The organism is Halorientalis sp. LT38 (genome assembly GCF_037031225.1).
Taxonomy (GTDB): domain Archaea; phylum Halobacteriota; class Halobacteria; order Halobacteriales; family Haloarculaceae; genus Halorientalis; species Halorientalis halophila.
This window is the reverse complement of the sequence record NZ_JAYEZN010000001.1, coordinates 932397-987809: the sequence shown is the minus strand read 5'-3', so window position 1 is coordinate 987809 and position 55413 is coordinate 932397. Positions and strand designations below refer to the sequence as shown.

59 protein-coding genes and 1 tRNA gene (2 of these 60 running past the window's edge) are annotated in these 55413 nt (G+C 66.3%); 28 read left to right on the top strand and 32 right to left on the bottom strand.

Going from position 1 to position 55413, the window contains the following annotated elements; genetic code table 11:
* From U5918_RS05260 to U5918_RS05240, 5 genes are all read right to left on the bottom strand, one after another.
* Positions 1–908: the 5' portion of an ATP-binding protein gene (locus U5918_RS05260; protein ID WP_336000010.1), read on the bottom strand. It extends 889 nt beyond the left edge of the window; only the first 908 of its 1797 coding nucleotides appear in the window; it begins with the start codon at positions 906–908; the stop codon falls past the left edge of the window.
* A 143-nt stretch (positions 909–1051) separates the two neighbouring features.
* A complete protein-coding gene (locus tag U5918_RS05255; RefSeq protein WP_336000008.1) occupies positions 1052–1678 on the bottom strand; it encodes a class I SAM-dependent methyltransferase in 627 nt (208 codons plus the stop codon).
* A gap of 66 nt (positions 1679–1744) precedes the next feature.
* On the bottom strand, positions 1745–2029 hold the full coding sequence (locus tag U5918_RS05250; protein WP_336000006.1) for a translation initiation factor eIF-1A: 285 nt from the start codon (positions 2027–2029) through the stop codon (positions 1745–1747).
* An 83-nt stretch (positions 2030–2112) separates the two neighbouring features.
* Complete coding sequence (locus U5918_RS05245; protein WP_336000005.1) at positions 2113–2472, bottom strand: metal-sulfur cluster assembly factor; 360 nt, start codon at positions 2470–2472, stop codon at positions 2113–2115.
* The gene (locus tag U5918_RS05240; RefSeq protein ID WP_336000004.1) at positions 2469–3533 is read right to left on the bottom strand and encodes an amidohydrolase family protein; all 1065 of its coding nucleotides are present in this window, start codon (positions 3531–3533) and stop codon (positions 2469–2471) included. Before U5918_RS05240 ends, U5918_RS05245 begins: the two co-directional genes overlap by 4 nt.
* Before the next feature lie 257 nt (positions 3534–3790).
* Here U5918_RS05240 and U5918_RS05235 point away from each other — a divergent pair, with 257 nt between their 5' ends.
* Positions 3791–3985: a cold-shock protein gene (locus tag U5918_RS05235; protein WP_336000003.1), complete on the top strand. Its 195-nt coding sequence runs from the start codon at positions 3791–3793 to the stop codon at positions 3983–3985.
* An 83-nt stretch (positions 3986–4068) separates the two neighbouring features.
* Here the strand turns inward: U5918_RS05235 and U5918_RS05230 are convergent, their stop codons facing one another.
* The 3 genes from U5918_RS05230 to U5918_RS05220 all read right to left on the bottom strand — a co-directional run bounded on the left by U5918_RS05230 (position 4069) and on the right by U5918_RS05220 (position 6105).
* Positions 4069–5274, bottom strand: coding sequence for a HAMP domain-containing sensor histidine kinase (locus U5918_RS05230; RefSeq protein ID WP_336000002.1), 1206 nt, complete (start codon positions 5272–5274; stop codon positions 4069–4071).
* 65 nt (positions 5275–5339) lie between these two features.
* Entirely contained in the window at positions 5340–5750 is a 411-nt protein-coding gene (gene msrB, locus U5918_RS05225; RefSeq protein WP_336000001.1) for a peptide-methionine (R)-S-oxide reductase MsrB, read from the bottom strand.
* Positions 5751–5853: 103 nt separating this feature from the next.
* A complete protein-coding gene (locus tag U5918_RS05220; RefSeq protein ID WP_335999999.1) occupies positions 5854–6105 on the bottom strand; it encodes an MTH865 family protein in 252 nt (83 codons plus the stop codon).
* A gap of 218 nt (positions 6106–6323) precedes the next feature.
* Here U5918_RS05220 and U5918_RS05215 point away from each other — a divergent pair, with 218 nt between their 5' ends.
* On the top strand, positions 6324–6767 hold the full coding sequence (locus U5918_RS05215; protein WP_335999997.1) for a universal stress protein: 444 nt from the start codon (positions 6324–6326) through the stop codon (positions 6765–6767).
* Between the two features lie 6 nt (positions 6768–6773).
* On the opposite strand, the gene U5918_RS05210 is transcribed toward U5918_RS05215, so the two are convergent.
* The 4 genes from U5918_RS05210 to U5918_RS05195 form a co-directional block, all read right to left on the bottom strand.
* On the bottom strand, positions 6774–8495 hold the full coding sequence (locus U5918_RS05210) for a DUF7289 family protein (RefSeq protein ID WP_335999995.1): 1722 nt from the start codon (positions 8493–8495) through the stop codon (positions 6774–6776).
* Positions 8492–10636 carry a type II secretion system F family protein gene (locus U5918_RS05205; RefSeq protein WP_335999994.1) on the bottom strand — a complete coding sequence of 715 codons (2145 nt, stop codon included), beginning with the start codon at positions 10634–10636 and terminating at the stop codon, positions 8492–8494. Before U5918_RS05205 ends, U5918_RS05210 begins: the two co-directional genes overlap by 4 nt.
* Entirely contained in the window at positions 10633–12561 is a 1929-nt protein-coding gene (locus tag U5918_RS05200; RefSeq protein ID WP_418771151.1) for a type II/IV secretion system ATPase subunit, read from the bottom strand. The genes U5918_RS05205 and U5918_RS05200 overlap by 4 nt, the downstream gene beginning before the upstream one ends.
* Before the next feature lie 88 nt (positions 12562–12649).
* Positions 12650–13360, bottom strand: a complete 711-nt coding sequence (locus tag U5918_RS05195) for a fumarylacetoacetate hydrolase family protein (protein WP_335999992.1) — start codon at positions 13358–13360, stop codon at positions 12650–12652.
* A gap of 100 nt (positions 13361–13460) precedes the next feature.
* On the opposite strand from U5918_RS05195, the gene U5918_RS05190 reads away from it, so the two are divergent.
* The 3 genes from U5918_RS05190 (at position 13461) to U5918_RS05180 (ending at position 16208) form a co-directional block, all read left to right on the top strand.
* Entirely contained in the window at positions 13461–13988 is a 528-nt protein-coding gene (locus U5918_RS05190; protein WP_335999990.1) for a gamma carbonic anhydrase family protein, read from the top strand.
* A 41-nt stretch (positions 13989–14029) separates the two neighbouring features.
* Positions 14030–14491 (top strand): DUF192 domain-containing protein, encoded by a 462-nt coding sequence (locus U5918_RS05185; RefSeq protein ID WP_335999988.1) that lies wholly within the window; start codon positions 14030–14032, stop codon positions 14489–14491.
* Positions 14492–14663: 172 nt separating this feature from the next.
* A complete protein-coding gene (locus tag U5918_RS05180; protein WP_335999987.1) occupies positions 14664–16208 on the top strand; it encodes a (R)-citramalate synthase in 1545 nt (514 codons plus the stop codon).
* A 243-nt stretch (positions 16209–16451) separates the two neighbouring features.
* Here U5918_RS05180 and U5918_RS05175 read toward each other — a convergent pair whose 3' ends face one another.
* From U5918_RS05175 to U5918_RS05165, 3 genes are all read right to left on the bottom strand, one after another.
* Positions 16452–17015, bottom strand: a complete 564-nt coding sequence (locus U5918_RS05175) for a redoxin domain-containing protein (protein ID WP_335999986.1) — start codon at positions 17013–17015, stop codon at positions 16452–16454.
* A 186-nt stretch (positions 17016–17201) separates the two neighbouring features.
* The gene (locus U5918_RS05170) at positions 17202–18683 is read right to left on the bottom strand and encodes an AMP phosphorylase (RefSeq protein ID WP_335999984.1); all 1482 of its coding nucleotides are present in this window, start codon (positions 18681–18683) and stop codon (positions 17202–17204) included.
* A gap of 51 nt (positions 18684–18734) precedes the next feature.
* Positions 18735–19196, bottom strand: coding sequence for a DUF4112 domain-containing protein (locus U5918_RS05165; RefSeq protein ID WP_335999983.1), 462 nt, complete (start codon positions 19194–19196; stop codon positions 18735–18737).
* Positions 19197–19344: 148 nt separating this feature from the next.
* On the opposite strand from U5918_RS05165, the gene U5918_RS05160 reads away from it, so the two are divergent.
* On the top strand, positions 19345–19815 hold the full coding sequence (locus U5918_RS05160) for a phosphopantetheine adenylyltransferase (RefSeq protein ID WP_335999982.1): 471 nt from the start codon (positions 19345–19347) through the stop codon (positions 19813–19815).
* Here the strand turns inward: U5918_RS05160 and U5918_RS05155 are convergent, their stop codons facing one another.
* A complete protein-coding gene (locus U5918_RS05155) occupies positions 19816–20304 on the bottom strand; it encodes a universal stress protein (RefSeq protein ID WP_335999981.1) in 489 nt (162 codons plus the stop codon).
* 82 nt (positions 20305–20386) lie between these two features.
* Positions 20387–20824 (bottom strand): bifunctional nuclease family protein, encoded by a 438-nt coding sequence (locus tag U5918_RS05150; RefSeq protein ID WP_335999979.1) that lies wholly within the window; start codon positions 20822–20824, stop codon positions 20387–20389.
* Between the two features lie 155 nt (positions 20825–20979).
* Here U5918_RS05150 and U5918_RS05145 point away from each other — a divergent pair, with 155 nt between their 5' ends.
* Together U5918_RS05145 and U5918_RS05140 are read left to right on the top strand one after the other, a co-directional pair.
* Entirely contained in the window at positions 20980–21126 is a 147-nt protein-coding gene (locus U5918_RS05145; protein WP_335999977.1) for a rubrerythrin-like domain-containing protein, read from the top strand.
* A gap of 48 nt (positions 21127–21174) precedes the next feature.
* Positions 21175–21963: an enoyl-CoA hydratase/isomerase family protein gene (locus U5918_RS05140; RefSeq protein WP_335999975.1), complete on the top strand. Its 789-nt coding sequence runs from the start codon at positions 21175–21177 to the stop codon at positions 21961–21963.
* A gap of 1 nt (position 21964) precedes the next feature.
* Here the strand turns inward: U5918_RS05140 and U5918_RS05135 are convergent, their stop codons facing one another.
* The 3 genes from U5918_RS05135 to U5918_RS05125 all read right to left on the bottom strand — a co-directional run bounded on the left by U5918_RS05135 (position 21965) and on the right by U5918_RS05125 (position 24976).
* On the bottom strand, positions 21965–22339 hold the full coding sequence (locus U5918_RS05135) for a PIN domain-containing protein (protein WP_335999974.1): 375 nt from the start codon (positions 22337–22339) through the stop codon (positions 21965–21967).
* Complete coding sequence (locus tag U5918_RS05130) at positions 22340–22570, bottom strand: AbrB/MazE/SpoVT family DNA-binding domain-containing protein (RefSeq protein WP_335999972.1); 231 nt, start codon at positions 22568–22570, stop codon at positions 22340–22342.
* Positions 22571–22651: 81 nt separating this feature from the next.
* Complete coding sequence (locus U5918_RS05125) at positions 22652–24976, bottom strand: heavy metal translocating P-type ATPase (RefSeq protein ID WP_335999970.1); 2325 nt, start codon at positions 24974–24976, stop codon at positions 22652–22654.
* A 160-nt stretch (positions 24977–25136) separates the two neighbouring features.
* Here U5918_RS05125 and U5918_RS05120 point away from each other — a divergent pair, with 160 nt between their 5' ends.
* Positions 25137–25388, top strand: a complete 252-nt coding sequence (locus U5918_RS05120; RefSeq protein WP_335999969.1) for a DUF8142 family protein — start codon at positions 25137–25139, stop codon at positions 25386–25388.
* A gap of 193 nt (positions 25389–25581) precedes the next feature.
* Here U5918_RS05120 and U5918_RS05115 read toward each other — a convergent pair whose 3' ends face one another.
* Positions 25582–26910, bottom strand: a complete 1329-nt coding sequence (locus tag U5918_RS05115) for a cytochrome P450 (protein WP_335999968.1) — start codon at positions 26908–26910, stop codon at positions 25582–25584.
* A gap of 121 nt (positions 26911–27031) precedes the next feature.
* Between U5918_RS05115 and U5918_RS05110 the strand changes: the two genes are divergently transcribed.
* Positions 27032–27310 (top strand): hypothetical protein, encoded by a 279-nt coding sequence (locus tag U5918_RS05110; RefSeq protein ID WP_335999966.1) that lies wholly within the window; start codon positions 27032–27034, stop codon positions 27308–27310.
* A gap of 353 nt (positions 27311–27663) precedes the next feature.
* Here the strand turns inward: U5918_RS05110 and U5918_RS05105 are convergent.
* Positions 27664–27748: transfer RNA gene (locus U5918_RS05105), tRNA-Ser, on the bottom strand.
* A gap of 106 nt (positions 27749–27854) precedes the next feature.
* Between U5918_RS05105 and U5918_RS05100 the strand changes: the two genes are divergently transcribed.
* Positions 27855–28802, top strand: coding sequence for an AAA family ATPase (locus U5918_RS05100; RefSeq protein ID WP_335999965.1), 948 nt, complete (start codon positions 27855–27857; stop codon positions 28800–28802).
* Here U5918_RS05100 and U5918_RS05095 read toward each other — a convergent pair.
* Both U5918_RS05095 and U5918_RS05090 read right to left on the bottom strand, forming a co-directional pair.
* Positions 28799–29578 (bottom strand): MBL fold metallo-hydrolase, encoded by a 780-nt coding sequence (locus tag U5918_RS05095; protein WP_335999964.1) that lies wholly within the window; start codon positions 29576–29578, stop codon positions 28799–28801. The two genes, U5918_RS05100 and U5918_RS05095, sit on opposite strands and share 4 nt — an antisense overlap.
* 50 nt (positions 29579–29628) lie before the next feature.
* Positions 29629–29916, bottom strand: coding sequence for a MarR family transcriptional regulator (locus U5918_RS05090; protein ID WP_335999963.1), 288 nt, complete (start codon positions 29914–29916; stop codon positions 29629–29631).
* 458 nt (positions 29917–30374) lie between these two features.
* On the opposite strand from U5918_RS05090, the gene U5918_RS05085 reads away from it, so the two are divergent.
* Both U5918_RS05085 and U5918_RS05080 read left to right on the top strand, forming a co-directional pair.
* Positions 30375–31082 carry a class I SAM-dependent methyltransferase gene (locus U5918_RS05085; protein WP_335999962.1) on the top strand — a complete coding sequence of 236 codons (708 nt, stop codon included), beginning with the start codon at positions 30375–30377 and terminating at the stop codon, positions 31080–31082.
* A gap of 40 nt (positions 31083–31122) precedes the next feature.
* Positions 31123–32025 (top strand): glycosyltransferase family 2 protein, encoded by a 903-nt coding sequence (locus U5918_RS05080; protein ID WP_335999960.1) that lies wholly within the window; start codon positions 31123–31125, stop codon positions 32023–32025.
* Positions 32026–32048: 23 nt separating this feature from the next.
* On the opposite strand, the gene U5918_RS05075 is transcribed toward U5918_RS05080, so the two are convergent.
* On the bottom strand, positions 32049–32870 hold the full coding sequence (locus U5918_RS05075) for an amidohydrolase family protein (RefSeq protein ID WP_335999959.1): 822 nt from the start codon (positions 32868–32870) through the stop codon (positions 32049–32051).
* A 199-nt stretch (positions 32871–33069) separates the two neighbouring features.
* Here U5918_RS05075 and thsA point away from each other — a divergent pair, with 199 nt between their 5' ends.
* The 8 genes from thsA (at position 33070) to U5918_RS05040 (ending at position 40643) form a co-directional block, all read left to right on the top strand.
* Positions 33070–34629: a thermosome subunit alpha gene (gene thsA / locus U5918_RS05070; protein WP_336003294.1), complete on the top strand. Its 1560-nt coding sequence runs from the start codon at positions 33070–33072 to the stop codon at positions 34627–34629.
* Between the two features lie 104 nt (positions 34630–34733).
* Positions 34734–35852, top strand: a complete 1119-nt coding sequence (locus U5918_RS18560) for a tyrosine-type recombinase/integrase (RefSeq protein ID WP_418771150.1) — start codon at positions 34734–34736, stop codon at positions 35850–35852.
* Positions 35853–36022: 170 nt separating this feature from the next.
* Complete coding sequence (locus tag U5918_RS05065) at positions 36023–36280, top strand: hypothetical protein (protein ID WP_335999957.1); 258 nt, start codon at positions 36023–36025, stop codon at positions 36278–36280.
* A gap of 2405 nt (positions 36281–38685) precedes the next feature.
* On the top strand, positions 38686–39045 hold the full coding sequence (locus U5918_RS05060) for a hypothetical protein (RefSeq protein WP_335999956.1): 360 nt from the start codon (positions 38686–38688) through the stop codon (positions 39043–39045).
* A 137-nt stretch (positions 39046–39182) separates the two neighbouring features.
* A complete protein-coding gene (locus tag U5918_RS05055; protein ID WP_335999954.1) occupies positions 39183–39380 on the top strand; it encodes a hypothetical protein in 198 nt (65 codons plus the stop codon).
* A complete protein-coding gene (locus U5918_RS05050) occupies positions 39380–39625 on the top strand; it encodes a hypothetical protein (protein WP_335999952.1) in 246 nt (81 codons plus the stop codon). The genes U5918_RS05055 and U5918_RS05050 overlap by 1 nt, the downstream gene beginning before the upstream one ends.
* 163 nt (positions 39626–39788) lie before the next feature.
* Complete coding sequence (locus U5918_RS05045; protein ID WP_335999951.1) at positions 39789–39947, top strand: TCP-1/cpn60 chaperonin family protein; 159 nt, start codon at positions 39789–39791, stop codon at positions 39945–39947.
* Between the two features lie 177 nt (positions 39948–40124).
* The gene (locus U5918_RS05040) at positions 40125–40643 is read left to right on the top strand and encodes a CinA family protein (RefSeq protein WP_335999950.1); all 519 of its coding nucleotides are present in this window, start codon (positions 40125–40127) and stop codon (positions 40641–40643) included.
* On the opposite strand, the gene U5918_RS05035 is transcribed toward U5918_RS05040, so the two are convergent.
* Positions 40640–41407 carry an SAM hydrolase/SAM-dependent halogenase family protein gene (locus U5918_RS05035; RefSeq protein WP_335999949.1) on the bottom strand — a complete coding sequence of 256 codons (768 nt, stop codon included), beginning with the start codon at positions 41405–41407 and terminating at the stop codon, positions 40640–40642. The genes U5918_RS05040 and U5918_RS05035 overlap by 4 nt on opposite strands.
* 19 nt (positions 41408–41426) lie before the next feature.
* Complete coding sequence (locus U5918_RS05030; RefSeq protein ID WP_335999948.1) at positions 41427–41960, bottom strand: nicotinamide-nucleotide adenylyltransferase; 534 nt, start codon at positions 41958–41960, stop codon at positions 41427–41429.
* 168 nt (positions 41961–42128) lie between these two features.
* Between U5918_RS05030 and lonB the strand changes: the two genes are divergently transcribed.
* The 4 genes from lonB (at position 42129) to U5918_RS05010 (ending at position 48051) form a co-directional block, all read left to right on the top strand.
* Positions 42129–44258 carry an ATP-dependent protease LonB gene (lonB, locus tag U5918_RS05025; protein ID WP_335999947.1) on the top strand — a complete coding sequence of 710 codons (2130 nt, stop codon included), beginning with the start codon at positions 42129–42131 and terminating at the stop codon, positions 44256–44258.
* Between the two features lie 3 nt (positions 44259–44261).
* Positions 44262–45158 carry a CPBP family intramembrane glutamic endopeptidase gene (locus U5918_RS05020; RefSeq protein WP_335999946.1) on the top strand — a complete coding sequence of 299 codons (897 nt, stop codon included), beginning with the start codon at positions 44262–44264 and terminating at the stop codon, positions 45156–45158.
* Between the two features lie 47 nt (positions 45159–45205).
* Entirely contained in the window at positions 45206–45940 is a 735-nt protein-coding gene (locus tag U5918_RS05015) for an SDR family NAD(P)-dependent oxidoreductase (protein ID WP_335999945.1), read from the top strand.
* 122 nt (positions 45941–46062) lie between these two features.
* Complete coding sequence (locus U5918_RS05010) at positions 46063–48051, top strand: SLC13 family permease (protein WP_418771361.1); 1989 nt, start codon at positions 46063–46065, stop codon at positions 48049–48051.
* 35 nt (positions 48052–48086) lie between these two features.
* On the opposite strand, the gene U5918_RS05005 is transcribed toward U5918_RS05010, so the two are convergent.
* The 5 genes from U5918_RS05005 to U5918_RS04985 all read right to left on the bottom strand — a co-directional run bounded on the left by U5918_RS05005 (position 48087) and on the right by U5918_RS04985 (position 53159).
* Complete coding sequence (locus tag U5918_RS05005) at positions 48087–49088, bottom strand: potassium channel family protein (RefSeq protein ID WP_335999943.1); 1002 nt, start codon at positions 49086–49088, stop codon at positions 48087–48089.
* A gap of 196 nt (positions 49089–49284) precedes the next feature.
* Positions 49285–50994, bottom strand: a complete 1710-nt coding sequence (locus U5918_RS05000; protein WP_335999941.1) for a GMC family oxidoreductase — start codon at positions 50992–50994, stop codon at positions 49285–49287.
* Entirely contained in the window at positions 50995–51891 is an 897-nt protein-coding gene (locus U5918_RS04995; protein ID WP_335999939.1) for a hypothetical protein, read from the bottom strand.
* An 83-nt stretch (positions 51892–51974) separates the two neighbouring features.
* Positions 51975–52439, bottom strand: coding sequence for an MGMT family protein (locus U5918_RS04990; protein WP_335999937.1), 465 nt, complete (start codon positions 52437–52439; stop codon positions 51975–51977).
* Positions 52440–52505: 66 nt separating this feature from the next.
* Positions 52506–53159 (bottom strand): hypothetical protein, encoded by a 654-nt coding sequence (locus tag U5918_RS04985; protein ID WP_335999933.1) that lies wholly within the window; start codon positions 53157–53159, stop codon positions 52506–52508.
* Positions 53160–53267: 108 nt separating this feature from the next.
* On the opposite strand from U5918_RS04985, the gene trpC reads away from it, so the two are divergent.
* The 3 genes in view from trpC to trpA are tightly spaced (each overlapping or abutting the next) and all read left to right on the top strand, a layout consistent with a single transcriptional unit that may run on beyond the window.
* Positions 53268–54047 (top strand): indole-3-glycerol phosphate synthase, encoded by a 780-nt coding sequence (trpC, locus tag U5918_RS04980; RefSeq protein WP_335999932.1) that lies wholly within the window; start codon positions 53268–53270, stop codon positions 54045–54047.
* A complete protein-coding gene (gene trpB / locus U5918_RS04975) occupies positions 54044–55294 on the top strand; it encodes a tryptophan synthase subunit beta (RefSeq protein WP_335999931.1) in 1251 nt (416 codons plus the stop codon). The genes trpC and trpB overlap by 4 nt, the downstream gene beginning before the upstream one ends.
* A protein-coding gene (gene trpA / locus U5918_RS04970; protein ID WP_335999929.1) for a tryptophan synthase subunit alpha crosses the window boundary here: on the top strand, positions 55295–55413 show its 5' portion. 727 nt of this gene lie beyond the right edge of the window; the window shows 119 of its 846 coding nt (coding positions 1–119); it begins with the start codon at positions 55295–55297; its stop codon lies off the right edge, out of view.

Below are 55413 nucleotides of genomic sequence, written 5' to 3'. Positions count from 1 at the left end.
TCCCTGTCCGGGTCGCCGGGGTCGACGGCCTCGGCCAGCGCCGGACAGGCGGCCTCGAAGGACTCGCCGACGCGGGATCCGAGGTCGGGCCAGATCGCGGTGCTCGCCGCGTTGTAGTCGACGATCCGACGCTCGTCGTCGAGGACGAGTACCGGATCGCGGAGGTTCTCCACCACGGCGTTGCGCGCGACCGGTTGCACGTTCAGGAAGTCGAAGCGAAACAGCGCGAACGTCGTGAGCAGGATGAAGGGGATCGTCGCGTAGGGGGCGTGATTGAGATCCGTCGCGGGGAACAGGCCGGCCTCGCTCGCGGCCGTGATCAGGACGATCGAGAGCGCCCCGCAGACGAGCAACACGAGCTGCCCGGCCGACCGCGCCGAGGTCGAGAGGAGATAGCGGATCAGTTTGTACGCGTTGTAAAAGCCCAGCAGGTAGTTCAGCAGGTAGATGACGAGGAGTCCGCTCTTGAGGTCGTAGCTGTAGTAGACGACGGGATCGGTGACCAGATGGACGTTCGTGAAGAAGAGGTTGACGTACGGTCTGACGAGCATCATCCCGACGAAGCCGCCGAGGGTAACCACGAACATCGCGCGGACGAGCCAGTGGCGGTGGTAGTCCGTCCCCGTGTACCGGCCCGCGAACACCGCGAACGCGACGTAGGAGGCGAGCGCGCCCAGCGCCGACGGGTAGAACAGGAACAGCTTGAGGGGGCCCGGCGGGGCGAGCATGAAGAGCCAGAACGCGAACGTCCCGACCCCGCCCGTCGCGAGCGCGATCACGAACCACTTCGCGCCCGACCGGTGGCGGTGATGCAGGAGGATCCAGTACGCGAGGACCGCGTGCAGCACGGTGGCGACCGCTGGCAGCACGTAGTAGGCGAGCGCGACCCCCGACGGCGAACCGGCCATACTAGCCCTTCCCACTACCCCGTTTTCACTCGTTCCCTCCAGTTCTCACGCCTTGAAATACCACAAACGTAAAGAAGGGGTTCTCCGGGCAGGGTCGATCGCCGGTCGGGACGAACCGCTGAGAGAACCAGCGCCCCCGTCGCTCAACGATGGTCTTCGTGACGAAACGCCCGCAGCGTGTCCCGGTCACCGGGTTCGACCGCGACCTGGACGAGCCCGCGGTCGGTGAAGACCTGGCCCCAGTCGCGGTAGTACAGCGGGAAGTCGTCGTTGACGTAGTTCACGTCGTCCTCGGGCGATTCGTCGGGGCCCGTCTCGCCCTCGTTCTCCACTGTGACGAGGAGGTCGTCCGTGATCCGGGCCACCTCCCCGAACACCCAGTCGGCGTCGGGATGGACGTGCTGGAGGGTCTCGACGGAGAAGACGGCGTCGAACTGCCCGTCGGCGAACTCGCCGACGACGTCCTCGATGGCGTCGCAGTAGAAGGTCCCCGTCGCGGCCAGATCCGGATACGCCGCTTCCATCGTCTCGAACGCCTCTTCGTTGATGTCGACGCCCGAGAGGTTCTCGAAGCCGTGTTGCCTGCAGTGTTCGAGGTGCCGACCGACGCCACAGCCCAGTTCGAGCACTCGCGCGTCACGGTCGCAGAACTCCTCGAGGACGTCGCGAACGGACTCGCTCCGCCGGTCGGGGCCGTGATGGGCGTAATACTCGGGGGAGTACTCTCCGGACCGGTCGAGCCACTGTCGGCGGACCTCGTTCGAATCCACAGCTACGCTGGTCTGTGGACACGTATAGTCCCGTCGGACGGCGACACCGCGTGCGGGTGTAAAATATCAGTCGATGTGGCCTTCGGCGCGAAGCTGGTCCGCGTCCTGGCCGTCGTAGCGCCACTCGATGTTCGCCTTCTCGTCCTGCCAGTCCCAGGGCTCGACGAGGACGACGTCGCCCTCGCTGATCCAGGTCCGGTACTTCATCCGGCCGGGGATGCGCCCCATCCGGTTCTCGCCGTCCTCGCACTGCACGCGGACGTGGTTCCCACCGTTGTGTTCTGTCACGACCGCAAACAGCTCGTCGTCGTTGGGCATGCGGAGATTCCGACGCCCTGTGTTCTCACTCACAGTTACAATACGAACTGAATCCTTTAAAGTCATCCGGAAGGTTCGATAGCGTGTACCACGACCAGTCGGTTCCGGGGTAGCGGTTAGTCCGTCGCCCGTGCCGCCTCGTACTTCTCGTCGTACCGATCCAGGACGGCGCGGCGCTTCGCCCGGGCCGCGTCGGTCATCATCTCGGGCGTCCAATCCATGCCGGCGTCCGTCTCGACGGTGACCGACTCGACGCCGTCGAGCGGTTCCACGCGGTCCGTAATCTCGGTGATGAAGTAGGGGACCATGTGGCAGGCGGGCGTCGTGAGCCGCAGGTCGACCCGCACGGCGCCGTCCTCGACCGTCAGGTCAGCGATTAGCCCCATCTCCACCACGTCGAGGTCGGAGCCGTTCGCGGCGGTACAGGGGTCCACCACCTCCCGGAGTGCCTCGCGGACGCGGGCTTCGCTCGTCACGCCACCACCTCGAAGGGGGTCTTGGAGTAGGGGGCTTCGAGGTCGCCGCTGTACTCGTCGTCGCCGATGCGCTCCTGGAGTTCGTCCACGTCGAACCCGTGGGCCTCGGCGAGGTTCGCGCCGACCATCTTGCGTTTGTCGTCCTCGGTGATCGTGAACGTGCCGTCCCGGGACTCCATCTCGGGGTAGTCGATGTTCCAGAACGACTCGAGCAGCAGTTGCGGGTGGAACTGCGGGGTGCCACACCCCCAGATGACCCTGTCGAGGGCCTCTTTCCCGCCGGCGTACAGCAGGTTCTCCATCGTCTCGACGAACGCGTCGGGGCGGGTCGCGGCGTCGGCGGCGGTGATCTCGAGGTTGACGTAGACGTTGTCGTGTTCGGCGACGTGATAGCCCGTCTCCTCGGCGAGGATGAACCCGCCGTGGACGATCTCGAAGTTGAGGTCCGGGAAACTCTCGGCGGCCTCGGGCACGTCGTCGACCTCGTAGGAGTCGAGCGGGACGTTCCCGAACGGGACGGCCTTGTGGACCGCGACGACGTCGAGGCCGAGGTCGGCACACTTCTCCCAGAGCGGGAACGCGGACTCGGGGTCGTCCATCTCGAACCCGGTGTGTCCGTCGTCGCTCCAGTAGGACGGATAGACCTTCACGCCGTGACTGCCGAACTCCCGGACCTGGCGTTCGAGTTCCGCTTCGGGGTCGTCCATCCCGATGATGTCGACGCTGGCGAGCGGTTCGGTCCGGTCCGGGTGGGCCTCGACGAACCGCGCGGCCTTCTCCAGCGAGGTGAGGCCGTCCTCGAAGATGGTGATGGACTGGGGGTGAAAGACGGTGAAGTCGACCTGGCTCTCCCGGAAGAGCATGTTCGCGGTCACCTCGGGGTCCCAGTCCGTCAGGAACGACTCCTCGGTCCGCTGGTACCCCTCGGGCATCGCCTTCTCCACGCCGGTCATCAGGTCGACCACCGGCTGGGCGTACCGCTCGATCGCGTAGTTCGACGGATGCAGGTTGTACGCGTGTGAGACCGCGTCGGCGACGAATACGTCGTCCAGAGACGTCATACCTCACGGGACACGTCGATCCAGTTAAGACCTCCCCGCGAGCGGAGAGGCCTACTAAACCGGCCGGCCGAGAACTGTCGATCCCTCGGAGCTTCACGCTCGTTGTGACCGATCGGACGCCGTTCGGCGCGAAACCGACCAAACGGTACACTTGTTCCAGTATAATGGTTTAACCCGAGACATTCGTTCGGAAAATACCCAAACTAGAAAACAGATGCGGAATACTTAACCGTATACTCGGCGTTCGTTCATTCGCAATGGCAAACGGTAAGGTTGATTTCTTCAACGACACTGGCGGTTACGGCTTTATTGACACAGAGGACGCGGACGAGGACGTTTTCTTCCACATGGAGGACGTTGGCGGCGAGGACCTCACCGAGGGGACCGAGATCGATTTCGACATCGAACAGGCCCCCAAGGGCCCGCGCGCGACGAACGTCGTTCGTAACTAACGAGTTTCGTACTGTCGCCTGACGGCGACTGGACGCGACTTCGATTCTTTCGACAGCTACCGACCGAGCGCACAGCCCGTCGCTCACACACCGATGCCGCCGAACGGTGCGGTTTCGCTCCGCTCCGCGCGCGGCAGGGTAACGACGAACGTCGAGCCGCGGGGCTGGTTGTCCTCGACGGTAATCGACCCGCCGTAGTGGTCGAGCATGGTCCGGACGAAAAAGAGGCCGAAACCGCCGCCGCTGGAGCTGTGGCCCTGCTCGAACACGGTCTCTTTCTCCTCGTCGGGGATGCCGGGACCGTTGTCGCGGACGCGGACCTCGACCGAGTCGGCACCGACCATGACCGCGACGTCGATCCGCGGGCCGTCGGCGTCGTTGTGCTGGACGGCGTTGCTCAACAGGTTCCCGAAGACGGCCGGGAGCATGTCGTCGGCCTGCACGAGCACCTCGTCGGGGACGTCCGCGGTCACGTTCAGGTCGTCGTACGTCGAGCGGACGGTCGTCACCTCCTCGCGGAGGACGGCCGACAGGTCGACGGGTTCGGGCGTCACGTCGGCGTCGGCGGCCAGCGCGTCGACCGTCGCCCGCGCGCGCTGGGAGAGATCGATCACGCTCTCGGCCTGGTTGCGGATGGCGTCGATCGACTCGTCGTGCTCCCCGTCGAGGCGCCCGTCGAGGTGTTCGGCGCGGGCTCTGACGACCGTCATGCTGTTGAGCACGTCGTGACGGAGGATGCTGTGCATGAACTCCAGCTGGCGGCCGATCCGCTGGGCGCGCCGGGCGTCCCGCCGGGCCTTGACGTACAGCAGGCCGATCAGGTAGCCGGCGATGGCGCCGGCGTGGGCGCTGGCGAGCAACTGCAGCGTCGGCCCGACGAACCGGAGACCGATCGAGAGCCGCACGAACACGGTGGCGTACATCACGAAGTAGACGAAGACGACGCCGGTGAGCGACGCGGCCGCGACCTGCCAGCGCTGCTCGGGCGTGAAGTCGCTCACGTGGAGGTAGATCGCCGCGTAGACGATGGCGGCCGAGAGCCACGCGCTCAGCGAGACCGCGACGACCTGTGGCCACTCGAAGCCGAACAGGCGCAACTCACGGACGAAGTTCAAAAGCGTGATCAGGAACAGCCCGATTCCGACGGCGCCGACGACCGCCGGTCCGCCTCGCGGCGTCGCCGCCGCGAACCGCACGGCACGCTCGCGAACAGCGCCGGCGCGGCTCCCGCCGTCGGCGTCTGACTCTGACTGCTCCCCGTCGCCCCCAGACCGATCCGCAGCGACCACAGGGCAAGTTCAGTGGATCATCACCTATAAAATATTACACTCGAACAGACGCCGCGAGCGGCCGCTCACTCCTCCTCGGGATCGAACTCGAGGGCGGCCGAGTTGATGCAGAAGCGTTCGCCCGTCGGCTCCGGTCCGTCCTCGAAGACGTGGCCGAGGTGGCCCTCACACGTCGCGCAGACGACCTCCGTCCGCCGCATCCCGTGGCTGGTGTCGAGTCGGGTCTCGACGTTGTCCCGCGCGGCGTCGTAGAAGCTGGGCCACCCCGAGCCCGACTCGAACTTCGTCTCGGAGTCGAACAGTTCCGTCCCACAGCCGGCGCAGACGTAGGTGCCGTCCGCCTTCTGGTCGACGTACTCGCCGCTGAACTTCGGCTCCGTGCCGGCCTCGCGGAGGATCCTGTACGCCTCCTCGTCGAGCACTTCGCGCCACTCCTCGTCGGTCTCTGGCAGGTCTCGCTCGGCGTTCCGTGACATACCCGCCGGTAGGGACCGAACGTTGATACGGGTTGGGGCGGGCGAGACGTACCGGCTGCTATCCGGCTCGTGTCGCGAAAAAATCGGGGTCGGTTTGCGGGCGTTAGATGTAACCTTCGTCCTCGAGGCCTTCGAGGATGTCGTCGACGAGCGACTCCACGTCGTCGTAGGGGAAGTCGCCGCCGCCGCCCTTCTGGTTGAGCTCCATTGCGGTGAAGCTCACGTCACCGGACTCGAACGTGGTGGACGGACCGTTCGGCAGAGCCGGAACGAGGTCCATCGGGCTGTTCACGGGATAGTCTGCGCCTTCGAAGCCGTCGATCAGCTGCTGTCGCAGGTCGTCTTTGTCGACCATATACACACCGTCGGTATCCACCTAACTAAAATTGGTGGTTCTTTCGTGAAGAAATTGCTTCTCATAGCCTAACAGTGTAAACGCGAGGTGTGTTGTGCGAAGTTGTGACACACCGGTTCCCGACCCCGATTCGGGCCGCCCGCCGACGCGACGGTCCGGCGACGACCCGGGAACTCGGGGGTGGTGTTTCAAGTACCAGCCAGGCCAACTCCGCGAGCATGTACGACCGGATACTCGTGCCGACAGACGGGAGCAGCGGGACCGACGAAACTCTCGAGCACGCCTTCCACGTCGCCGCGGACAACGACGCGACGGTTCACGCGCTCTACGTCGTCGACCGCCGCCTGTTCCTGGCCGCCGACGAGGACACCCAGGACGACGTGATCGCGACCCTCGAAGCGGAGGGCGAGGCCGCCCTCGACGCCGTCGAGACCGCGGGCGACGAGGCCGGCGTCGAGGTCGTCCGGGAACGCCGGGAAGGGATCCCCCACACCGAGATCACGGACTACGCGTCGGAGATCGACGCTGACCTGCTCGTGATGGGGACCCACGGGCGGACGGGGCGGGACCGTGTGGCGTCACTCGGCAGTGTGACCGAACGCGTCGTCGAGAACGTCGGCCGCCCGACGCTCGTGGTGGATATCGGCGACGGACAGGCCTAGACCGATCTAGGCCAGCGGAACGAAGTACGTCACGACGGCCGGATTCCCGTCGTCGTCCTCGTAGATGACTTCGAGGACGAAGGTGTCCCCGGTTCGGACCCCGTCCTGTGCGGTCGAGAAGCCGGCGAAGTCGAAGACGTACCTCTGTTCGTCGTCGGCGGCACCCTCGGGACCGAAGTCGTCGAGGCCGACCGACCTGAAGTCGGCGCCGACGCTCAGCGACGTCCCGCTTCCGCCGCGGGTGTCTGAGACGACGTAACTGGTGGGCCCGCTGTCGCCCTGTGCGGCGTAGACGCTGACGCGCATATCCTCGACGGTCCAGCCGGTCTGGCTGTTCCGGTTGGTGATCGTTACCCCCGCGTCACAGCCGTTGCTCCGGGCGTTACATCCGCCGCTCCCGACGGCTTCGGCCCCCGTCAGCTGGAGGTTGATCCCCGGGTTGACCGGGTTGCCGCCCGGAGAGCCGGTCTGGCCGGTCCCGTCAACGTCGAAGACGGTGAGCGAGACCTCGGCGACGCGCTGGGGATCGGTCGGTGGCGTCGACCCGTTCCCGATCCAGACCTCGACTACCACGTCCTCCAGGGGCGTGTTGATGCCACCGGCGGTGTACTCCAGTTCGACCTGTCCCTCGTCGTCGGTCTGGTCGGACCCGACGACCTGCACCGTCCCGCCGCCCTGGACGGCTTCGGCGGCTATCGACTCGTTGCTGACGGGGTTGTTGTAGGCGTCGCGCACCTCCGCGACGATCCGCTGACTGCCGTCCTCTGGCACGGTCGAGCCGTTGCCCGCGACGGTGGTGACGTACTGAGCCTCTGTCGACCGGTCGAAACCGGTTCCGACGCCGACCGCCGCCATCCGCAGGTCGTAGACCACGTCCTCTGCCAGCGTGAACCGGACGCTCGAACTCGAGGCCCGCTCGATGCGCGTGACGTACCCGCCGTTTGCTTCGAGTTCCTCCTCGAGAATCGTCCGCCAGGCGTCCGGCCCGAGTCGGGTCGGCACCGTGACGGTGACCGGCGCCCCGGGAGCCGAGTTCGTGACGCTGACCGTCCGCGTCGGGGCGCTGATCGGCGTGACGCCGACCGAGACCGACTGCGAACTCGACGTGGCGAGCGTGCCCTGCAGCGCCACGAGCGACACGTCGCGACCGCTGACGATGGCTCCTCGTTCCTGAATCACCGAGCGGTTGCCCGTGAAGTTGCTGTAGAGGACGCCGTTCTCGTAGACGGTCGTCGGTGCGCCGCCGTACTCGTTGTAGTTCGGGCGGTAGGCGAGTCCGCCGGACTCGAACGAGATGGGGGTGCCGTCGACGTAGTCACCGACTTCCCCGGCGGCCAGCGCGTTGCGTACTTCGGCGGTCCCGGTCGCGGAGCGTTCGATGGTCCCGGACGCTCGCGGTGGATTGAACAGGAACAGTCGCGCCGGGTACCCGGTCCCGGTCTCGACGCTGACACTGCCCTCGCGGCCGGTCGACGCCGCGAGCAGGATCACGTCCTGCAGTTCCTGGAAGTCGCCCTGGGCGCGCTGGCTGTGCTCGAACTCGACCTGCTGGTTGGCCGCCGGCACCGCGTTCACCTGGATGAGGACCAGCAACAGGATGAGCAGGGCGAACATGAGGAGCGCGCCGATGACTTCCGAGACCCCGCGGTCGTCGGTCCGCAGGCGCCGGCGCCCCGTCGCGCTCGTGGTCGAATGCTGTCGGTCGATCGTGTCTCTTTCGGTGGTCATAGCAGTGCGAAGGTGATGAGGGTGAGTGTGATCAGTGCGATGCCGTACTTGAGACCGCTCAGAACGCTGTCGCGGGAGAGCTTCCCGGCGATCAGGCCGATGCCGACGGCCTGGATGAGCGCCGAGTGGAAGAACAGCGCCCGATAGGCCTCGACGGGCAGGTTCTCCAGGCTCACAGGGGTGCCCGTGACTCCCTCCGGAGCAGGCACCGGTGGTGCGTCGGCGATGGGTCGCAGGTAGCTCGTGTCGAGCAGGACGATCACGAGCATGTACACCAGGAAGCCGATGATGACGACGACCGTGTACGCAGAGAGGTCCTGTCGCCGGCGGCGCTCGATCTTGAACCGGTCGCGCGCGTCGTCGGCGGCGACCGAGAGGACGCGAGCCACGTCGCTGGACGAGCGCGTCCCTTCGGCGACGAGCTTCAGCGTCCGCGAGAGCGATGGGGCGTTGATCCGGTTTGCCAGTCCGAGCAACGCAGACCGGGTGTCGAAGTGCCACCGGATGTCGTTGCGGACCATCCGGAGTTCGGTCGCCAGCGGGCCCCGGGACCACTGCCCGACCATCGCGAGCGCGTCGGTGAACTCGATCCCCATCCGGTTCGCGCTGGAGAGGACGTTCAGCGTGTCCGGAAACCGTCGCGCGAAGTCGGTCTCGCGCTGCGTCTTCAGTTCGTGGAACACCGACAGCGGTATCGCCACGAGCAAGAATGGGACCACGACCACGAGCGTCGTCGCCGTGACCGGTTCGGCGAGGAAGGCGTCCCGGGTCGGTTCGACGAGGCCGGTCGCGAGGAAGCCACCGACGGTCACGAGCGCCAGCGGGAGCGTCACCAGCAGGGACGAAAGCGGGTCCCGCCGGACGGACGCCAGCGGGTCCAGCAGCCGCTTGCGGAACTCCTCTCGCCGCCGCGCCCGCAGGTACCGATCGGTCCGAATCCGATCGCGCTCCGGTGGCGACAGCGCCCCCTCGTCGGGCGCGGACCGACTCACCACGCCGAGCCAGTCGAGCAGGTCCGCGAACGCGTCGCGGACGACCGCCGTCCCGAGCGTCGAGAAGCGGTCGCCGACGATTCCCGCTTCGGCCTCGAATTCGGTGCGGGGAACCCGGTACGGCGTCGAGAGCGTGTCGATCAACACCAGGAACGCGATCATCCCGAGCGGGAGGATGGCGTAGATCAACAGCGTGAGCTGGCCGAGCGTCGCCCCGCCCAGCATGCTAATGACGAGCAGGATGACGACCAGAAACAGCGGCGCGGCGACGAAGCCGACGACGAAGACCTCCGAGAGCAGCTCCAGCGTCGAGACGAACTGGTCCTGCTGTTCGCGCGCGTCCTCGAGGTACGTGTCCGTCTCGTCGCTGAAGAACTCGGTCACGTCACCACCGGCGTCGAGCACCGCCAGCAGGTCGTCGAAGAACCCCTCGAGGTTGTCGCTCGGCGTCAGGTCCCGGGCGTTTCGGATCGCGGTGTAGAGGTCGTTCCCGAACAGATCCACGTCGCGGACGATCATGTCGAACTCGTTTGCCACCTCGCCGTAGCTGTCCTCGGACTCGGCGAGCACGCGCATCGTCTCGAGCAGGCTCATCCCGCCGTGAGAGAGCGCGTAGAGGAACGTGATCGCGTGTGGCAGGGTCACGTCGATGTTCCGTCGCCGATTGTCGGCGAGATACCGCGGATAGGTCGTCCGTGCGTACCAGACCGCGCCACCCGACAGCGCCGCGAGCACGAGCGTCGCGCCGGCCCCGAAGAACATAGAGCGGTTCTGCCCGACGAACCGAGCGACGCCGCCGTCGACGGAGAGCGGGTTCCGGAGTTCGGCGATCACGCCCAGGTTCGAAAGCAGGAGCGTCACGAAGACGCCGACGAGTGCGCCGGCGAAGGCGGTCGCGATCGCGTAGAATGCCGTTCGCTTCAGGTAGACGTCGTAGCCGACGCCCGCCCGGGACTGGTTGAGCGCGCGCTGGAGGTCGCGGTACTGCGCCCCCCGTCGCTTGAAGTAGGCCCGCACCCGGCCGTACTCCTCGCGGATGCGCTCGCTGTCGGACGGGCCACTGCGCTCGACGGGCGGGAACCGGGCGGCGGCGGCCTCGCCCGAGTCGGGCTGTACGGCGGTCGACGGATCGCTCGATCGATCCGTCATGATCCGTTCAGGAACCCGTCACTGGCACCCAGTTCCGTGGGCGAGATCTCGTCGATGTCCGGGCCGGTGTCCAAGAGCGTCTGGCGGTCGAGTTCGGCCGACTCGACCTCCGCGAGGATGCGGTCGGGGTCGCGAGAGTAGAGGTGAATCGCCCGGGCCACTTCGTCGTACCCCGTGATGCCGTGGTCCGAGAGGTACCCGAGCACGGTCTCGCGGTCCTCGAGTTCGCGCTGGAGGCGCTCGGCGGACCAGCCACGGTCCTCGGCGATGTCGGCGAGGACGCGCGACTCGCCGACCCGTTCGTGCGTGTCGCTGGCGGCGTCACGGCTGAAGATCGGTTCGACGTCGATCGTCGAGTCGTCCGCGCCGGGTTCGATCTCGGCGACCGTCCGGTTGCGCCGCACCCGCCGGTCGTCGACGAACGCCTGCGACTGGATCGAGACGATGTCCAGATCCTGTAGCATCTGGACGGGGACGTTCAGCGGCGGATTCCGGAGGCGACTCATCGCCGTCTCGACCGTGTCGGCGTGCAACGTCGTGTACGCCGTGTGCCCGGTGGACATCGCCTGGAAGAATGTTAGCGCCACCCGCTCTTCGGTCCTGATCTCGCCGACCAGCAGATACTCCGGGCGCTGTCGGAGCGCCGCCTGCAGCAACTCGAACATGGAGACGTCGCCCCGTCCGTCGGCCGACGCGCCGCCGCGCGAGACGCTCTGAATCCAGTTCTCGTGCGGAAGGTCGATCTCTCGCGTGTCCTCGATGGAGACGACCTTGCTCCGGGGCGGGATGAAAAACGACACGGCGTTCATGCTCGAGGTCTTCCCCGACCCCGTGCCGCCGGCGAAGATCAGGCTCTTGTTGTTCTCGATGGCGAGCCAGAAGTAGGCCATCTGCTCGACCGAGAAGGTGTTGGAGGTGATGAGATCGACCGGCGTGTAGGGCACGTCGGCGAACTTCCGGATCGTGAAGTTCGACCCGCGCGTGCTCACCTCACCGCCCAGCGTCAACTGGACGCGCGAACCGTTTGGCAGGCTGGCGTCGACCAGCGGGCTGGAGACCGTCATCTGCTTGCCCGAGCGCTGTGCCAGCCGGAACGTGAACGAGTCCAGTCGCTCCCGCGAGAAGCTGACGTTCGTCTTCAGGTCGCGGTAGTCGCGGTGGTAGACGAAGATGGGCACGTCCGTCCCGTCACAGGAAATGTCCTCGATGGCCCCGTCCCGCATCATCGGGTCGATCGGCCCGTAGTGGATGAAGTCCCGCAGGAGGTAGTAGAGGAGTTTGTGGAGCGAGCCGTCGTCGACGGTAGCGGCGTGGTCGAGGATCAGCGTACGCGCCTCCTGCTGGAACAGGGTCTCGCGGTCCTGCTCCCCGTCGAAGTCGCGGTACAGCAGGTTGTCCCTCAGCAGGGCGACCAGGTCCTGCTGGACGAACCGCTCGAACGCGTCGAGCGTGGGTTCGCTGACGTGATAGAGGTGCTCGTTCTCCGTGGGATCGTAGAGGATCGAGGCGTAGGCGAACGGCTTCTGCAACCACGTTCGCTCGACCTCCTCGTAGTGCTCGAGGTACTCGAAGTCGAAAAACTGGTCGGCGACGAACGCCTCGTCCGGCGGATCGGCGAAGTCGGCGTCCAGTTCCGCGGTCCTGAAGTACTCGATTACCTCGGCGACGATCTCGACCACCGTGGTGTCCTCCCAGACGATGACGTCGGACCCGACGTCCTCGGCTGTCAGGGCGACGGCATCGTGGCGGTCGACCGCCTCGGCGAGCGACACGGTCTCCCGGTCGGTGGCCGACCCCGTGCTCGCGTCCGCCCCAGAAACTGTTACGTTTTCGCCATTAACCTGGTCTTCTATCGTGGCCGTGGAATCGGAAGAATCCCGTTTTCGTCCACCACCACCGGTTGTTCTGCTAGAATCTCGATCCATAGAATGTCTACCCACAATAATACGTATGGATACATAACAGTTTTGTATAACTTGCCGGGTGCGTACCCGATCCTCCGTTCGCCGCGGTTCACTCGATCTCGTTTCGAAGCGTGCCGATCCCCTCGTAGCGGATTTCGACTTCGTCGCCCGGCTCCACGAGGCCGGGGTTGGCGGGACTGCCGAAGGAGATCACGTCGCCGGCGCGGAAGGTGTAGCGTTCGCTGAGGAAGGCGATGGTCTCCCGTGGCTTGTTGAACATGTTCTCGGTGTTGTCGTGCTGGCGGCGCTCGCCGTTGATGTGGGTCTCCATCTCCTTCCCGACGGGTTCGTAGTCGGTCTCGATCCAGGGGCCGAGCGGGCCGGAGCCGTCGAAGGCCTTTCTGGCCGTCCGGCGCTCCTGGTCGAGCGCGTCCATGTCGTTTAGGATCGTGTAGCCCCGGACCACGCCGTCGACCTCCTCTTCGGTGATCTCGTGGCAGGGCTCGTCGATCACGGCCGCGAGTTCCCCGGCGTAGGTCAACTCCTCGGTCCAGTTCGGGTACGGGATGGGTTGCTCCGGCGGATGGAGACTGTGCGGCGGTTTGATGAACCAGTCCGGGACGTCGGGGACGTCGTAGTCCATCTGCTCGACCTTCTCGCCGAAGTTGCGGCCGACGCAGAACAGCGCGTCGGGGTCGCAGGGCGCGAGCAGGGTCGCCTCCTCGCCGATCTCGTAGCTGCCGTCGTCGGTCTCGACGACGCCGTCGACGTATTCGCCTTCGACCACGCCGTCGGGCGTGTCAGCGCGTGCGAGTTTCATCGCCCGTGGATTCCGCGGCCGCCCGTTTACCTCTCTCGGTCTCGATCGACCGGCGGGGATCGCCACCAGTGATTTGGTCGATGCTCACGAGTTTCACGGTATGGGTGACAGCCGCCAGTACGCGTTCGAGGGGACGAGCCCAGAGATCGACGAGACGGCACGCGTCAGCCGCGAGGCGACGGTCGTCGGGGACGTGACGGTCGCGGCCGACGCAAGCGTCTGGCCCGGGGTCGTCCTGCGGGGGGACGTGGGACCGGTCCGGGTCGGCACACAGTCACACGTCGGCGACAACGCCGTCCTGCACGCGGCGACGGTGGGCGAGCAGGTCATGGTCGGCCACGGCGCCGTCCTCAACGACTCGGCGGTACGGGACGGCGCCCTCGTCGGGTTCAACTCGACGGTGACCGAATCGATCATCGGCGAGCGGAGCATCGTCGCCTCCGGCACCATCGTCCCGGAGGGGTACGAGGTGCCCGCCAGGTCGTTCGTCCGGGGGATGCCGGCGACGGTGACGCCGCTCTCGGAGACGACTATCGACCCCGAGTCGGTCTTCGAGGCCTATAGCTCGGGGGACTACACGAACCTGGCCCAGCGCCACGACGACCTGTTCGATGGGTCGGACACCTAACTGAACCAAAGGGTTTTGCCGCCACCGTTCGACCGGGGGGTATGCGCCTGGTTCACGTCGCCGACGGGACCGAGCGGACCCTGGCGACGACCGTCGACCTCGCCGACTCCTTCGTCTCCCAGACCGTCGGGCTGATGGGCCAGTCGTCGCTGCCCGACGACTACGCGCTGGTCTTCGAGTTCGGCGACCCCGGCTACCTCTACCGGCTTCGCGACACCGTCCCGCGCCGCGCGATCCACATGCTGTTCGTGCGGACGGGCCTCGACGTCCTCTGGCTCCGCGACGACGAGGTGGTGAAGGTCGCGACGCTCTCGCCGTGGACCGGGTTTGGCGTCGCCAAGGCCGACACCGTCGTCGAACTCCCCGCCGGCAACGCCGAAGGCGTCGCCGTCGGCGACACCGTCCATCTCGAGCGAGAGGACGAGAGCGGGACGGAACCGGTAGACGAGAGCGGGACGGAAGCCGAAGCCGACGAAGCAGTGGACGCCGAAACGAGCGAGTGAGCCGGCCCGGGTGGGGCGGACGGTCGTGCCGTCCGGAATCCAATAGATATATGCGCAGGCGGCGGCCTACTCCCTGATACAATGTCGGACCAGACACCGACGGAGGATAGAGGAAGTCGCCGCAAGGCGGCTGGCCGCGAAATTCTCGGTTCTGCCTGATGGTGGACAAACGGTGACAGACAGTAGCTTCTTCGGGAGCCACCCACAGCTCCGGGACCTGAGTGACGTCGACGACGTACAGTTTCTCGATACGACCCTGCGCGACGGCGAGCAGGCGCCGGGCGTCTCGCTGACGCCCGAGGAGAAAGCGCGCATCGCCCGCGGGCTCGATCGAGCCGAGATCGACTTCATCGAGGCCGGCAGCGCCTGCACCGGCGCGGGCGAGCGCGAGACGATCCGGCGCGTCACGGACCTCGACCTGGACGCGACGATCACGAGTTTCTGTCGCGGGATCAAAAACGACGTCGACCTCGCGCTGGATTGCGACGTCGACGGCGTCACGATCGTCGTCCCCGGCAGCGACAAACACATCGAGAAGAAAGTCGGGACGACGCCCGAGGAGAACGTCCAGAGCACGGAGGAACTGGTCGCCTACGCCAAGGACCACGACCTCTGGGTCGAGGTCATCGCCGAGGACGGCTCCCGGGCGCGAGTGGAGTACCTCGAAGAGCTGATGGGCGCGTCGATGGACGCCGGCGCCGACCGCATCTGCTACGCCGACACGGTCGGACACGCGACGCCCGACGACACGCTCGAACGGATCAAGCCGATGACCGAACTCGGCCCGACGAGCACCCACACCCACGACGACCTGGGGCTGGCGGTCACGAACGCCCTCGTGAGCGTCGCCGCGGGCGCGGACCTCGTCCACGGGACGATCAACGGCATCGGCGAGCGCGCGGGCAACGTCGCGCTCGAAGAGGTCGCCATCGCGCTCGATCACGGCTACGGCGTCGAGCCGATGGACCTCACCGAGGTCTACGACCTCGCCCAGCTCATCGCCCGGACGACGGGCGTGCCGCTGGCCCCGAACAAGGCCGTCATCGGCGAGAACGCTTTCACCCACGAGTCGGGGATCCACACCGACGGCACCCTGAAGGACGACACGATGTACGAGCCGTACCCGCCCGAGAAGGTGGGCCGCGAACGGCGCCTCGTCCTGGGGAAACACGCCGGCCACGCAGGCGTCGCGGCCGCGCTCGAAGAGCACGGCATCGACGCCGACGACGACGAGATCGACCAGGTCGTCCAGCGGGTCAAGGCCATCGGCGACCGCGGCAAGCGCGTCACCGACGCCGACCTCCTGACCATCGCCGAGGAGGTCGTCGGCCAGGACCGCGAGCGCCGCGTGAAACTGCTGGAGATGACCGCCGCGAGCGGGTCTGGCACCCCGACCGCCAGCGTCCGCGTCGAGGTCGACGGCGAGGAACGCGTCGCCTCGGGCCACGGCGACGGCCCCGTCGACGCCGCCGTCTCCGCCGTCCAGGCGGCGCTGGGCCACGCCGCCGACGCGTCGCTCGACTCCTACCACGTCGACGCCATCACCGGCGGCACCGACGCCGTCGTCACCGTCGAGGTGGAGATGTCCCGCGGCGACGACTCGGTCACCGTGGCCGTCTCCGACGCCGACATCACGCGGGCCTCCGTCGAGGCGATGGTCGAGGCCATCGACCGCCTGATCGCCAACGAACCCGATCAGCCGCTCGCGGACGACTAGAACCCACTTTTTACTGCGAGGGGGTGCGCGCGGCGCCCCCTTCTCTGCTCACGGACGCGAAGCGCCTGTTCGCGTGGTATGCGGGACTGCGGTCCCGCCCTGCTCTCGCGGACGCCAGTTTTCGGTGACGCTCTCCTTCGAGATCCGAGACAGTCGATCTGCGTCTGCAGGACGAACCGGAGTGCAGGTGTCGAGGGGAGACGTCGCTCGGGAGAGACCGACAGTTCGGTCGACGGTGCTCCGCTATCGATTCTCTCTGATACTGCTGTCGTATTCCAGCAGCAACTCGGGCTCGCCCGGGGTCATGTCCGCACGAGTGTCGACGATTTCCTTGAGGGCGTTCTCCACGGGCGAAAAGTCGGGCACTTCGAGTGCGTCGTCCGTGTGCCACGCGTATCGAACGACCTGGTCGCTGTCGATGAGAAACACGGCACGCTTTGGGACGTCTGTATGCTCGTCCCACTCGTCATAGCGGACACCGTATCTGTCAGCGACTTCGCCATTGTAATCGCTCAATAACGGAAAGCTCAACCCGTACTCGTCGGCAAAGGCTCGATGAGCGTACACGCTGTCGCCGGAGACTGCCCAGACGTCGAGATCAGGGGTGAACTCGAACCATTCGGCGTCTCGAATCGCACAGAGCTCGGTCGTACAAACCGGGCTGAAATCGAACGGATAGAACAGAAGGAGCACTGCCCGATCCTCGTCGGTGGTTTCGGACAAACTGACCGTTTCGATCGCACCCGTCTCGTCGCCTACCGTTCCCGGAAGCGTGAAAGACGGTGCGCAATCGCCAACAAGAGACATACTACTACAGTATCACGTACGTGACTAATAACGTAAACCTCACTAGTAAGGTGTCGGATCTCCATCGAACTCGGTCTCTCGCCGTCTGGACACGCATAAGTTCTCGGGTGGCGTAACTGGCTGGGTCAGCACCTTCGATGTGGCGTGTGGGAACACCTGCTGAATCCACCCTTTCACTGTCCGCTCTCAGGTGTACCGTTCGACCAGCGCCTCGTCGGGCGCGTTGACCCGGAGCGGGACGTTCTCGCGGGCGAACCGGAGGGCTTCCGCGAGTTTGTCGGCGGTCTGGGCGTAGACGGTGAGCAGCGGGTCCGATTCCGCGACGGCGTCGCCGACCCTGGCGGCCAGTTCGAGGCCGGCGCCCTTGTCCCGCGGCGCGCCGGCGCGGCGCGCGGTCTCGTTCACCAGGCGGTTGTTCGCGTGGCTGACCAGGCCGTCGCGGGGGGCCGCGACCGTGCCCGTGTGGCTCCCGATGGGGAGGTCGGCCGCAGTCACGTCGGGGTCGCCGTTCTGGGCGGCGACGATCTCGCGGAACTTCGCGAGGGCGCGCCCGTCGTCGAGGATCGCCGCGGCCCGGTCATCGCAGTCACAGGCAGCGAGCACCATGTCGGCGATGGTGACGCTCTTGGCGCGGAGGTCGTCGGGGCCCTCGCCCTGCAGGACCGCGAGGACGTCCCGGGCCTCGAGGCCGCAGCCGATGCCGGCCCCGACGGGCTGGTTGCCCCGGGTGATCGCGCAGTCGACGTGCATGTCGAGGGCGTCGCCGACGCGGCCGAAGTCCTCGGCCATCTCCCGGGCGGCGGCGAGGCTGGGGACCTTCGCTCCCTCGCCGTAGGGGATGTCGATGACGACGCGCGTGGAGCCGGCGCTTTTCTTCTTCGAGAGGACCGAGGCGATCATCTGGCCGGGCGGGTCCAGTGAGAGGGGCGTCTCGACGCGGATGATCTTGTCGTCGACCGGCGAGAGGTTGACGCCGCCGCCCCAGACCATACACCCGCCCGTCTCGGCGACGATCGCCCGGATCTCGTCGATGTCGAACTCGACCTCGCAGAACACCTCCATCGTATCGGCGGTGCCGGCGGCTGAGGTGACCGCCCGCGAGGATGTCTTGGGGATGGTCACGCCCGCGGCGGCGACGATGGGGACGACGATCGGCGTCACCCGGTTGCCCGCGACGCCCCCGATCGAGTGTTTGTCCGCGACGGGGGACCTGTCCCAGGACACCTCCTCGCCGGCCGCGACCATGCTCTCGGTGAGGTGGACGATCTCGGCCCGCGAGAGGCCGTTGGTGTAGACGCTGGTGACGAACGCCGACAGCTCCGCGTCGGTGAGCCGGTCGTACTTGATGTCCGTGACGATCGCCTCGATCTCCTCGGCCTCGAGTTCGATGTCGTCGAGCTTCTTGCGGACGAACGAGGCCGACCGCGGGTTCGGGGCGATCGTCACCGAGACCGGCCCCTCGATGTGTCCGAGCGGTCGCGTCACCGCCAGTTCGCCGGGGGCGACGAGTTCGTCGGTGAGTTTCACGACGCCGACGACGGTCCGCCCGTCGTGTTCGATCTCGACCCTGTCGAGCGGGTGGACGCCGAGCTCACTGGCGTCCGTTTCGTTGAGCAACACCGTCGGCGTCCGGGTTCCGATGTCGATCTCGCGTGCCTGCAACTCCATACCCCGGTCTGCGAGCGGCTGGCATAAGTATGGGCCGTCGATCGGTCGCGGTCAGTCCGACTCCGTGACCTCGATGGTCACCGGCTCGGGATCGGTCGTCTTCGGCGGCGACCGGTCGGCCTGGGCGCTTAGCTCCTCGACGAGCAACTCGACGTTCCGGACGTTCGTCTTCCAGAACGCGTCGAAGACCGTGCCGACGAACGGGATCGAGCCCCCGGCCAGGTCGATCGCCACGTTCGCGAGCATCCGGGCCAGCGTCGTGTAGGAGACGCCCATGTACGCCGACTCGACGACGATGTACATCGAGAGGCCGCCGCCGATCACGTCGCCGACGACCGGCACCGCGCTCACGAGCGGGTCGAGCCCGACCCGAACGTCCGTCCCGGGGACCCTGATGCTCTCGTCCATGACGTAGGCGACCGCCTTCACCCGCTCGAGGGCCGCCTCGTCGACCCCCTCGGGCAGGTCGCCGTCGACCGCCTCAGCGAGTCGCTCCTCGAACTCGGAGTCCATGGCCGAGATTGGGCGCGAGGCCTGAAAAGGACGACGCCAGTCATCTCGCCGCCATGAAGTCGGGGTCGGAGAACGGGCCTCCCGAGCGGGCTCCGGATACCTCAGTCGGTCCGTCGGCGTTGAAGTACCTGGCACCAGAACACCCGCTATGACCGGCACTCGCGTGGCCGTCGCTGGGACGTTCGGGCCGCTCCACGACGGGCACCGCAACCTCCTCGGCACGGCGCTGAAATACGCAGACGAGGGGCTGATCGTCGGGCTGACCAGCGACGCGTTCGCCCGCGCGTCCCGCACCCGCGAGATCCCGTCGTTCGAGGACCGTCGGGCGGCGCTCGAAACCGCCATCGCCGACCTCGACGACTGGGGCCGCGAAGTGGAGATCAGGCGGCTGACCACCGAGCACGGGATCGTCACCGACGAGCCAGACATCGACGCGCTCGTGGTTTCGCCGGAGACGGCTCCGGAGCTGGCGGCGATCAACGAGACGCGCCGCGAGCGGGGGTTCGACCCGATCGAGGGGATCGTCGCGCCCTACGTGCTGGCGGCGGACGGCGAGCGGATCTCCTCTACGCGGATCGTCCGGGGCGAGATCGACGAGCACGGGCGAATCCGCGAGTGATCACGCCTCGGTGTCGTCCTCCTCGGGCCGGATGGTCATGACGGGACACGGCGACGTGCGGACGACGCGCTCGGCCACGCTGCCCAGCAACACTCGCTTCAGACCGCGCCGTCCGTGGGTCCCCATCACGACCAGGTCGATCCCCTCGTCCTCGACGTAGTCCACGATGGCACGGTGGGGGACACCGACGAGAATGGTCTCCTCGGTGCCGGGGCTGATCGCCTCCGCTGTGGGCTGTCCCGCTGCCCTGGCCAGGCTCACCACCTCGTCGATGTCGGCCTGGGCCCGTGCCCTGAGGCTCGATTTCAGGGCGTCGACGTCGGTGTCCGCCGGGGTCGTCAACGCGACGTCGTCGACGTCGACGACCGCGAGGACGTGGATCGTCGCGTCGTACCGATCGGCCAGCCCGATGGCGTGTTCGGCCGCCGCCAGTGCGCCGTCGCTCCCGTCGGTCGGGACCAGAATCGAGTCGTAATCGCGGTCTTCCATGGGTTCGTTTCGCAATTCTCCCGGCACAAGTAAAAAGACGGCCGCTATCTCCCAGCGACTGAAGATGCCCGCTTTCACTCGATCAGGCGCCCTCGACGTCGAACTCCTCGGGCGGACGGCCGGCCGCGTCGAGGACCTCGTCGGAGATCAGGATGGGGCAGTCGACCCGGAGGCCGAGGGCGATCCCGTCGCTGGGGCGGGCGTCGAAGACCAGTTCCTTGCGTTCGCCGCCGTGGTACTGCTCGGCGTCGATCTTGGCGTAGAAGGTGCCGTCCGCCAGGTCGTCGATGCGGATCTTGTCGATCGCGCCGCCGAACTCCGCGACCATCTCGACGAACAGGTCGTGGGTCAGGGGCCGGTCGAACGGCTCGCCCTCGATGGCCAGTTGCATCGACTGGGCCTGGTCGCTGCTGACGAAGATGGGGAGCAGTTCCTCGCGCGCGTGCAAGACGACCACGGGCGCGCCCTCGCCTTCGTCGCCGACGCCGACCCCGACGCCCTCGACGGTGGCCTCGTTCATACACGCAGTACGACCGGCGGGTATGAAAAGATACCCCGCGACGAATTCCTCGGCCCCCGGCGGATCGCCGGCCCGTGGCTCCGCGACCCTCCCGCGATGTCACCGCCCGTGAACGTCGGTCCGTATTGAAGTGGGTGCGCCACCAATACACACACATGCCCAGTGGCGATCCGTACTCCCCCGACCCGCCGTACATCTACGAGTGCACCGAGTGCGACCACCGGGTCAGTGCCGACCACCAGCCGGCGCTCTGCCCGAAGTGCGGCGCCCGGATGGCCGACCTGAGCGTCCCTCGGGAGTGAGCCGCCGGCGGGCGTAGTTTTTTGTCCGCCTCGCCAGTCGATGCGCCCATGCCAGAGATCGGTGCCGGCAACGTGACCGTAACGTACGAGGACCACCGCGCGGACGTCGCCCTCGACAGGCCCGCAAAGCGCAACGCGATGGACCTCGACCTGATCGACGACCTCCGGGCGGCCCTGGAGACCGTCGACGACCGCGACGACGTCCGGGTGATGACCCTGCTCGGGAACGGCCCCGTCTTCTCGGCCGGGATGGACCTCGAACTGATGGCCGAGGCCGACATGGACGGCCACGACGAGATCTATTCCGGACTCCGCGGCGTCTTCGACGGCATCGCGAACCTCTCCGTCCCCACTGTCGTCGGCATCGAGAAGGCCGCCATCGCCGGGGCCTTCGAGCTGACCCTCCCCTTCGACTTCCGCGTTATCGGCGCGGACGCGGCCTACGGCCTCAAGGAGACGAAACTCGGCATCTTCCCCTTCGGCGGGGGAACCCAGCGCCTCCCCCGCCTGATCGGCCTGGGGAAGGCCAAGGAACTGGTCATGCAGTCCGATCGGATCGACCCCGCGGAGGCCGAGCGGTTCGGTCTCGTCAACGAGGTCGTCGAGCCCGGAACGGTCGACGAGGAGACCCAGGCGTTCGCAGACGAACTCGCGACCCGCGCGCCGATGGGCATGACCCGGGCCAAGGAGTGCCTGGACAGCGCCTTCGACGTGACACTGGAGGCGGGCCTGGACATGGAGTACGACCGCGCCCGGGAGGTCTGGGACACCCACGACCACCGGGAGGGGTTCGCCGCGATGCTGGAGGATCGAGAGCCCGAGTTCCGCGGGGAGTGAGTCACTCGTCGTCGAGGTCTCGGAGGTCGATTTTGGGGGCGAACTCGTCGTAGGTCTCGTCACTGGATACGATCGGCGCACCGTCTGACTCGACGAGGTGAAGCGCGTCGAACGGCGTGAACCCGTGATCCTCGACGTAAGTGGCTGCGGTGACCACCGTGTCCACGTCACCTCTCACGTCGACCAGATTCGCAGCGTTCGTGACGACGGCTTCCGCGTCGCGGTCTTCGCGGTAGGCGACGAGCAGGAGTTCGATGAGTGTGAACTGCGAGGTCCAAAGGTCGTCGCGGTGCTCCTGGTAGACCTCTTCCGCGGCTGGCCCCAGCCAGTCCTCGTTCTTGATCAGCGCGAGGAGGAAGTCCGTTTCGGCGTACATCTACTGCCCCGCCTCGTCAATTGCCGTTTCCCTGGCTCCGGAACGGAGTTCCTCGGCCGACTTTTCTACATCTTCGAACTCCTCACGGAGCGCGGCGAGTGGGTCGTCGTCGATGGGCACCAGCTTGATTCCGTCGTGGAGGTCGACGACGTGATACCGATCACCGTATCGTTCACGGAACTCCTTCGGGAGCGTGAGCCGACCCCGATCGTCTAGCCTTGCCTCCGACATGGGTAACCGTACGGTGGGCCGAGTCAAAAACGTTCCCCAGAAAAGATACGATTCCCACTTAGTTACTGAAACGGGGAGTAGCTACTCCAGCAGGTCGTCGGGTTCGAGCCGCGCCAGCCGCATCGCGTTTCCGGTGATGGCGCTGGTCATGCCCACGTCCCCGATGAGGACGGCGTGGATGACGGTGACGAACCCGAAGGGGATGCCCAGCGCGAGGACGGCTTTCACACCGAGCGAGCCCCAGATGTTCTGTCGGATGACGCCGTTGGCCCGCCGGGAGAGTTTCGAGAGGTACGGCAGGCGCGTGAGGTCGTCGCCCAGCAGCGCCACGTCGGCGGTCTCGATGGCGGTGTCGGACCCCGCGGCGCCCATCGCGACGCCCACGTCGGCGGTCGCCAGCGCGGGCGCGTCGTTGATGCCGTCGCCGACCATCGCAACCTCGCCGTACTCGTCCTGGAGCGCCTCGACGGCGTTGACCTTCTCCTCGGGGAGCAGGCCGGCGCGGAACTCGTCGACGCCCACCTCCTCGGCGACGGCGCGGGCGGTCCCCTCGTTGTCGCCGGTGAGCATCACGGTGGTCAGCCCCTGCTTTCGGAGGGCCGCGACCGTCCGGGCCGCGTTCGGTCGGATCGTGTCGGAGACGGCGATCAGGCCCTCGAGTTCGTCTTCTGTCCCGACGAGGATCACCGTCTTGCCCTCGGCCTGGAGCCGCGGGATGGTGTCCTCGACGAGGTCGAGACAGCCCTCGCGCTCGCAGCGTTCGCGGGCGCTGTCCGGGAGTTCGCCCGCGCCGGTCGTGAAGTGGACGTGATCCAGTTCGAACCCGAGGTCCTCGAAGAGGGCGGGCTTGCCGGCGTAGTGGGTCGCGCCCCCGAGGTCGGCGCGGACGCCCTGCCCGGTGAGGCTCTCGAAGTCCTCGACCTCGCGGTCGCCGTCCGCGACCCCCTCGGCGCTGGCGTGGCCGACGATGGCCGCGGCGATGGGGTGCTCGCTCCGGGCTTCGAGGCCGCGCGCACACCGGAGCACGTCGGCCGCCTCGTTCCCGTGGAGCGGGACGACGTCGGTCACGCCGAGGTCGCCGGTCGTCAGCGTCCCCGTCTTGTCCAGCGCGATGGCGTCGACCTCCCCCATCGCCTCCAGGTGGTCGCCGCCCTTGACGAGGACGCCGTTGCGCGCGGCACTCGTGACCCCCGAGACGACGGTGACGGGCGTCGAGATGACGAACGCGCAGGGGCAGGCGATCACGAGGAAGGTGATGCCGCGGACGACCCACTCGACGGCCGGCAGGCCGAAGACCAGCGACGGGACGGTCGCGGTCAGGATCGCCGCCGCGACGACGACCGGCGTGTAGTAGCCGGCGAAGCGGTCGACGAACTGCTCGCGTTTCGTCTTGCGCTCCTGTGCGCTCTCGACGAGGTCGATCACCCGCGAGAGGGTCGTGTCGTCGGCCCCCGCGGTCACGGAGAACTCGAGGTAGCCGCTCTGGTTGATCGACCCCGCGTACACCTCGTCGCCGACGGTCTTGTCGACCGGGACGCTCTCACCCGTGATCGGCGCCTCGTCGACGGCGCTCTCCCCGTCCGTCACCTCGCCGTCGAGGGGTACCTTCTCGCCGGGTTCGACCACGACCGTCTCGCCGACGGCGACGTCACCAGCAGGGACCTCGGTCAGTTCCCCGTCGCGACGCACCAGGGCCCGGTCGGGCGCCAGTTCCAGCAGCTCGGTCAGGGAGTTGCGGGCCCGGTCGACGGCGTGGCGCTCCAGTAGTTCGGCGACGTTGAAGAGGACGGCCAGCGACGCCGCCTCGACGAGCAGGCGCTCGGGCGTCAGGAGGGAGACGGTCGTCGCGCCCAGCACCGCGACGCTCATCAGGAAGTCGATGTCGAGACTCAGGTTCCGGGCGGAGTAGAAGCCGTTCCGGACGATCACCTCGCCGCCGACCGCGACGGCGATCAACAGGATGGCATCGGAGAGGAAGAAGGGGTGCCCGAACGGCGTGGCGAGCACGCTGTCGAGTCCGAACGGGAGGAAATGGACGAAGAGGCCCGCGAGCAGCAGGACGCCGCCGACGGCCGTCTTCATCGCCCGGCTGGTCCGCCAGACCGGCTCCGCCGCGGCGGGACCCGCCCGTCCGGCCCCGGCCTCGGCGACGTCGACCACGTCGTAGCCGGCCGCTTCCGCCGCCGCGACCGCGTCGTCCCGCGCTCGCTCCGAGGCCGCGGTCAGCGTCACGACCCCGGTCGCCGGACTGAACTCCGCGGCGCTCACGCCGTCGACGCCGTCGATGGCATTTTCGACCTTTCCGGCACAGGAGGGGCAGTCCATGTCCGGGACCGATAGCCGGTACTGGACGCCCTCGACCGGCTCCTCGCCACCGGCCCCGTCCGTCGCAGCATCGCGACTCATTGGCGGGGACTAGCCCCTCGCGACTTATTAATCGCGCTGTTACACCCCCACCCCGTCCTGCCTTTCCTTAATAACTGACGTCGATTTTGTTAACAACTCGGCCGCGGGGTGCGGTGGCGGACAACGCGACGCTTTTTACCGCGCGTGTCGTACCCCGGTTATGGACGAACTCGTGTCCGACGAAGGGCCCGGACTCGACCGGAAGTGGGCGATCCTGGCCGTGGTGCCCTTCTTCCTGCTCGGATTCTCGTCCCTCCTCCTCATCCTGCTCTGGGGACTCGACGGGCTCTGGGGCTTCATGATCATGCCCCCGATCCTGTTCATCTGCGTGCTCGGCTACATCGCCTTCCGGACCGGGTTCGCGGCGGATCGTACTGGGGATGTGACAGGCGAGATCGACCGAACGGAGTGAGGGAGATCTCGAGGCGGAGCGGGGAGCGGAGCGACCCGCGGAGCGTGCGGGTGAGAACGAACGGAGTGAGAGAGATCGTTCGAGACGGCGGAGCCGTCTCGTGATCCCGAAAATCTGCGATTTTCGAGGACCTCGAGGCGGAGCGGGGAGCGAAGCGACCCGCGGAGCGTGGGGCTGAGAACGAACGGAGTGCTCACCGCGCTCGCGGAATCATCTCGACGGGCTCGGCCGGTGACGCGGTCACGCCCGACTGTAGCTCCAGCGGCCCGCCCTCTCCTGCCAGTTCCAGCCGGTGCGCTCGTGCGAGCGTCGCGAGGATGAGCTGGGCCTCCAGTTTCGCGAACCGCATCCCGATGCACCGCCGGGGGCCGCCGCCGAACGGGAAGTACGCGTAGTCAGGCCGATCGCTGTCACCCGCCCACCGCTCCGGTCGGAACCTCAGGGGGTCGTCGTACCACCGCCGGTCCCGGTGGACGATCCACTGCGGCATCGTGAGGATGGACCCCGCCTCGATCGACCGCCCCTGCAACTCGACGTCCTCGCTGGCTTCCCGGACCACCCGGTGGACCGGCGGGTAGTATCGCATCGCCTCGGTCACCACTCGCTCGGTGTATTTCAGGTCGCCGAGATCGGCCATCGTCGGCACCGCTCCGCCCAGCACGTCGTCGACCTCTGCGTGGAGTCGCTCGCGCGTGTCGGGGTTCTCGGCCAGCAGGTACCAGGTGTAGGAAAGCGCCAGCGACGTGGTCTCGTGGCCCGCGAGCAGGAAGGTCACCAGCTGATCGCGGAGCGTCCCCCGCCGGATCTCGCCCTCCTCGTGGGCCACAAGCAGCGTCGACAGCAGGTCGTCCCGACCCTCGGCGTCGCCCCGCCGGCGGTCGATCAGGTCCTCGATCACGCCGTCGATGGCCTCGACGCCGCGCCGGGCCCGCCGATCCCAGGGCGTCGGCACCCACTCGGGGAGCAGGGCCGCCGCTGCCGGCGCTTCCGCCTGCGCGCCGATGTCGCCCATAGCCTCGGCGATGGTCTCGACGTGGTCGCTGATGTCCGTCCCGAACAGCGAACGCGCCAGAATCTGGACGGTGATGCGGCGCATCTCGTCGTCGACCGCGATTCGCTGCTCGCCCCGCCAGCGCTCGGCCGCGTCCGTCGCGCAGTCGGTCATGATCCCGACGTAGGAGTCGATCTTCTCCGGCCCGAAGGTGGGCTGGATGCGCTGGCGCTGCTCGCGCCACCGCTCGCCCTCGCTCGTCAGCAACCCCTCGCCCAGAATCCCGCTCAACTGCTCGCGCTGGAAACTTCCCTTCTCGAACGTCCCGTGTTCCGTCGAGAGCACTCGCTCGATCGCCTCGGGATGGGAGACGAGGTAGAACGTCCGCCCCGCGATCTCGTAGGGCACGACGTCGCCCATGTCCGCACACCGCTCGTAGAACGAGAACGGATCGCGCGCGAACTGGAACGTGTTGCCGACGACCGGCCAGCCGTCCGGCCCCTCCAGCCCACCCGCGTCTGACTCTGCCATGCGTTCACAACCGGCCGTCGGCCCTTGGTTTCTCTGGCTCGCTTCTCGGGGTGTTGAAGAGGGGGCGCGGGACCGATGCTGTTGCCGATAGCTTGATAGTCCCGCTCCGGAAGGGTACCCCATGGACTTCAAACGGGCCGCGGCGGCCTGCTTCGTCCTCGCCTTTGCCTTCTTCTTCCTCGGGTCGATCACCGCCTCGGGGTTCATCTCTCGGACCGCCCGGGCCTGCACGGTCGTCGGCGATCCCCGCTTCCTCGGCCTCGACTGGGAGCGCTTCGCCGTCGTCGTGACCGACGGCTGTAACCGGACGTCGCTCCCCGCCTTCAACGCGCTCGGCGGCCTCTCCGTCATCGCCGCAGCCGCCTTCGGTGTGCTGGCCATCGTTCGACGGATTCGGTGACCTTCTCGCTCGCGTGTTGCTCGCCGCTCAGCCGACGGTACCGACTCGCGGGGCTCGTCGGCTTGCGTCGACAGAAGCGCCGAGGAGGAGATTTGAACACGCCGAGACGTTCCGGGCGTGCGGTGCTTCGCACCGTTCCGGGGCTGCGACTCGTCTGCTCAAATCTCGACGGCGTTTCCACTCGCCGAGTTGGCTCGTGAAAAACGCCGAGGAGGAGATTTGAACCACGCGAAGACGGTCCTGCTCACTCGCTTCGCTCGTTGCGCGGGCTGCGACTCCCCTCATTCAAATTCCACTCGCCGCTCTGCCGACGGTACCGACTCGCGTTGCTCGTCGGCTTGCGTCGGCAGAAGCGCCGAGGAGGAGATTTGAACTCCTGAGTCCGTGAGGACAGTTGCTCTCGAAGCAACCGCCTTGGCCAGGCTAGGCTACCTCGGCTCACTCGATTCTTCTGCCGGTTGGTGTTTATCCGTTTCGATTCGGGAGACGCCCGCTTCGTTTCAGCGACCCAACGTCTAAATGACGGGACGTGGATGGACGGCACATGGAGATCCCCGAAGCCAGCTCCGCCCTGGAATCCGTCCGCGAGGAAGTCGGCTCCGCAGTCGTCGCCGACGACGAGTTCCTCGAAACTGTCCTGCTCGGCATGGTCGGCCGCGGCCACGTCCTCATGGAGGACGTCCCCGGCACCGGCAAGACCCTCACCGCCCGCAGCGTCGCGACCGCGCTCGGGCTCTCTTTCTCCCGCGTCCAGTTCACGCCCGACCTCCTCCCTTCGGACGTGACCGGGACGAACATCTACGACGAGCGCGACCGCACCTTCGAGTTCGCCAAAGGCCCCATCTTCGCCAACGTGGTGCTGGCCGACGAGATCAACCGCGCGCCGCCCAAGACACAGAGCGCGCTCCTGGAGGCCATGGAGGAAGGGCAGGTCACCGTCGACGGCGAGACCCACACCCTCCCGCAGCCGTTCTTCGTCGTCGCGACGCAGAACCCGGTCGAGATGGAGGGCACCTTCGAACTTCCCGAGGCGCAGATCGACCGCTTCGCGATCAAGACCGAGATCGGCTACCCCGACGAGGACGGCGAGGTGGAACTCCTTCGGCGCCGCCGCGGTCGCGACGACCTGAGCCCGACCGTCGAGTCGGTGCTCGCACCGGGCGACGTGGAGGCCGTCAGGAGCGCGCCCGAGGACGTCCGCGTCGAGGACGACCTGCTCGACTACATGGCGGCCATCGCTCGCGCCACCCGGGAGGACCGCCGCGTCGAGGTCGGCGTCTCGCCCCGCGGGACCCAGCGGCTGTTCGAGACCGCCCGGGCCCGGGCCGTGATCGCCGGCCGCGAGTACGTCACTCCCGACGACGTAAAGTGGGTCGCCGAGCCGACGCTGGCCCACCGTCTGGTCCTCACGCCGGACGCGCGCGTGGACGACGTCCGGAAGGAGACTGTCGTCGCGGAGATCCTCGACGAGATCCCCGTCCCGACGATCTAGCGGGGCGTTGCCCGCTCACCGTCGAAGTCGAGGTCCATTTCGACGGCCAGCTTTTCGAGGTGGGCGGCGACGGTCGCCCGCGCGAGGTCACGCACGCCGGTGAGGTCCTTGTCGTAGGCCGCGTCGAGGACCTCGTCGACCGTTCTGGCTCCCTCGGCCGTGACGGCGCGACGGACGCGGTCCTCGCGGTCGAGCCGATGTTCGATCAGTCGGTCGAGTGTCCCTCCTGGATCCTCGATCACCGGTCCGTGACCCGGATAGAGCGTCTCGAAGCCCCGGGCGCGGAGGCGGCGGAGGCTGGTGACGTAGGCGCGCATGTCTCCCTCCGGCGCGCCGACGACGACGCTGCCGGCGGCCACGGCGAGGTCGCCGACCAGCGCACCGCGATCCCAGACGAACGCGACGTGCTCGGGCGCGTGGCCCGGCGTGTCGAGGATCCGGACTGGGCCCTGGTCGGTCTCGATGCTGTCGCCGGGTCGGAAGAGTCGGTCGGGGGCCGTGCCGACGGTTCGCTCGAACTCGTCGGCGCGGCCGGCGCGAGCCCAGAGGGTCGCGTCGCACGAATCGGCGTAGTCGGCAACGGCGCCGACGTGGTCCGGATGGTGGTGCGTGACCGCCACGTGGGAGACTGTGGCGTCTGCGAGGATCGCGTCCAGGTCGTCCGTCCTGTCGGCCGGATCGACGAGCATGGCGTCCTCGCGGCCCAGCAGGTAGGCGTTCGTCGCGCCGCCGGGGCCGCGCGTGGGCGTCTCGACGGGTTCCCGGGAGACGTTCATACCCCACCCCTGGGGTGCGCCGGGGGAAAGTGACTGCGGTCCCGCGTCGGTCAGGCGCTCAGGTAGTAGACCTGCTTGCGCGCGTCGTGGAAGCTGTAGCGCGACCCCACCAGCTCCGACTCCTCGAGGCGGTTCAGCGCGTAGCGGACGGTGCGGTCGGGCAGCAGCGACTCCTCGGCCAGCTGGCCCTGCGAGAGCGGCGCGTCGCCCTCTAAGACTTTGGCGACCAGTTTCGCGCTCGGCGGGAGTTCTCGCAACCGCTCGCGGAACTCGGGATCTGCCAGCGGATTCTCCTCGTTGCTTCCGTCGGGGGGACTCTCGTCCGGCGTCGTGCTCATACACTCCCGTCGCCGGAGCCCACTGGTAAAAGTTGGCTATATGTATGACAAAACAATTGGAATAATTAAGTGCGTTTTATGCATCCTTATACAAAGACCGCCGACACAAATTGCCGCAACCGATACCCCCGCTCCAGTCCGTCGGTTGTCCGGTGTCGTTACCCGGATCTTTCCACGACCTGTCCGATTCGGAAACGTTCGCCCACGTATCGACCCTGTTTCCGGACGGAAGTCCACAGCCGACCCCGGTCCGGATCGATTACGACGGCGACGCGAAGTGACTGCTGTTCACCACCGCGCGCTCGGCGCGAGGGGCGCAACCCACGGGCCGACCCGCGAGTGGGGGTGAGCATGCCCGATGCGGACGACTCCGACCGGCCGACGTCGCCCAGGGCTGACCCGGCGCCGGCCGCTTTCAGTATCGTTTTATGGACGGGTACGGCAATCAGGGACAAACCGTGAAGGGACAGGAGTGGTATCAGGAAGACGACATCGCCGAGGAGTACGAGGAAAAACGGTTCTCACGCGGCGGGCGGCTGATCGACCGGCGGGAGAAACAGGCGGTCCTCGACGCCATCGGACCGGTCGAGGACTCGGACGTCCTGGAGATCGCCTGCGGGACCGGCCGGTTCACGGTCATGCTGGCCGAACGGGGGGCCAACGTCGTCGGACTGGACATCTCCGGGCCGATGCTCCAGCAGGGCCGAGAGAAGGCGAAACGGGCCGGCGTCGCGGAGAACATGGACCTGATGCGGGGCGACGCCGGGCGGCTCCCGTTCCCGGACGACAGCTTCGATTCCGTGTTGGCGATGCGATTCTTCCACCTCGCCGACCAGCCGGCCTCCTTCCTGAGCGAGATGCGTCGGGTCTCGCGCGACCAGGTATTCTTCGACACGTTCAACCGCTTTACCACCCGGTCGCTGTACAACTGGGCGCTCCCGATGGGGTCGCGCCTCTACTCGCGCTGGGAGGTGTCGCGCCTGCTCGACAGCGCGGGCCTCCACCTCGTCGAGTCGGATCACGACTTCGCGTTCCCGTACGGCCTCTACCGCCAGATCCCGAACGAACTGGCGAGTGTGTTCCGCGATATCGACACGACGCTGATCGGGTCGCCGCTGGGCAAGCGGCTGGCGTCGGTCTCGTACTGGAACTCTCGGGTCCCCTGACGGCGCGAGTTTTTTAGGGGTCGGGCGGGGAACGGGGTGTATGGATCTCTCGGTGGTCGTCCCGACGCTCAACGGGCGCGACCGGCTCGCGGGCTGTCTCGACGCCCTCGCCGACCACGCGCCCGAGGCCGAGGTCGTCGTCGTCAACGGCCCGTCGTCCGACGGGACGACAGGGATGGTTCGGGACCGTGACGACGTATCTGTGCTCGTCGAGATCGCCGACCGCCGGCTGAACGTCGCGCGCAACGCCGGTCTCGACCGCGCCAGCGGCGACGTGATCGCGTTCGTCAGTCACGCCCTCGCGGTCGAACACGACTGGTACGACGCGCTGGAGCGAGGTATCGGGACCGCCGACGCCGTCACCGGGCCGACCCACCAGGAACTCAAGGCGGGGATGACGACCGAGAGCGTCGAGTCGACCACGATCAAGGGCCGCACGGTCACCTACTTCAACGGCGACAACGCGGCGTTCGACCGGGCCGCACTGGACGCCGTCGACGGGTTCGACGAGTACCTCCGGACCGGCGGGGCCCGGGACCTGGCCCACCGACTCGCCGGCCACGACTTCGAGGTGACCTGGCGCGGGGACATGTCCGTCCGCGGCGAGTACGGCGCCGACGGCGGCGTCAGGGACACCGACTGGCGCTGGAAGTACCGCGCGCTCTCCTACCGACTCGTGAAGAACTACGGGCTCCGGCCGACGGTCGTCCGTCGCCTGGTGGGCCACGCCGGACGGGACGGCATCGGCGCCCTGCGGGACGTCGCCGACGGGGCCGTCGAGCCCTCGCAGTGGTTCGGCAACGGCCGCGACGTCGTCACCGGCCTGGCGGTCGGGCTCAAAGACGGGGTCCGGGCCCGGTGGCGCGACCGGACGCCGGCGCGCAACCCTAACGGCCGGGCCGATCGGACGGACCGCGCCGTCTCCGTCTACGACTGGCGCTGACCGGGGATTCTCGCACGCCTCGCTCACTCCCCACCGGAGGGGCCGAGTTCCGGAACGACTCGCGAGGGGTTCTTCGAGAAGACCTTCCGCATCGCGTCTTCGGGGACGTCCAGCGTCAGGATCTCCATCACACCCACGTCCGGGTGGGTGGCGGGCGCGCCGCTGCCGAAGCAGATCCGGTCGGGGTGTTCCATGATGGCCTGTTCGAGCGGCGTGCGAAAGCGGACGAAACTCGTATCGAGAAAGCAGGACTCCCAGCGGTCGAGCAGGCCGATGCCGTCGGCGATCAGGTCGTGGTCGAGCGGGTACCCGCCGAAGTGCTCGACGACGACCGGGAACTCGTAGTCCAGCAGGTGTTCCGCGATGGCTGCGGGCGGGAACTCCCGACCGCCGTGGACGAGGACGGGCAGGCCCACCTGTGCGAGGCGTTCCAGCACCGCCTCGTCGGGCAGGCCGTCGACCGCGGGGTGGAGTTTGAAGCCCGCGAAGCGGTCGTCGTAGGCGTACTGCTCGACGTCTTCGGGGGAGGTATGGCGGTCGTCACGGGAGGCCGCGAGGTTGCGGAGCCGCGAGGTCGGCCCCGTGCCCGCGTCCCTGGCCCCGTTGATCCGGGCGAAAGCGACGAACGAACGGCCCACGCTCATCCGGGCGACGGCGTTGTTGACCTTGAGGTAGCTGCCGTCGCGGGGGCCGGGGAACACCACCGACCGGACGACGCCGGCCTGGTGCATCTCCCGCTCGATGGTCTCGGGGTCACCGGTCCGGCCGTCCGGCCGCCGGGACTCCTCGGGTTCCAGGCAAGCGTGGACGTCGACGACGCGGAACTCGTGTTCCAGTTCCAGCATCCATCGCCCGCAACGGACGGCCCGTTAATAACGGTTGCCCGCCGGTTGCCAGTCGATTTCGACGCGGCGGGCCCGCCGGGCCCGGCCCCCGTCACCGGGTCGATCCCCATCCGGTCCCCGTCTCTCGCTTTCTCCCGATAGCAAGTTTTATATAGAACCGCTGACCACCTCATTAGTGAATATGAGTCAACAGCGACGGATGGGCGGCCAGCCCATGTTCATTCTCAACGAGGATTCCCAGCGGACGGAGGGGAAAGACGCACAGACCTCCAACATTTCGGCGGGCAAGGCCATCTCCGAGTCGGTACGGACCACGCTCGGTCCCCGCGGGATGGACAAGATGCTCGTCTCCGACGCCGGTGACGTCGTCATCACGAACGACGGCGCGACCATCCTCGAGGAGATGGAGATCGAACACCCGGCGGCCCAGATGATCGTCGAAGTCGCCCAGACACAGGAGGACGAGGTCGGTGACGGGACCACCACCGCCTCCGTGCTGGCCGGCGAACTCCTCAGCCAGGCCGAGGACCTCCTCGACGACGACGTCCACCCGACGACCATCGTCGAGGGCTACCACGCCGCCGCCGAACTGGCCCAGGAGTCCATCGACGCCGAGACGCTCGACGCCGACGTCGACGAGCAGACCCTCCTCTCGGTCGCCGAGTCCTCCATGACCGGCAAGGGCACCGGCGACGTCAACGCCGCCGCCCTCGCCCAGACCGTCGTCGACGCCGTCCAGCACGTCGACTCCGACGCCGGCGTCGTCCGCGACAACATCACCGTCCGGACCCAGACCGGCTCGTCGTCCTCCGCGACCGAACTCGTCGAGGGCGTCATCGTCGAGGAAGAGTCGGCACACGAGAACATGCCCGGCTCCGTGAGCGATGCCGCCATCGCCGTCGTCGACAACGACGTCGACCTCAAGGAGTCCAGCATCGACGCCGAGTACAACATCACCGAGGTCGACCAGCTCGACCAGGCCATCGAGGCCGAGGAGAAGGAACTCCGCGGCTACGTCGACGCCATCGAGAACGCCGGCGCGAAGGTCCTCTTCGTCACCGGTGACATCGCCGACCGCGCGAAGGCGTTCCTCGCCAAGCGCGGCATCCTCGCGTTCGAGAGCGTGGGCGACGACGACGCCAAGTCCATCGCCTCCGCGACGGGCGCCTCCCGCGCGGGCTCCGTCGACGACCTCGAGGGCGACGACCTCGGCCAGGCCGACGAGGTCCGCGTCGAGAAGCTCGGCGACGACGAACTCGCCTTCGTCGAGGGCGGCGCGGCCGCAGAGGCCGTCACCGTCTTCGCCCGCGGCGGGACCGAACACGTCACCGACGAGCTCGAACGCGCGCTCAACGACGCGCTCGACGTCGTGACCGCCGCGCTGGACGAGGGCGGCGTCGTCCCCGGCGCCGGCGCAGCGGAGATCGCCATCGCGGCCCACATCCGCGACGAGGCCGCGAGCATCGAGGGCCGCAAGCAGCTGGCCGTCGAGGCCTTCGCCGACGCCGTCGACGTGCTCCCGCGCACGCTCGCGGCCAACACCGGCATGGACCCCATCGACGCGCTGGTCGACCTGCGCGCCGAGTTCGACAGCGAGGGCCGCGCCGGCATCATCTCCGAGGGCCAGACGGGCATCATCGGCGACCCCGTCGAGTACGGCGTCCTCGACCCCGCCGCGGTCAAGCAGGAAGCCGTCGAGTCCGCGACCGAGGCCGCGACGATGATCGTCCGCATCGACGACGTCATCGCTGCGGAGTAACGGGACTCGCCTCACGTCGGGTGATTAGTGGGTGAGGTTCGTCGGTTACACACCGCCGATTCCCACGCAGGATTCAGTCATCGGTGACTGCGGGTCGCCGCCGTATGGTGGTGACAATAATGGACGCAGACACCGACCAAGACGACGGTTCACACCGACGGCAAAACAACACCACTTCTTCGGTAGAAGGGAGTCGCAATCACCCCGACAAGTCACAACAGCGGGTTAGTGATCTGGATCGAATCCAACCAAGCACCGTTCTCGACCTCTATTTGTCCGAACGGGAGACGGACTTAGCCGAGAAAACCCGTCGGTCCCATCGCTATGTCATCGAACGGTTCGTAGATTGGTGCGGAGAGAACGACGTCGATGCAGTGGCCGACCTTAGAGGCCGTGACCTTCACGAGTTTCGGATGGACCGACGACAGGAGGTGAGCGGCAATACACTGCGTTCCCAACTGGGGACGCTCCGACAGTTCATTCGCTTCGCAGAGTCAATCGAAGCGGCCCCTGTCGGGCTGGGGGACCGTATCAGGATGCCCGAAGTCGAACGCAAAGTACGGGATGGACGTCTACAGGAGGAAGTGGCCGACATTGTCCTCGAACACCTACGGAAGTTCCAGTATGCATCCCGTGACCATGCCCTGATCCGACTGCTATGGGTGACGGCGGTACGTGTCGGGACCGTTCGAACGTTCGACGTCGAGGACTTCGATAGCGAAGATCGGACCCTGGCTGTCCGTCATCGGCCCAAGACGGGTACACCACTGAAGAATGGGCAACGGGCCGAACGATTGCTTGCGCTCGATCCACGGACGAGTGAGACGCTCGCAGACTACATTGAACACAACCGTCCCGATACCTCTGACGAGCATGGCCGAAACCCTCTGTTCGTAACCAATCGGGGACGGGCTGGCGGATCGACTATCCGACGGGCAGTGTATCGGTGGACCCGTCCTTGCCAGCGGGGTGACGATTGTCCCCACAATCGTAATCCAGAGTCCTGTGAAGCCAAGCAGAAGGTACATTTGGCCGCACAGTGTCCGTCGACCCATTCACCCCATGAGGTCCGACGGGGTGCAATATCCTTCCTGTTGAACGAAGAAACACCAGTACGTGCCATCTCTGACCGTGCAGACGTCGGGGAGGACGTCTTGAACAAGCACTACGACGCTCGTAGTGAGAAGGAACGAATGGAGACACGGCGGAGCTTCTTCGAATAATGATGGGTGGATACCAAGAGGGCTGTCGATTTGAGACCATTACTGTATCGATAGAACCCGTTTGGACACCTGCTGTTGAGACAACTGGTGGGGTGAGGAAGGGTATGTTCCCATTCCAGACTCACCCGCTGACCAATGTGTCAAAGGAAGATCCTTTCTTGGATCACTGAATGAGGATACACATGGATATTACCCAAGGCACTCTGATATTCCTGCTTGGATTGGTACTTCTGACAACGGGGCTAATGTTACCTGATACAGTAGCCAGCACAGAGGGGGAGTGTGTTGAGCCTGGCTCGAATCCAGGGAACTGCAAAGTCGGAGGCTACGAGGAAGTGACCCGTGAGGAAGACAACGACTTCCGTGCGCCGATCATCGTCGGTGGTGGGATTCTCGTAATTGTTGGAATAGTTGTTGACCTCCAGTAGCAGTTGTCTCAGATTCCTGAACGTTACATTTTTACCTAAGAGAACCGAACAAGTAACCATGTCGACGACGCCAATTGCTACTCGACTTCCCTATCATATCGTTGAGCACGTCGAAGAAGTTGCAGAGTCTCCCAGTACCAGTTACTCCTCCAAGTCGGAGGTCCTTCGATCAATGTTAATCGACCAATTCGAGTGAGGGGAACCCCTTTTCAAAATTCTCCACTATACTCCCCATCTCACACCTTTTGCACCGATTCTTAGTATACAGGATGTTTCCCCCTCGGTTCCGTATCCAATCCCTCAAAATGTACGCTATGTCGGTCTGTGGAACACTCTGATCCCTCTCTCAGGTAACTCTGGACTCTGTATCATTCCTTGACGGCTCAGAGTGTGTAAATTATCTGAAATTCAGATACAATAGAAGAGTTTGAGTACAATAATGCTCGTTCACTCCTCCCTTGTACCCCACTCAGTCGGGTTACACTCACTACGTTCGTGTAACCCTCCTTCGGGGGTACTGCGGTCGTCGTTCACTCGCATCTATTTTTACTGGTAAAACACCCGTTTGGGTGTTAGGGAAGAAGGAGGATGGGGATTAGAAGGAGGTGGTCGAGAAATTGATGTTGGGTTCCAATTTCTTGGGGTAACATCGTGATGAGGGAGATTCGGGAGAAATTACGCTACGTATGTCTGAGTAACCTTAGAGTCGATTCTGAGTTTACAGGATGTTTCCCCCTCAGTTTAATTCGCGGTTCAGCTTGAGTGGTGTAGGAGGAAGAATTGGGCGCCTATTGTACATTCTGAACGTGGATCATGGAATGATAGTGAGTCCTGAATACTCCGCCCAGATCGTGAAGTCTGCATCTTAGTAATGACTTTCGGGACCACCTATAAGATATATTAATATGTATGTTATTTGATGTACAATGCAATATCGGGGCCAATTGATCCACTCTCTTTGGGACAGTAGGCATTGTCCCAGATGAGCCGATGCTGCTTATCGTCCATTTATCCAACTGGTTCTCGCGATCTCGAAAATTTTTGTGAAATTGGCCGAGGCAGGATTGAGGATTGATCATGAGACAACCGTGACCATGGGGGGATACCCCCTGAAATAAATTGGCTACGGACGTTGGAGGGGATGCCCTCCACCTATGTACAGTATATCCATCCCCTTCGTAATCGTGTCCATGAGGGTACTGAGAGCAGAATTTGAGAACTAACCTTTCCCCCACTCACTATCCTATTCAGGGAGTTGAATCGAGCGTGTCGTGTTCGTGGGGAGGAAAGCGCAGGCGTTGCGTGTCTCTGACCGCAACGCCGAGAACCTCCCCCGAACCGACCGCTCACAGCACACCAATCCAATCATTCGATTGTGGTATTTCCTACGTGGGTCATGGCACACTCTTGGAACATCCAGACGTCACCAGAATAGAGGGGTTGTAGTGGCCCGTTCATCCGTATTTGCAGGATCTAACTCAGTCATGACTCATGGGATAGAAGTGGACTAATGCGGGAAACGTCAAAAGCTCTCGATTACCGTGGTGCGAAGGGGAAAAGAAACTCCTGGTCGACGAAATGGTATGGATCGCCATTGTGGTACTGTATCGGTGCATTGACGACGAACCACCGAGGGACGTACCCAATCAGTCGGCAATCCACCTTCCCGATACGACTGGCCAATACGTAGTAGTCTGCCGTCAGTGGTTCGTATGCATCGACAGTCAGGGCAGGATTCGAGCGGTGTCGACCAACTGTTTTCACGTCAATAGTGGCCCCTCGATAGGTTAGGTCGACTCCACCATCCCCACCATCGGCGTACACTTCGGTGTTCAGACGTTGTTCGATACCGAGGTGGTGTGCGACGGCGTCCTCACCAATGAGGCCAGTTAGGAAGTTCTCTGTTGTCCCAGTGGTGGTGTCTGCAATACGGGCAGCGTGTTCCCGTAGTGGATATAACCGATTTTGCTCTACGTGATGTAGAGGAAACTGATCGAGAGAGAACTGAGCGGCTGAAACCAGGGGTGTCGGTGCTGGTTCGGTTGCGGGCTGTACGTCGCTTCGGTCGGGTTCGCGTTTCTCTGTGGACATGGATGCCTCTATTCGTATCCCACCGAGCTTCCCGACCGAAGGAGTCAGGTTGACTCAGTGTAAATGAGTCAACCAACCTTTCGGGCATCGGGTTACTTCGGTGGCCGATGGGTGTGCAATGGGATGCTGTGCGTCTCAGGGCCAGCATCCCTTTCTGCGTCCGATCTACGTTCACGAGCGACAGGGATGTCACTACGACCTGTACTACATTCTCTCACGGGCCAGGAGCCCGCTTTCCCGTGAACGTGATTTAGCCGAGGAGGGGAATCGTCAAGAACTTTCGCTTCGGACAATTTGTGAACCTTAAATACGACATGAGCCGAGATATCTTCAAAGAGTACGATAACGGAACGGTGATTGAAGCTGAAATCATTAGACGCGAAGGACTCCGAGACTGGGGTGCGCCACCTTTTGTGGTGGAATCTATCGATGGAATCGAAGTGGAAAAAGATAGATACAGTACTGCAAGATCATTGGCTCATATATTTGAAAAATACGACAATCCTCGATTGGAAATAGATGAGGGTTTGATCCCTATTGAAGTTGCTATTGACGGGAATCCTGCCATTTCAACATTTCTCCACGGTGTTCACGAATTTTCTAAGGATGAAATTGCGGAGACAATGGACGTGAAAACAGAGACCGTCACGAAGTATCTACGCAGATTTAGGTAGCTACATAGTTCAAAAGCGCGCAATTGTTTGAGGGTGAGTAGTCAACCTAAGACGGTCTCAGCCACTTGAAAATTATCTCAACTCGGTTCTCAAATGGCGACGAAAGCCATTTTATCATTCAGTGATGTAATTTGGTAATGACTGCCGACATAGGTGAATTGATCGTCGCTGGTGTCATGCTGATTGTAGGCGTTGGGGTTATTGCTATTCTGAACGGAGCAAACGCATCAACAGTAACGGGCCTCATGGAGAGCGGTATCACGCTCGTTGTTTATGTTGGTGTATTAGCAATCATCGCGATTACCTTGTTAAGTATAGTCGGGGGCGGTCGATAGTGGAAGACAAGTCGCTTATGGAACGGATCGGTGAAGAGATGGAGAAAGATGGGCTGGACTTGCTGGAGCAGGTGATTGTGCTAATTATGGGCGGGGTACTCGGGGGGCAGGCGTTGCAGGTAGCGCAGGCTGGCCGATCAATATGGTACGAATTTGGTGCTTATGCGATAATTTTCTTCGTTGGTATAGTAACGCTTGGATTTACACATCTGTTCGTCTCCTACCACCGCGCTATTGACGAATAACCTCTGCTGGAGGAACTGCTTTTCATCTCTCGTTGACTCCACCGAAGGCCACGAAAACGATCCTGTGGTTTTACTTTCGCGCCTTCAATAGAGATAACCACCATACGGCAGAGGACCCCAGTCATCGAAGACTGAATGGATCTGACGGCGACCCCGACGACTTGTGGGTTCGTTTTGCGAATCCGCAAGACGGCGGGCCTGTTCACAGGTCCGCAAGTACGGCGTCCTCGACCCCGCCGCGGTCAAGCAGGAAGCCGTCGAGTCCGCGACCGAGGCCGCGACGATGATCGTCCGCATCGACGACGTCATCGCTGCCGAGTAACGACGCCGTTCGTTCGCGTCCGATCACCCGACCGCCAACCGCACTCCATTTTTTGGCTCGATCCGTGAGCGTCGGCTATCGTGATCGGCAGGCACTCGGATTCCTGCGGATAACCGGTGGTGCCGCCGGACCGAAACGGTCGCGGGATTCAAATCGCCGGGCCTCGTGACCGGACGCATGACAGAGTTCGGGATGGAGCCGCTGATCGAGACGCAGGTGGGCGACGCGCTCGAACGGCGCGAAGAGACGCTCGCCGTCGCCGAGTCCTGTACCGGCGGGCTCGTGAGCTCGCTGCTTACCGACGTTCCCGGCGCCAGCGCGTACCTGGACCGCTCGGTCGTCGCCTATAGCTACGACGCGAAACGGCAACTCCTGGGCGTCTCCCGCGAGGCGCTCGACGTCGACGGCGCCGTCTCCGAACCGGTTGGTCGCGAGATGGCCCAGGGCGCACGCGACACCGCCGACGTGACCTGGGGGCTCTCGACGACCGGCGTGGCCGGCCCGGGACGCGACCGCGCCGATCACCCCGTCGGGACCGTCTTCGTCGGCGTGGCAGAGGCCAGACCGTGGGGGACCGGCGACTCGTCGACGACCGTCGAGCGCTACCAGTTCGAGGGCTCGCGCCCGGAGATCAAGGAACGGATCGCGCGGCGGGCGCTGGCCGACCTGCTCGACCGGATCGAGGAACGCGACTAGTCGAGGTCGATGGCGACGCGGTCGCCGACCGCCACGCCGAAGGCCGCCTCGCCCCGACCCCGGTTGACCGCGAGTTCGACGTTGCCGTGGCTCCCGACCGTCACGAGCCGCTGGTCCGGGTCGACCGCGGCGTAGGTCGGTTCCACCGGCGCGCGCTCGCCGTTGACCGTCACGTGGTCGCCGTAGCGACCGTCGAGAATCGATCCGGGAACGTTCGTGATCGCGTTGCCGAAGTCGTCGACGACCAGCACTTCGCCCGTGGCGCGCTCGTCGTCGACCGTCGGTTCGGGGAAGGTCAGGTCCACGAGGTCGTCGGCCGGCGCGAAGGCTTCGCGAGTCTCGAACTCGCCGATCCCGGCCTCGTGGACCAGCGCGGCCGCGGGCGCGAACACGTCTCGCCCGTGGAAGGTGCTGCTCGCGGGGTCACCGAGGTCGATCTCGAAGGCCTCGATCCCGTCTTCACCGCCAGCCAGTTCGCGGGCCACCGGCCGGAGGACGCCGTTGTCGGGCCCGACGAGCGCGTGATCGCCCGCCCGGAGGACGACCGCTGCGCGGTCGGTGCCGACGCCGGGGTCGATCACGACGAGGTGGACCGCCGGGGGGAAATACGGGAGGACCTCGCGAAGCCAGAACGCCGCCGTCCGGACGTCCTGGCGGGGGAAGTCGTGGGCCACGTCGACCAGCCGGGCGTCCGAGTCCTGGAGGATCACGCCCTTCATCGCGGCCGGGTAGGGGGTACCGAAGTCGGAGCTGAGGGTGATCATCGATTCTGGCCGTGGCGGGTCAGTGGTCGTTCTCGCTCGCGTCGCCGCCGTCGTCGCCCGCGATGGTCTGGAGGCGCTCGAGGCCGTCGATCTCGTCGATGACGTCGACGACCGCGTCGGGGACGAGGTGTTCCCAGTCGTCGCCGCCGATCATCCGCGAGCGGATGCGCGAGCCCTTGAGGTCCTCGCGGTTGTACATCCTGGACTGGCGCACCTCGATGCCGGCCTCCTCGAAGAGGCGGATCACGAGCGGGTTGTTCGAGTAGGCGACCTGGAAGTCAGGCGCCATGCTCTCGATGTGGCTCACCCAGACGGAGTTGCGGTCGATGTCCTCGATGGGGACGACGTAGGTCCGGGTGTCCACGTCTTCGAGCACGCGCGAGACCATCATGACCCGCTCGCCGGCGGTGAACGGGTTGCGGACGGAGTGGGATGCGTCGGCGCTCCCGATGCCGACCACGACCTCGTCGACCTCCGCGGCGATCTCCGCCGTCATCTCGCGGTGGCCGTCGTGGAACGGCTGGAAGCGGCCGATGTAGAACCCCCGTGTCATACAGGTACGTCCGCGGGCAGTTTGATAAAACACGCGAGTCGCAGGCGAGGAGCGTCGAGCGGTTTCGGTCGGGCCGCTGTCCGGCGGTTTGGAGGTTCTCGGCGGTCGGTAGAGGGGAGAAAGTATATCAGTCGACGGCCCTTCCGTTCCGGTAACAGCAACGCTTCTATGAGCAACGAAACGGACACGGACGACGACCCCGAAGACGGGGGTCCCGACTCCGCGGAGGAGTCCCCACACGCCTACGAGAACGCGGCCGACGACGTCGAGGAGGTCGACGGCGTCGAGAGCCGCCGCGACGACGGGGACGAGGAGGAGTCGGGGGTTCCCGACGGTAACGAGGGCACGATCGACGATCTCGGGAGCGAGGTCGAGATCGACGCGCCGGTCGACGAGGAGGGCGCCGAAGACGACATCCTCGGCGGCCTCGAGATCGGCTCCACGCAGGACATCGAGGTGCCCGACCGACTGGTCGATCAGGTGATCGGCCAGGACCACGCCCGCGACGTGGTGAAGAAGGCGGCCAAGCAGCGTCGCCACGTCATGATGATCGGCTCGCCCGGGACCGGGAAGTCGATGCTCGCGAAGGCGATGAGCCAGTTGCTCCCCAAGGAGGAACTGCAGGACGTGCTCGTCTACCACAACCCCGACGACGGGAACGAGCCGAAAGTTCGGACCGTGCCCGCCGGCAAGGGGGACCAGATCGTCGACGCCCACAAGGAGGAAGCTCGCAAGCGCAACCAGATGCGCAGCTTCCTCATGTGGATCATCATCGCCATCGTCATCGGCTACTCGCTGCTGATCGTCCAGCAACCCCTGCTGGGCATCCTCGCGGCCGGTGTCATCTACCTCGCCTTCCGCTACGGCTCTCGGGGCAACGACTCGATGATCCCGAACCTGCTCGTCAACAACGCCGAGCAGAACACCGCGCCGTTCGAGGACGCCACCGGCGCCCACGCCGGCGCGCTGCTGGGCGACGTCCGCCACGACCCGTTCCAGTCCGGCGGCATGGAGACGCCCAGCCACGACCGCGTCGAGCCCGGCGCGATCCACAAGGCCAACAAGGGCGTGCTCTTCGTCGACGAGATCAACACGCTCGACATCCGCAGCCAGCAGAAGCTGATGACGGCCATCCAGGAGGGCAAGTTCTCCATCACGGGCCAGTCCGAGCGCTCCTCGGGCGCGATGGTCCAGACCGAGCCCGTCCCCTGTGACTTCATCATGATCGCGGCCGGGAACCTCGACGCGATGGAGAACATGCACCCCGCCCTGCGCTCGCGGATCAAGGGCTACGGGTACGAGGTGTACATGGACGACACCATCGAGGACGACGCCGAGATGCGCCGGAAGTACGCCCGCTTCATCGCCCAGGAGGTCGAGAAGGACGGGCGGCTCCCCCACTTCGACGAGCAGGCCGTCGAGGAGGTCATCCTCGAGGCCCGCCGCCGCGCCGGCCGGAAGGGCCACCTCACCCTCAAACTGCGCGACCTCGGTGGCCTCGTCCGGGTCGCGGGCGACATCGCCCGCGCCGAGGACAAGGAGTACACCGAGCGCGGGGACGTGCTGCAGGCCAAGCGCCGCAGCCGCTCCATCGAGCAACAGCTCGCGGACAACTACATCGAGCGCCGCAAGGACTACGAGCTGACCGTCAACCAGGGCGACGTGATCGGCCGCGTCAACGGCCTGGCCGTCATGGGCGAGGACTCCGGGATCGTCCTCCCCGTCATGGCCGAGGTCACGCCGAGCCAGGGCCCCGGCGAAGTGATCGCCACGGGCCAGCTCAAGGAGATGGCCCAGGAGGCCGTCCAGAACGTCTCGGCGATCATCAAGAAGTTCAGCGACGAGGACATCACCGAGAAGGACGTTCACATCCAGTTCGTCCAGGCCGGTGAGGGCGGTGTCGACGGCGACTCCGCCTCCATCACCGTGGCGACGGCGGTCATCTCCGCGCTGGAGAACGTCCCCGTCGAGCAGAACCTGGCGATGACCGGATCGCTCTCCGTGCGCGGGGACGTGCTCCCGGTCGGCGGCGTCACCCACAAGATCGAGGCCGCGGCCAAGTCCGGCCTCGACACGGTCATCATCCCCAAGGCCAACGAGCAGGACGTGATGATCGAGGAGGAGTACGAGGAGATGATCGAGATCGTCCCCGTCTCCCACATCAGCGAGGTCCTCGAGGTCGCTCTGGCGGGCGAACCCGAGAAGGACTCGCTGGTCGACCGGCTCAAGAACATCACCGGCAAGGCGCTGGAACAGCGCGAAGTCGGGCACGGCAGCGGCAGTCCGAGCCCGCAGTAACCCGTGCCGCAGTGGACGGCGTTCGTCGGCCTGACGGGCGTCGTCCTGACCCTCTTGCTCGCGCTCGCTCGTCTCTCCCAGTACGCCGTCCGCGGTAACGGTCCGGCGTCCGACGACGACGCTCCCGAACAGCCCGAGTCCCGCGATCCGGACGACGCGTATCCGACCTTCGTCCCGCCGGAGGGGGACGCTCCCGACCCAGTGACTCGCGAGCGATCGCTCCGGACGGACGGCGATTTGGCGGCGACGCCGACGGAAGGCGGGCCCGCGGCCGGTCCCGACCAGTTCTCGACCGGTGCCCTGCTCGCCAACGTCGCGCTCACGCAGGGGCTGTTCGGGGCGATTCTGCTGGGCGGGGCCTGGTACTTCGAGATCCCCGCGTGGGCGTTCGGCGTTTCCGACGCCTCGCTCAGCACCGGCCTCCCAGCCGTGGGCGTCGGCATCGTGGTCGGCGTCTCGCTGTACGCCGTCAACGAGGTCGGTGCGGCGAGCGCGGACGCGATGGGCGTCGAGTACGACGAGCGACTGCGGTCGCTGCTCGCGCCGGAGTCGGCGACGGGGTGGCTGATACTGCTTTTCCTGGTCCTGCCGATCATCGCCGGCGTCGAGGAGTTCATCTTCCGGGCCGCGGTGATCGGCGCGACGGGCGCCGGGTTCGACACCTCGCCGTGGGCGCTGGCCGTCGTCTCGTCGCTGGCCTTTGCCCTGGGACACGGCGCACAGGGCCGGGTCGGGGTCGCCGTCACCGGCGCGCTCGGGTTCGTCCTGGCGGCGGCGTTCGTCCTGACCGGGAGCTTCCTGGTCGTCTTCGTCGCGCACTACCTCGTGAACGCCCTGGAGTTCGTGGTCCACGAACTGCTGGGCATCGAGTGGGCCGGCGGCGCGGGTTCGGACGGGTGAGTCGCCGGAGCTACCCCTTTTAGGCCGTTGCGGTTCTAGTCCCGTGCATGACGACCCTGGACGACGACGTCGTGATCGTCACCGGCGCGAGCCGGGGCCTCGGCGCAGCGATGGCGCAACGATTCGCCCGGGAGGGTGCAGCCGTGACGGTGACCGCTCGCAGCGAGTCGGCGCTGGCCGACGTCGCGGCCGCCGCCGACGGCGACGTGCTCGTCGCGCCCGCGGACGTCACCGACGAGGACGCGGTCCGCGACGTGGTCGACGCGACGGTCGACGAGTACGGCTCGGTCACCGGACTCGTGAACAACGCCGCAATCGGCCTCCTGAGCATGTACGACGAGGGCCGCGTTCTCCACGAGGTCGACGCGGCGGACTTCCGCCAGATCATGGACGTGAACGTCACCGGCGTCTTCCTGTTCTCGAAGTACGTCGTCCCCGAACTGATCGAGGCGGGGCGCGGTAACGTCCTCAACGTCTCCTCGGGCCTGGGCCGTCGCGGCTCGGCGACGTGGGGCCCCTACGTCACCTCGAAGTGGGCGCTCGAGGGGATGACCCGGACCCAGGCCCTGGAACTGGACGAGCACGATATCAACGTCAACGCGCTCGACCCCGGCGGCCGCGTCGACACCGGGTTCTGGGACCACCTGCCCGACGAGGAACGGGAGACGATTCTCGGTCCCGACGTCATGAACGACGCTGCCACGGCACTCCTGGCGCAGGGGCCGGACGGCGTCACCGGTGAATCGATGCCCGTCGACGAGTGGGAACAGCGGCTGGGATGACGGGTCGCGGTCCGGGTGCGGACCGCCACCGATCGCTCACGCAGGGAACGGCTGTCGAACCAGAACCGTACTTTTAATGATACGCCATCGAGATGTGAGAGCCAGTTGATGCGGTGACGACCATCCTGCCCGAACTCACACTGGCGACGCCCGTCTCCCTCCAGCAATTCCCGGTGGGGCTCCCCGTCTCCATCGACGTGTTCGTCGTGCTGCTGGTGGTCGCGGTCGCGCTCGTCCTGTTCGTTCTGCAGCCTGTCTCGATCGACACCACCGCCATCGCGCTGATGGTGGCGCTCATCCTCCTCGGGCCGTGGACGGGGGTGTCCCCCGAGGAGGGCGTGTCGGGCTTCTCGAACCCCGCCACGCTCACCGTGCTGGCCATGTTCATCCTCAGCGAAGGCGTTCGACAGACCGGCGTCATCCAGATCCTCACCCGGAAAATGGAGGCGTTCGCGGGCGACAGCGAGTCCCGACAGCTGATCGCGACGGTCGGACTCTCCGGCCCCGCGGCGGGCTTCGTGAACAACACGCCGATCGTCGCGGTGTTGATCCCCGCCGTCACGAACCTCGCCCGGAAGACCGGCACCTCGCCCTCCAAACTTTTGATCCCGCTCTCCTTCGCCTCGATGCTGGGCGGGACGCTCACCGTCATCGGGACGTCGACGAATCTGCTCGCGAGCGACATCTGGGCGCAGATCGGCCCGACCGGCGAGCCGTTCTCGCTGTTCGAGTTCACGCAGCTCGGCGCCGTCGTGCTGGCCGTCGGGATGGTCTATCTGCTGACCGTCGGTCGGTACCTCACGCCCGCCCGGATCACCGCCGAGGGGTCTCCCACGGACCAGTTCGGCATGGCCGACTACCTGACCGACGTGGTCGTTCACGAGGACTCCGACCTCGTCGGCTCGCAGGTCCGTGACGTCCGCCGCGGCGACCTCGACCTGGACGTGTTCCAGATCGTGCGCAACGACCGCGTCATCGTCCGGGGGCTCCCCTCCGAGCGGATCCGCGCCGGTGACGTGCTCTCGGTCAGAGCGAGTCAGGAGACGCTCGAACAGGTCATCGAGGACGACCACCTCGTGCTCCTGCCGGAACTGCTCGACGCCGGAGCCGACGAGGACGAACCGCTGCCCCAGGGATTCGACCCGGAACGCCACGAGTGGAATCCACCGGCAGCGTCCCCCGAGACGAACCCGGACGACGAGGATGGCGAGAACGACGACGAGGGCGAGGACGACGAGGAAGCACACGCTGCCGAGGCGGAAACGTCGCTCACGGAAGTCGTCTTGCTCCCCGGGCAGTGGTCGAAGCGGCGGGACGGCGTCGCGGGGTTCGAACGCGAGTTCGACGCGACCGTGCTCGCGATCCGCCGGGGCGACGAAGTCATTCGCCAGCGCCTGCGCGACGTCGACCTCCAGGCCGGGGACGTGTTGCTCGTCCAGACGAACGAGGAGGTCCTGGACCGGTTGCGGACCGACACGAACGTCGTCGTCTCCAGCGACGAGCGCTGGGAGGAGTTCGACCGGACGCAAATCCCCATCGCGCTGGGCATCGTGGGGGGCGTCGTCGGACTGGCCGCCCTCGAGTATCTCCCGATCATGGTCAGCGCCCTCGCCGGCGTCGTCGCGATGCTCTTCTCGGGCATCCTCCGCCCGGAGGACGCCTACGAGGCCGTCGACTGGGACGTCATCTTCCTGCTGGCCGGGGTCATCCCGCTGGGTATCGCGTTCGAAGCCTCCGGGACAGCGGACCTGATCGCGACGGGGATCGTCGCGGGAAGTGCCGTGCTCCCACCGATCGCGATGCTCGCGACATTCTATCTCGGGACCGCGATAATCACGGAGATGGTGAGCAACAACGCCAGCATCGTGTTGATGCTCCCCATCGCGATCGAGGTCGCCGGCCAGCTCGGCGTCGACGCCTTCGCGTTCGCCCTCGCGGTGACGTTCGCCGCCAGCACGCCGCTTCTCAGCCCGGTCGGCTACCAGACGAACCTCATGGTCTACGGCCCCGGCGGGTACAAGTTCACCGACTTCGCCCGCGTCGGCGCGCCGTTGCAACTCATCCTGACCGTCGTCACGACGGTCGGCATCGCATTCTTCTGGGGGCTGTGAGAGCAGGCGGCGACGAACGGGTCCTCGCGGCGGGATTACGGATTCTCGGACCCGGGCCACTGGCGTTCGTCCGAGCGGACCAGGCCGAACAGTTCCCGTCGCCGATCGTCTAACTCCACGATGGCGTCCTCGAAGTCGTCGTCCGAAACCGTCGGGACGCCCCTGTCACGGAGCGCGGCGATGTCGGGTGACGGGGGCGATTCGTCGGCCGGCTCTACGAACGCGCTATCGAGCGTCTCGAGATAGGAACGGACGCTCGTCCGGGCCTGTGTGATGGCGATCTCACTGGGGCGGGTCCGTTTCGGGACGCCGAAGCGGAGGAGCGTCAGCGTCTCGTCCAGGACGGTGACGGCCGTGGCCGGGGCCGCGCTGGAATCGGGCGTGTAGAAGTAGTGGAGTATCGGATACGCCTTGTGGTTGGTCGTGAGCGTGTCGAGGCGCGTTGATATCGACTCGAGCGGGACGTCGAGTCCGCGGAACCGGTCGCCGTCCCAGCTCGCCTCGAGTATCTCGGTACTGTCGCTCCCCAGTCCGCTGATACTGCTCGCGAGCGAGCGTTTCTGCGTGACGGCGCCGAGGACGGAGAGGACGTACGTGACGCTCAGGGTCACGAACAGCATGCCGCTCGCCGTCGCGAGCGACGTCACGATCTGCCAGCGCCCGTCTCGCGGGGTGAAATCCCCGTTGCCCATCGTGAAGATCGAATAGCCGACGAAGTAGATGCGCTCGATCCAGGAGATCGGACCCGGATCCCGCGTATCGAGCAGTGCGTTCTCGGCGCCGGCGAAGAGGGCGGTCCAGCCGGCCCACAGCAACGCGATCCACAGCGTCAGGCTGCCGAGGAGTATCACCGGCCCGGCGATCGACAGCAGTCGAGGGCGGTCGCCGGCGACGGCTCGAAGCGAGCGCCACGTCCACTTCGTGAGCCGAGTCGTCAGCGGCCCCGCGCCGCCCTCGACCCAGAGCGTCGTCCACAGGAGGTCGACCACGACGAGCAGCAGCAGGAAGAGCCCGAGCAGCAGATAGAGGGCGCTCATCGTCCACCCTCACCGGTGACCGAGGACTGTCGGTAGCCGTACCGACGGCTGCACCACCGGGACCGTCCGTGTCGACTGGGAGAGACGAGCACGTCCACAGTGCCGTGGTATCGGCGTTCGGATCTGAAAGCCCACTGCTTTCATCTCCGACCCGGCACCTCGCGACGTACCGGCCCGGTCGTGCAATACCGGGGGCTCAGAAGTACCGGTCGACGATCTTCTCGGCGGTCCGGGCGGCCAGGGCCTGCCCCGTATTGGTCGGGTTGACGCCGCCGACCGAGTTCGCCAGCGCGCTGTGATCGGCGACGAAGAGTCGATCGACGTCGTAGGCCTCGCAGGCGGTGTCGACGACCTTCCCCATGCGCATCGTGGACTGGACGTGCAGCGCGGTCGGCGGGGAGTCAGAGCGATGGACGTGGGACGCACCGGCCTCACGGAGGATCTCCGCGGCGATCTCGGCGAGTTCGTCGCGGCGTTTCTTGTCCCCGTCGCTCGGCACGTAGTTGACCAGCGGGATCGAGCCGTTCTCGTCCGAGACGCCGGGGACGACGGTCACGCCGTTGCGCTCGTGCGGGCGGTCGTCGCTTACGACGAGAATCTGGAGCATCCGGCGGTACTCCGCGAGGGTCTCCTTCAGCTCGCGCCCGGCGAGCCGGCCCATCGTGTCCCAGGGGGCGTCGCTGGTGTCGTTCTGGAAGGTAAAGCCCGAGGCGCTCGCGCCGAAGCCGAGGATGGCGCCGAGGCCGGGCGTGGTGCCGACGGTCTGGAGCATCCCCAGCCCGGGATAGTCGAAGCGGGCGGCGATGTCCTGGCCCTGGAACTGGTCGACGGTGTCTGTGCCGAGTGTCCCGTCCAGATCCGCCCCCTCGAACAGGCCCATCACGTTGTCGCCGAAGTGGATGGTCATGCCGCTGCCGACCCAGTCGTTCTCGGGGAGGTCGGCGTTCTTCCAGAGCCGCGGGGTCTCGATGGCCCCCGCCGCGAGGACGACCACTTCGGCCTCGACGTCCTCTTTGTCGCCGGACCAGGTGTCGCGGAACTCGACGCCGGTCGCCGAGGGGTCGTCGCCGAACCAGGTGTCGGTGTGGATGTCAGTGACGAAGGCGTTGGGTCGGATCGTCACGTTCCCGGTCTTCAGGGCCGGCGGGACGAAGCTGATGTTGCTCGCTCGCTTGGCCTTCTCCTCGAAGGGTGCGCCCCGCGGGTGTGGATTGCCGGCGATGTTGCCCAGCGCGAGCGTGTCGCCCTCGACCTCGGGATACTGGAAGTCGCCGTCGTAGTCGGCGTCGACGTGCAGTTTCTCGTCGGGCTGGCGGATCGCGTTCGGCTGGGGCCGGTAGCCCGGCTCGGTGACGTTCAGTTCGTCGAGCAGATCCCAGCCGGCGGCCGCTGCGCCCCGGAAGAACAGCTCTTCCTTGGCGGTGACGGGCGCGGGCGCGACCTCGCACATCTCCTCGATCTCCTGGTAGTAGGGGACGAGGTCGGCGTAGTCGATGGGCCAGTGGCCCTGCTCGTCGATCGAGGCGGGGTAGGCCCGCGGGTGGTTGCCGGTGTAGTGCAGCGTCGTACCGCCGACGCCGGAACACTGGAGGATCGCGCCGTCGCCGGGGAACTTCCGGAAGTAAAAGCCCCGCTCGTGATCGGCGGGCCCGAAGATGAGCTTGTTCACCATCTCGAACTCGCGGGTGGTGAACTGCTCGTCGAGCAACTCGCCGCTGAGGTCCTCGATCGAGGAGGAGGCCTCCCCGCCGGGGTCCTCGTGTGGCTTGGGCCACTTCTCGTTGCCGTGGAACGGGCCGGCCTCCAGCACCAGCACCGAGAGGCCCGCCTCGGCGAGTTTCCAGGCCGCGACCGGGCCGTCGCCGCCGGCGCCGACGATCACCGCGTCGTATTCGCTCGCGACCATCTACGCACCCTCCGGATACGGCTCCTCGTAGTCGCTCGTGTCGTAGTCGTTCTCGCGGAAGTGGCCCGAGTCGCGCGTCACCAGCACCGCCCCGTCGTCGTCGATCTCGGTCCAGACGTCACCGCCGCCCAGCGGGCCGTCGGGCGTCCCGACGTACCCTCGCAGGGCCGCGTAGCCGTCCGAGAAGCCGGGGTAGCCGGTCTGGCGCCAGCTCTGTACCTCGGCGGGGTCGTTCGCGTGCTCGCGCTGGCTCGGCGGCTGCGTGAACTCGTCGTAGCCCTCCCACTCGCTGTAGTAGATGACCTCCGCGAAGCCGACCACCAGCTGGCCGACGAGGCCGGCGTCGGCCTCGAACACGGTCCCCGAGACGGGCGACAGTTCGAGTTCGTACCCGTCGAGCAGGCCGATGGCCCTGAGGCGGTCGCGCCGCGACAGTTTGGCGAACGTTCCCGCGACGAACCGGACGACCCAGGCCGACTCGTCCTCGGGTTCCAGCAGCGAGAGCGGCCGGTCGACGCTGGGCTCGTCCTCGTTGTCACCCTCGGCGAGCAACTCCTTCGCGGCCAGGTCGAGCACCGCCGCGACCGGGCTCGCGATGGGGATGTTCCCCACCTCGCCGACGTAGGGCAGGCCGAACGTGAACAGGTCGTTCGCGTAGGTGATCAGAAACGCTTCGAGGTCGACGGCCAGGCCGCCGGGCACGTGCTCGGCGCCCAGGCTGTCTTCGAGCCCTGGCGTCTCCGGGAGCACCGCGTCGACGATCGCTCGAAAGGTGATCTTCGTGTGCGTGTCGAACGTCGTCGACGAGCCGGCGGCCTGACCCGAGACGGCCAGCGTCCCCCCACCCGCCGCGACGCCGCGCAGTACCGTTCTCCGCGTGACGTTGTTCCCCTCCACGACCTGTCGTCCGCACAACGACTATAAAAAGTTTCAGGGACAAACAGATGGGAATAAATCGGTCGGGCCGCGTCGGCTCCGCGTCAGAGCTTCTCGATGGATCTGAGTTTGTCGACGATGTCGGGCGGCGTCGCACCGGGGCCGTCGCGGACGCGGTGGTCCGGGATGAGCAGCGGCGCGGGGTTCTCGGCCAGCGCCTCGCGGACGGTCCGCAGGTCGTCGTCGTTGTCGTCGTCGAGCCCGGCGGTCAGTCGCGCCAGCTGGCCGACGCTCGCGTTTTCGCCGTAGGGGATCTCGCGGAGGACTTCGAGGACGCTGCGCTGGTCGGTCGGGACGGTCAGCGCCACCAGCACGTCGTCGAACGACTCCTCGACGCCGTCGAGGTAGGACTCGATCCGGTCCAGGAGTTCGTGGTCGCTTCTGGCCTCTCCGTCCGGCGTCCTCGGGAAGGAGACGGAGATGACGCGGCCCTGCGCGACGCCCACCTGGACGTGGCGGTCGAGATACGGTGCTTCGCGGGCGAAGATTCCGGCCTCGTCGCCTTGCATACACGCCAGCACGACGGAGAGTCCCTTGAACCTGCCCCCGGCGCGACGTCGTTGGCTGCGCCTCGATCACGTTGGCTCCACGGTCAGCTGGACGGGCCCCTCGATGGCCGTCACGTCCTCGGGCGTCAGCAGGATCACGTTCGTCGTCGCCGATCCGGCGGTCCTGAGCCGGAGCCTGACGGCCTCGCCGTTCTGGAGCACGCTCCCGAAGTGTTCGACCGTGGGCTGGCCGCGCCGCGGCCGGTCGTCGCTCTCGGCGTCGTCTCTCCCGAGATCGAACACGAGTCGGTAGCGCTCGTCCTCGTCTTCGAGGGTCGCGTCGCCGGCGCCACCGCCCTCCGGTTCGATCCCGAAGTAGCCGTCGGCGGTCGCCTTTCCGGCGGCCGCCGCCAGTTCGTAAGTGTCCGCGGGAACCGTCCAGTCGGCCGTGACTTTCGTCAGATCGATCTCCTCGACCCCCTGCACCGTCGCCACCGTGACCTCGACGGTGCCGATGCGGCGATCGGCGACGTTGGTCCCGACAGCAGAGACGATCCGTAGCTCGGACGGCAACGACCGCTCGTTCTCGTCGGGGCCGAACGGCGTCGGCGTGAGGACGTCCCCGTCGTCCGTCGTCCCCGGTGAACCCTCTTCGCCTTCGCCGCCCCCACCGAGGCAGCCCGCGACCGCGAGGGTCCCGAGCCCCACCGTTCCCCGGAGAAAACTCCGTCTGTCCGTCATCTACGTCGTCCCTTTTGAGTGACACCCCTTGAGCGTTGCCCGTCGCTCCGCTCGATCCGGGGTCGTGACGCAAGCCTTATGTGCAGTTCCGTCCGTCAATGTACAGTAATGGACGCTAATGATGAGATCGCACCAGCGGTCGAGTCGATCCTCGCGGCCGCGAGGGAGCGCGGCGGCGGGGGCGAGCGGCTGTCGGTCGCGGCGCGGGACCTGCAGGCGGCCTTCGCGGCCGCCGAGGCCGACGACCGGGTGCCGGTGATCGCGGAGGTGAAACCGACGAGTCCGACGACGGACGGCGAACGGGCCGACGACCCCGTCGAACTCGCCGAGCAGATGGTCGCCGGCGGGGCGGCAGCCCTCTCGGTGCTAACCGAGCCCGAACACTTCGGGGGGTCGTCCGAGAACCTCCGGCGGGTGCGCGAGGCCGTCGACGTGCCCGTCCTGCGGAAGGACTTCGTCCTGCGCGAGGAACAGCTCGACGCCGTGGCGGCCGACGTGGTCCTCCTCATCGTCCGCTTTCTCGAGGAAGCGGATACGGACGACCTGCCGGACCTCCTCGAAGCGGCCCGCGAACGGGGCTTTCAGGTGCTCGTGGAGGTCCACGACGCCGCCGAACTCCAGCAGGCACTTGACGCGGGGGCCGATATCGTCGGTGTGAACAACCGCGACCTCGCACGGCTGGACGTGGATCTGGGGACCTTCGAGCGGGTCGCTCCCGACGTCCCGGACGACGTGACCCTGATCGCCGAGAGCGGGATCGGGACGGCCGACGACGTGACCCGGATGCGGCAGGCGGGCGCGGACGGCCTGCTGATCGGCAGCGCGATCATGGACGGCCCGGTCGAAGCGAACACGGCGCGGTTGACGAACGCCGAGGGTGAGACATGAGCGACACGCAGAAGTTCGGACGATACGGCGGGCAGTACGTGCCGGAGGCGCTGATGCCGGCCATCGAGGAACTGACCGACGCCTACGAGCGCTACGTGCTGGCAAACGAGGACGGCTTCATGGACGAGTTCCGCGAGCGATTACGGGACTTCGGCGGCCGGCCGACGCCGCTCCAGTACGCCGAACAGCTCTCGGACGCGTACGACACGGCGGTGTACCTCAAGCGCGAGGACCTCGTCCACGGCGGCGCGCACAAGCTGAACAACGCCCTCGGGCAGGTGCTGCTGGCGAAGTACATGGGCAAAGAGCGGATCATCGCGGAGACCGGGGCCGGCCAGCACGGCACCGCGACGGCGATGGCCGCCGCCCATCTGGACATGCCCTGCGAGATCTACATGGGCCGGACCGACATCAACCGCCAGCGGCCCAACGTCTTCCGGATGCGGCTCAACGGCGCCGAGGTCAACCCCGTCACGGTGGGCCGGGGCACCCTGAAGGAGGCCATCAGCGAGACGATGCGCGACTGGGCGACGACCGTCGAGACCACCCACTACGTCATCGGGTCGGTCGTCGGTCCCGCGCCCTTCCCCCACATGGTCCGGGAGTTTCAATCTGTGATCTCCGAGGAGGCTCGCGAACAGATCCGCGAGCAGGCGGGTCGCCTGCCCGACTCCGTCGTCGCCTGCGCCGGCGGCGGCTCCAACACCATGGGTGCGTTCGCCGAGTTCGTCGACGACGCCGAGGTGGACCTCGTCGCCGTCGAGGCCGGCGGTTCCTCGCTCTCTGTGGACGAGGAAGCGGGCGTCGCTCCCAACTCCGCGACGCTGTCGACCGGCGACGAGGGCGTCCTCCACGGCGCCCGCACCAAGCTCCTGCAGGATTCGGACGGCCAGATCATGGAGTCTCACAGCGTCTCGGCGGGCCTGGACTACGCCGGCGTCGGCCCGGAACTCGCGCATCTGGTCGACGAGGGCCGGGTCACGCCCGCGAACGTCGACGACGACGCCGCGCTGGAGGCGTTCCACCGCCTCTCGCGCGAGGAGGGGATCATCCCCGCCCTCGAAACGGCCCACGCCTTCGGCTACCTGCACGAACACCCCGACGCAGTGGGCGACGTCACAGTGATAAACGTCTCCGGACGGGGCGACAAGGACCTCGAAACCGTCGTCGAGGAGACCGAGAAACGGGACCTGGACGTGGACGTGGATATGTCGGTCTTCGAGGGGGCCGCCCAGGAGGGGGTCTGAATGGCCAACAACCCCGCCCTCGGCGCCGTCTTCGAGCGCGACGAACCGGCCTTCGTTCCCTACCTGGCCGCGGGGGATCCGGACTACGAGGCCTCCCTCGAATACGTCGAGGCGCTGGC

Coding starts and splice junctions, on each gene's coding strand:
- U5918_RS05035 (WP_335999949.1), bottom strand. CDS start 41,407: ATGATCACCCTCAGCTCCGACTTCGGTACCCCCTACCCGGCCGCGATG.
- U5918_RS05170 (WP_335999984.1), bottom strand. CDS start 18,683: ATGGAGTTGCAGGCACGCGAGATCGACATCGGAACCCGGACGCCGACG.
- U5918_RS05155 (WP_335999981.1), bottom strand. CDS start 20,304: ATGGAAGACCGCGATTACGACTCGATTCTGGTCCCGACCGACGGGAGC.
- U5918_RS05030 (WP_335999948.1), bottom strand. CDS start 41,960: ATGACACGGGGGTTCTACATCGGCCGCTTCCAGCCGTTCCACGACGGC.
- U5918_RS04985 (WP_335999933.1), bottom strand. CDS start 53,159: ATGACGGACAGACGGAGTTTTCTCCGGGGAACGGTGGGGCTCGGGACC.
- U5918_RS05160 (WP_335999982.1), top strand. CDS start 19,345: ATGACCGGCACTCGCGTGGCCGTCGCTGGGACGTTCGGGCCGCTCCAC.
- U5918_RS05135 (WP_335999974.1), bottom strand. CDS start 22,339: ATGTACGCCGAAACGGACTTCCTCCTCGCGCTGATCAAGAACGAGGAC.
- U5918_RS05055 (WP_335999954.1), top strand. CDS start 39,183: ATGACTGCCGACATAGGTGAATTGATCGTCGCTGGTGTCATGCTGATT.
- U5918_RS05210 (WP_335999995.1), bottom strand. CDS start 8,495: ATGACCACCGAAAGAGACACGATCGACCGACAGCATTCGACCACGAGC.
- U5918_RS05220 (WP_335999999.1), bottom strand. CDS start 6,105: ATGGTCGACAAAGACGACCTGCGACAGCAGCTGATCGACGGCTTCGAA.
- U5918_RS05175 (WP_335999986.1), bottom strand. CDS start 17,015: ATGTCTCTTGTTGGCGATTGCGCACCGTCTTTCACGCTTCCGGGAACG.
- U5918_RS05145 (WP_335999977.1), top strand. CDS start 20,980: ATGCCCAGTGGCGATCCGTACTCCCCCGACCCGCCGTACATCTACGAG.
- U5918_RS05190 (WP_335999990.1), top strand. CDS start 13,461: ATGGGTGACAGCCGCCAGTACGCGTTCGAGGGGACGAGCCCAGAGATC.
- msrB (WP_336000001.1), bottom strand. CDS start 5,750: ATGTCACGGAACGCCGAGCGAGACCTGCCAGAGACCGACGAGGAGTGG.
- U5918_RS05095 (WP_335999964.1), bottom strand. CDS start 29,578: ATGAACGTCTCCCGGGAACCCGTCGAGACGCCCACGCGCGGCCCCGGC.
- U5918_RS04990 (WP_335999937.1), bottom strand. CDS start 52,439: ATGCAAGGCGACGAGGCCGGAATCTTCGCCCGCGAAGCACCGTATCTC.
- U5918_RS05075 (WP_335999959.1), bottom strand. CDS start 32,870: ATGCTGGAACTGGAACACGAGTTCCGCGTCGTCGACGTCCACGCTTGC.
- U5918_RS05090 (WP_335999963.1), bottom strand. CDS start 29,916: ATGAGCACGACGCCGGACGAGAGTCCCCCCGACGGAAGCAACGAGGAG.
- U5918_RS05125 (WP_335999970.1), bottom strand. CDS start 24,976: ATGAGTCGCGATGCTGCGACGGACGGGGCCGGTGGCGAGGAGCCGGTC.
- U5918_RS18560 (WP_418771150.1), top strand. CDS start 34,734: ATGGTGGTGACAATAATGGACGCAGACACCGACCAAGACGACGGTTCA.
- U5918_RS05205 (WP_335999994.1), bottom strand. CDS start 10,636: ATGACGGATCGATCGAGCGATCCGTCGACCGCCGTACAGCCCGACTCG.
- U5918_RS05080 (WP_335999960.1), top strand. CDS start 31,123: ATGGATCTCTCGGTGGTCGTCCCGACGCTCAACGGGCGCGACCGGCTC.
- U5918_RS05235 (WP_336000003.1), top strand. CDS start 3,791: ATGGCAAACGGTAAGGTTGATTTCTTCAACGACACTGGCGGTTACGGC.
- trpC (WP_335999932.1), top strand. CDS start 53,268: ATGGACGCTAATGATGAGATCGCACCAGCGGTCGAGTCGATCCTCGCG.
- U5918_RS05120 (WP_335999969.1), top strand. CDS start 25,137: ATGGACGAACTCGTGTCCGACGAAGGGCCCGGACTCGACCGGAAGTGG.
- U5918_RS05165 (WP_335999983.1), bottom strand. CDS start 19,196: ATGGACTCCGAGTTCGAGGAGCGACTCGCTGAGGCGGTCGACGGCGAC.
- U5918_RS05115 (WP_335999968.1), bottom strand. CDS start 26,910: ATGGCAGAGTCAGACGCGGGTGGGCTGGAGGGGCCGGACGGCTGGCCG.
- thsA (WP_336003294.1), top strand. CDS start 33,070: ATGGGCGGCCAGCCCATGTTCATTCTCAACGAGGATTCCCAGCGGACG.
- U5918_RS05140 (WP_335999975.1), top strand. CDS start 21,175: ATGCCAGAGATCGGTGCCGGCAACGTGACCGTAACGTACGAGGACCAC.
- U5918_RS05150 (WP_335999979.1), bottom strand. CDS start 20,824: ATGAACGAGGCCACCGTCGAGGGCGTCGGGGTCGGCGTCGGCGACGAA.
- U5918_RS05110 (WP_335999966.1), top strand. CDS start 27,032: ATGGACTTCAAACGGGCCGCGGCGGCCTGCTTCGTCCTCGCCTTTGCC.
- U5918_RS05065 (WP_335999957.1), top strand. CDS start 36,023: ATGAGGATACACATGGATATTACCCAAGGCACTCTGATATTCCTGCTT.
- U5918_RS05015 (WP_335999945.1), top strand. CDS start 45,206: ATGACGACCCTGGACGACGACGTCGTGATCGTCACCGGCGCGAGCCGG.
- U5918_RS05130 (WP_335999972.1), bottom strand. CDS start 22,570: ATGTCGGAGGCAAGGCTAGACGATCGGGGTCGGCTCACGCTCCCGAAG.
- U5918_RS05240 (WP_336000004.1), bottom strand. CDS start 3,533: ATGACGTCTCTGGACGACGTATTCGTCGCCGACGCGGTCTCACACGCG.
- U5918_RS05195 (WP_335999992.1), bottom strand. CDS start 13,360: ATGAAACTCGCACGCGCTGACACGCCCGACGGCGTGGTCGAAGGCGAA.
- U5918_RS05185 (WP_335999988.1), top strand. CDS start 14,030: ATGCGCCTGGTTCACGTCGCCGACGGGACCGAGCGGACCCTGGCGACG.
- U5918_RS05060 (WP_335999956.1), top strand. CDS start 38,686: ATGAGCCGAGATATCTTCAAAGAGTACGATAACGGAACGGTGATTGAA.
- U5918_RS05215 (WP_335999997.1), top strand. CDS start 6,324: ATGTACGACCGGATACTCGTGCCGACAGACGGGAGCAGCGGGACCGAC.
- U5918_RS05040 (WP_335999950.1), top strand. CDS start 40,125: ATGACAGAGTTCGGGATGGAGCCGCTGATCGAGACGCAGGTGGGCGAC.
- U5918_RS05200 (WP_418771151.1), bottom strand. CDS start 12,561: ATGGATCGAGATTCTAGCAGAACAACCGGTGGTGGTGGACGAAAACGG.
- trpB (WP_335999931.1), top strand. CDS start 54,044: ATGAGCGACACGCAGAAGTTCGGACGATACGGCGGGCAGTACGTGCCG.
- lonB (WP_335999947.1), top strand. CDS start 42,129: ATGAGCAACGAAACGGACACGGACGACGACCCCGAAGACGGGGGTCCC.
- U5918_RS05000 (WP_335999941.1), bottom strand. CDS start 50,994: ATGGTCGCGAGCGAATACGACGCGGTGATCGTCGGCGCCGGCGGCGAC.
- U5918_RS05100 (WP_335999965.1), top strand. CDS start 27,855: ATGGAGATCCCCGAAGCCAGCTCCGCCCTGGAATCCGTCCGCGAGGAA.
- U5918_RS05005 (WP_335999943.1), bottom strand. CDS start 49,088: ATGAGCGCCCTCTATCTGCTGCTCGGGCTCTTCCTGCTGCTGCTCGTC.